The sequence below is a fragment of the Pseudomonas sp. MM211 genome (assembly GCF_020386635.1).
Classification (GTDB): domain Bacteria; phylum Pseudomonadota; class Gammaproteobacteria; order Pseudomonadales; family Pseudomonadaceae; genus Aquipseudomonas.
Genome location: NZ_CP081942.1, coordinates 2,015,198 through 2,071,786, shown reverse-complemented (window position 1 = coordinate 2,071,786; position 56,589 = coordinate 2,015,198). Strand labels below are relative to the sequence as shown.

Genomic DNA, 56,589 nt, shown 5'->3' with positions numbered 1-56,589 from the left:
GCTCGCGTACCACTTTAAATGGCGAACAGCCATACCCTTGGGACCGGCTTCAGCCCCAGGATGTGATGAGCCGACATCGAGGTGCCAAACACCGCCGTCGATATGAACTCTTGGGCGGTATCAGCCTGTTATCCCCGGAGTACCTTTTATCCGTTGAGCGATGGCCCTTCCATACAGAACCACCGGATCACTAAGACCTACTTTCGTACCTGCTCGACGTGTCTGTCTCGCAGTCAAGCGCGCTTTTGCCTTTATACTCTACGACCGATTTCCGACCGGTCTGAGCGCACCTTCGTACTCCTCCGTTACTCTTTAGGAGGAGACCGCCCCAGTCAAACTACCCACCATACACTGTCCTCGATCCGGATAACGGACCAGAGTTAGAACCTCAAGGTTGCCAGGGTGGTATTTCAAGGTTGGCTCCATGAGAACTAGCGTCCCCACTTCAAAGCCTCCCACCTATCCTACACAAGCAAGCTCAAAGTCCAGTGCAAAGCTATAGTAAAGGTTCACGGGGTCTTTCCGTCTAGCCGCGGATACACTGCATCTTCACAGCGATTTCAATTTCACTGAGTCTCGGGTGGAGACAGCGCCGCCATCGTTACGCCATTCGTGCAGGTCGGAACTTACCCGACAAGGAATTTCGCTACCTTAGGATCGTTATAGTTACGGCCGCCGTTTACCGGGGCTTCGATCAAGAGCTTCGCGTTAGCTAACCCCATCAATTAACCTTCCGGCACCGGGCAGGCGTCACACCCTATACGTCCACTTTCGTGTTTGCAGAGTGCTGTGTTTTTAATAAACAGTCGCAGCGGCCTGGTATCTTCGACCGGCATGTGCTTACGGGGTAAACCCTTCACACTCACCGGCGCACCTTCTCCCGAAGTTACGGTGCCATTTTGCCTAGTTCCTTCACCCGAGTTCTCTCAAGCGCCTTGGTATTCTCTACCTAACCACCTGTGTCGGTTTGGGGTACGGTTCCTAATTACCTGAAGCTTAGAAGCTTTTCCTGGAAGCATGGCATCAACCACTTCATCGTCCTAAAGGACAACTCGTCATCAGCTCTCGGCCTTGATCTCCCGGATTTACCTAAGAAATCAGCCTACCACCTTAAACACGGACAACCAACGCCGTGCTGGCCTAGCCTTCTCCGTCCCTCCATCGCAGTAATTAGAAGTACGGGAATATTAACCCGTTTCCCATCGACTACGCATTTCTGCCTCGCCTTAGGGGCCGACTCACCCTGCGTCGATTAACGTTGCGCAGGAAACCTTGGTCTTTCGGCGTGGGAGTTTTTCACTCCCATTGTCGTTACTCATGTCAGCATTCGCACTTCTGATACCTCCAGCAAGCTTCTCAACTCACCTTCACAGGCTTACAGAACGCTCCTCTACCGCTCATCCTAAGATGAACCCGTAGCTTCGGTGTATGGTTTGAGCCCCGTTACATCTTCCGCGCAGGCCGACTCGACTAGTGAGCTATTACGCTTTCTTTAAAGGGTGGCTGCTTCTAAGCCAACCTCCTAGCTGTCTAAGCCTTCCCACATCGTTTCCCACTTAACCATAACTTTGGGACCTTAGCTGACGGTCTGGGTTGTTTCCCTTTTCACGACGGACGTTAGCACCCGCCGTGTGTCTCCCGTGCTGACACTTGCTGGTATTCGGAGTTTGCATCGGTTTGGTAAGTCGGGATGACCCCCTAGCCGAAACAGTGCTCTACCCCCAGCAGTGATACACGAGGCGCTACCTAAATAGCTTTCGAGGAGAACCAGCTATCTCCGAGCTTGATTAGCCTTTCACTCCGATCCACAGGTCATCCGCTAACTTTTCAACGGTAGTCGGTTCGGTCCTCCAGTTAGTGTTACCCAACCTTCAACCTGCCCATGGATAGATCGCCCGGTTTCGGGTCTATACCCAGCGACTAAACGCCCTATTAAGACTCGCTTTCGCTACGCCTCCCCTATTCGGTTAAGCTCGCCACTGAATATAAGTCGCTGACCCATTATACAAAAGGTACGCAGTCACCCAACAAAGTAGGCTCCCACTGCTTGTACGCATACGGTTTCAGGATCTATTTCACTCCCCTCTCCGGGGTTCTTTTCGCCTTTCCCTCACGGTACTAGTTCACTATCGGTCAGTCAGTAGTATTTAGCCTTGGAGGATGAATTTCCCCATATTCAGACAAAGTTTCTCGTGCTCCGTCCTACTCGATTTCATTGAAAAGAGATTTTCGTGTACGGGGCTATCACCCACTACGGCGGAACTTTCCAGAACCTTCCACTAATCTCTAATCAACTTAAGGGCTAGTCCCCGTTCGCTCGCCACTACTAAGGGAATCTCGGTTGATTTCTTTTCCTCAGGGTACTTAGATGTTTCAGTTCCCCTGGTTCGCCTCATGCACCTATGTATTCAGTGCATGATACCCAGCTTATGCTAGGTGGGTTCCCCCATTCAGAGATCTCCGGATCAAAGTCTGTTTGCCGACTCCCCGGAGCTTATCGCAGGCTACAACGTCTTTCATCGCCTCTGACTGCCAAGGCATCCACCGTATGCGCTTCTTCACTTGACCATATAACCCCAAGCAATCTGGTTACTGTCTATAACGTGAAGACGACATTCGCCGAAAATTTGCACTTGAGAACAACGCAAATTTTACCTTGACCAAATTAATTACCAGTGAAAGTAATTAATCAGTCACTTCTATCACATACCCAAATTTTTAAAGAACGATTTTTCTGACTGGTCAAAGACCAGAAATCAACACTCATCTGCCTAAACAGGAATGCTCATTTCTGAACTCTAATTCTCAACAATCTCGAGGCTGTAAGTGGTGGAGCCAAGCGGGATCGAACCGCTGACCTCCTGCGTGCAAGGCAGGCGCTCTCCCAGCTGAGCTATGGCCCCAAATACTTCCAAGGCCTGCACCCTCAACAATTGGTGGGTCTGGGCAGATTCGAACTGCCGACCTCACCCTTATCAGGGGTGCGCTCTAACCAACTGAGCTACAGACCCAATCGTCTTTCGCAATGAATCAAGCAATTCGTGTGGGTGCTTATGAATAAGCTGGGATCTTTCGATTAAGGAGGTGATCCAGCCGCAGGTTCCCCTACGGCTACCTTGTTACGACTTCACCCCAGTCATGAATCACACCGTGGTAACCGTCCCCCCGAAGGTTAGACTAGCTACTTCTGGTGCAACCCACTCCCATGGTGTGACGGGCGGTGTGTACAAGGCCCGGGAACGTATTCACCGTGACATTCTGATTCACGATTACTAGCGATTCCGACTTCACGCAGTCGAGTTGCAGACTGCGATCCGGACTACGATCGGTTTTATGGGATTAGCTCCACCTCGCGGCTTGGCAACCCTTTGTACCGACCATTGTAGCACGTGTGTAGCCCAGGCCGTAAGGGCCATGATGACTTGACGTCATCCCCACCTTCCTCCGGTTTGTCACCGGCAGTCTCCTTAGAGTTCCCACCATTACGTGCTGGTAACTAAGGACAAGGGTTGCGCTCGTTACGGGACTTAACCCAACATCTCACGACACGAGCTGACGACAGCCATGCAGCACCTGTGTCTGAGTTCCCGAAGGCACCAATCCATCTCTGGAAAGTTCTCAGCATGTCAAGGCCTGGTAAGGTTCTTCGCGTTGCTTCGAATTAAACCACATGCTCCACCGCTTGTGCGGGCCCCCGTCAATTCATTTGAGTTTTAACCTTGCGGCCGTACTCCCCAGGCGGTCAACTTAATGCGTTAGCTGCGCCACTAAGTCCTCAAGGAACCCAACGGCTAGTTGACATCGTTTACGGCGTGGACTACCAGGGTATCTAATCCTGTTTGCTCCCCACGCTTTCGCACCTCAGTGTCAGTATCAGTCCAGGTGGTCGCCTTCGCCACTGGTGTTCCTTCCTATATCTACGCATTTCACCGCTACACAGGAAATTCCACCACCCTCTACCGTACTCTAGCTTGCCAGTTTTGGATGCAGTTCCCAGGTTGAGCCCGGGGCTTTCACATCCAACTTAACAAACCACCTACGCGCGCTTTACGCCCAGTAATTCCGATTAACGCTTGCACCCTCTGTATTACCGCGGCTGCTGGCACAGAGTTAGCCGGTGCTTATTCTGTCGGTAACGTCAAAACAGCAAAGTATTAATTTACTGCCCTTCCTCCCAACTTAAAGTGCTTTACAATCCGAAGACCTTCTTCACACACGCGGCATGGCTGGATCAGGCTTTCGCCCATTGTCCAATATTCCCCACTGCTGCCTCCCGTAGGAGTCTGGACCGTGTCTCAGTTCCAGTGTGACTGATCATCCTCTCAGACCAGTTACGGATCGTCGCCTTGGTGAGCCTTTACCTCACCAACTAGCTAATCCGACCTAGGCTCATCTATTAGCGCAAGGCCCGAAGGTCCCCTGCTTTCTCCCGTAGGACGTATGCGGTATTAGCGTTCCTTTCGAAACGTTGTCCCCCACTAATAGGCAGATTCCTAGGCATTACTCACCCGTCCGCCGCTGAATCAGGGAGCAAGCTCCCGTCAACCGCTCGACTTGCATGTGTTAGGCCTGCCGCCAGCGTTCAATCTGAGCCATGATCAAACTCTTCAGTTCAATACTGCATGGGTTTTGAGAAAACCCTAAACTTGGCTCAGCAATCGCAAACTCTTCAATTAAGAAGAAAAAACTCTCTATTACGAGTGTTTACTTGTGATGCTGATAATCTTGCGATCCTCAGTCTTAGCTCACAAGCACCCACACGAATTGCTTGATTCAATTGTTAAAGAACGTTTGGTTAAGTCTTTCGTCTCAACCGAGGCGCGCATCTTACAGCAGCCTCATTTCCTGTCAAGTTGTTTTTGAAGAATTTTTTCTTTCTTCTCAACACCTTGCAGCACCCAACCAGATCATCTTCTCTCCAGCGGGAGGCGCATTCTACAGCGTTACAACCTGCTGTCAACACCCTCTTTACCGCCTTCGATCAAACCTGATCGAACCACCAACAGAGCCACTCAAACCACCCTGTCGATGCCGGCGCATTCTACTCGAATTCGCCGTCCGTGCAACCCTTATTTTCTTCTAACTTCCTGATTAACAAGGAGTTTTCAGATCAGGCTGCGCCGGAAGTGGTGCGCATTATAGGCAGCCAGAATCTCAGGTCAACCGTTTATTTACGCTTTTGTAGAAGTTTCTACTCTCTTCCCCAGGATGCGTGGGATTCGGCGCATTACCGGCGGGATACGCAGCATAAGCAGCAGCCCACCGATCATGGCGTACACCGCCCACTCCTCCAGATCGGCCCGCACGATCCACAACATATGTAGCAAGCCGAGCGGCAGGATCAGGTAGATAAGGCGATGCAGCTTCTTCCAGGACTTGCCAAGACGTCGCTGGCTATAGCGATTGGAGGTGACCGCCAATAGCAGCAAGCCAAACAGGGCGATGGCGCCGACAATGATGTACGGCCGCTTGCGCAGCTCGACTGCCAGTTGCGACCAATCCAGACCAAGGATGAAGACCGCATAGGCGATCAGGTGAAGCACGCCATAGGCGAAGCACCAGAGACCGAGTTGACGACGCACGGCCACCCACCCACCCACCCACTGAGCTTCTGCAGGGGCGTCATGCTCAATGTAATGAGCAACAGAATCAGCGTACCCAGCCCTAACCGCTCGACTAAAACCTTGCCCGGATCAGGCCCCAGGGCGAAGAGCCAGGCCTGGTACAACCAATAGAGCGGCCAGACCGCAACCAACAGGAAAACGCAAAGCCGCCATAACGGGTAACGCATCAATAATTCTTCCGCAGATCGAGGTTGCTATAAAGGCTGGCGACTTCCTGATAACCATTGAACATCTGAGTCTCGCGAACATTAGGGCTGAACAGCCCACTGGGCAGCCGCCGCTCACGGGCCTGGGTCCAGCGAGGATGGTCGACGGTCGGATTGACGTTGGCGTAGAAGCCATACTCCTGCGCGGCGATGCTTTGCCAGGTGGTCTGCGGCTGTTCGCTGACCAAACTGATGCGCACGATGGACTTGATGCTCTTGAAGCCATACTTCCATGGCACCACCAACCGCAACGGCGCGCCGTTCTGGTTAGGCAGTTCACGGCCGTACATGCCCACGGCAAGGATGGCCAGCGGATGCATCGCCTCATCCAGACGCAGCCCTTCCACATAGGGCCAATCGATCAAGCCGAAACGCGAGCGCTGCCCCGGCATGCTGTCTGGATCATTGAGGGTTTCGAAACGAATGAATTTAGCCGCAGAGGTTGGCTCGACTTTATTGAGCAACGCAGAGATAGGAAAACCGATCCAGGGAATCACCATCGACCAGGCCTCGACACAGCGCAGGCGGTAGATGCGCTCCTCTAACTGATAGGGCTTGATGAAGTCTTCCAGCGCGTAACGCCCTGGTTTGCCAACCTCACCATCAATTACCACCGACCATGGCTCGGTTTTCAGGCTACCGGCATTTGCTGCGGGATCCGACTTGTCCGGACCGAACTCATAGAAGTTGTTGTAGTGGGTGGCATCACGAAACGGCGTCACCACCTCCCCCTTAGCAGTAACCGCCTCCCACTTGGTTGCGGCAATACGCTCAGCCAACCAGGAAGGGGCCTCCCCTGGCTCGACATCCGCATAGCGCTGGACAGCAGTAGCTGACTGCGCCCACGCAGGAACACTACCAAGTGCCATGCCGGCGGCAGTAGCTGACATAAAGGTGCGGCGAGACAGGTAAACGGACTCGGGGGTGACATCCGATGCGTTGCACTCAGATGCCCGGGGTAGCTTGATTAGCATGATGACTCCGCAGTATCGGGACAGACCTACCCAATAGACTACGGAGTCTGGAGGAAATTACATCACTCGCCTGTCTGACGACGACGCAGACGCAGCAAGTACTGGATTGGATCAGAAGCGGCATAAGCGAGGAAAATCAGCAGCAGAATTCGCGGCGGGTCACTGAACACGACGGCGAACACCAGCACGACAGCCAGAATCGCAACAAAGGGCACGCGCCCCTTCAGGTCGAGATTCTTGAAGCTGTTGTATTTGATATTGCTGACCATCAGCATGCCCGAGGCTGCGACCAAGATGGCCACGACAAAAGACATGTTCGAGCCCTGGATACCGTAATCACTGAACGCCCATACGGTACCCGCTACCACACCAGCTGCAGCCGGGCTGGCGAGACCGATGAAGTAGCGTTTATCGACACTGCCAATCTGCGTATTGAAGCGAGCCAGGCGCAACGCAGCGCCGGCGACATAGATGAAAGCGACCATCCAGCCGACCTTGCCCATGCTGCCGAGTGCCCACTCGAAAGCCAGCAGCGCCGGTGCAACGCCAAAGGCGACCATGTCGGACAGCGAGTCGTATTCGGCGCCGAAGGCACTCTGGGTATTGGTCAGACGTGCGACGCGACCATCGAGGCCGTCCAGCACCATGGCCACGAACACCGCAGCGGCAGCTACGTAGAAATTGCCGTTCATCGCGTTGATGATGGCGTAGAAGCCGGCGAACAGGTTCGCGGTCGTGAACAGATTGGGCAACAGGTAGATGCCGCGATGGCGAACCTTACGCCCCTCGTCGTCATGTCCTTCCTCAATATGCTCGTCGATGGGCAGTAAGCTCTCATCGTCCTTGGACGATTTTGGCTCTTGCGGACGCTCGCTCATGAACAACACCTTGTTGCGGATTTGAATTTTCGACCGAGTCGCTGGGCAAGCGTTCGCCCTAACGTCGGCATTAGCGTCCGGGCTTTATACCAGAAGCCTGGCCCATAACGAAAAAACGCGGCCAGGGCCGCGTTTTTTCTTGATCGAATCCGACTTAGTTCTTGGACTTGTCGACGATCTTGTTGGCACCGATCCACGGCATCATCGAGCGCAGTTGCTCACCGATGATTTCGATACCGTGGGCGGCGTTGTTACGACGCTTGGCGGTCATCGACGGGTAGTTGGTGGCGCCTTCGCTGATGAACATCTTGGCGTACTCGCCATCCTGGATGCGCTTCAGTGCATTGCGCATGGCCTGACGGGACTCGGCGTTGATGACTTCCGGGCCGGTCACGTACTCGCCGTACTCGGCATTGTTGGAGATCGAGTAGTTCATGTTGGCGATACCGCCTTCGTACATGAGGTCAACGATCAGCTTCAGCTCGTGCAGGCACTCGAAGTAGGCCATTTCCGGCGCGTAGCCAGCTTCAACCAGGGTTTCGAAACCGGCTTTGACCAGCTCGACGGTACCGCCACACAGAACAGCCTGCTCGCCGAACAGGTCGGTTTCAGTCTCGTCCTTGAAGGTGGTTTCGATAATGCCGGTACGGCCACCGCCAACACCCGAAGCGTAGGACAAGGCGACGTTCTTGGCGTTGCCGGAAGCGTCCTGATAAACCGCGATCAGGTCAGGGATGCCGCCGCCTTTGACGAACTCGGTACGCACGGTGTGACCCGGTGCTTTCGGCGCGATCATGATCACGTCGAGGTCAGCGCGTGGAACGACTTGGTTGTAGTGGATCGCGAAGCCGTGGGAGAAGGCCAGGGTGGCGCCTTGCTTGATGTTCGGCTCGATTTCGTTCTTGTACAGCTGGGACTGGAACTCGTCCGGAGTCAGGATCATGACCAGATCGGCGCCAGCAACAGCAGCAGCAACGTCGGTCACTTTCAGGCCATGGGCCTCTGCCTTGGCAACGGTAGCCGAACCTTTACGCAGACCGACAGTGACGTCCACACCGGAGTCTTTCAGGTTGCACGCCTGAGCGTGGCCCTGGGAGCCGTAACCGATGATGGCAACTTTCTTGCCCTGGATGATGGAGAGGTCACAATCTTTGTCGTAATAAACTTTCATGTTCTTGGCTCTTTTGAATCGAAAGGGATGGGGTGCGAGCACCGTTACATAGCCACCTTAAGTGATCCGTGCCATTGCGTAAAATGATATATTTGCAACACAACATGCCGGTATATGAAACGCCAATGGATAGTCACGCACTCAAGCTCTTTCTCTCCCTGGCAGACAACCTGCACTTCGGCAAAACCAGCCGAGAGCAGCACGTCAGCCCCTCTGCGCTCAGTCGCAGCATCAAGCAACTCGAAGAAGAGCTTGGTGCGCCGCTGTTCATCCGCGACAACCGCTCAGTGCGGCTGACTCGAGAGGGGCAGCAATTCCGTGAGTACGCCAACGATGTCATGAACGGCTGGCAAGCCATTCGCCAAACCTTCAAGGAGGATCAACTGGTGCTGCATGGGGAGCTCTCCCTATATTGCTCGGTGACGGCGAGTTACAGCTTCCTCTATGACATCCTGAGCAGCTTTCGCCAGGACTACCCGCGCATCGAGATGAAGCTGCACACTGGCGATCCGGCAAAGGCCGTCGAGCGCGTGCAGCAGGGGCTGGAAGATCTTGCCATTGGCGCCCTCCCCGACAGCTTGCCAGCCGGCGTCGTCTTCCAGTCGATTACCCGCTCGGAGTTGCGCTTCATCGGCCCGCAGTCCCCTCAGTTGTTGAGCGACGAACAACTAAGACGTCCCGGCGCACAAAGCTGGCAAGACGTACCGATGATTCTCTCGGAAGAAGGCCTCGCCCGCACTCGTACCGACCGCTGGCTGAAAAGCCACAACATCAAGCCACGGATCTATGCTCAGGTAAGCGGCAACGAAGCCATCGTCAGCATGGTCAGCCTGGGGTTCGGTATCGGTGTGGTGCCGCAGATCGTACTGGACAACAGTCCACTGGCCGCACGCATCCGCCTCTACGATATTCAGCCACCACTGACCGCCTACGACATCGGCCTGTTCGCGCTGGAAAAGCGCCTCAAGGATCCGCTGATCGCAGCCTTCTGGAACCGCCAACGGTAAATTCCAGGCAAAAAAAACCCCGCACAGGGCGGGGCTTCTTCAATGCTGCGATCAGATGCTCAGCACCTTGTCGCCGCGGGCGATACCTGTAACGCCGCTGCGTACGGTTTCCAGAATCAGCGCGGTGCCGATGGCCTGGATGAAGCTGTCCAGCTTGTCGCTGGTACCGGCCAGCTGGATGGTATAGACGCTCGGTGTCACATCGACGATCTGCCCACGGAAGATGTCGGTGGTGCGCTTCACCTCGGCGCGCTGGGCGCCGGTGGCCTTGACCTTGACCAGCATCAGTTCACGCTCGATGTGAGCGTTTTCCGACAGATCCACCAGCTTGACCACTTCGATCAGCTTGTTGAGGTTCTTGGTGATCTGCTCGATCACGTCATCATGGCCAATCGTGGTCAACGTCAGACGCGACAGGGTCGGGTCTTCGGTCGGCGCCACGGTCAGGCTTTCGATGTTGTAGTTGCGTTGGGAGAACAGGCCGACCACACGCGACAGCGCTCCCGGTTCGTTTTCCAGCAGCAGGGAAATGATATGACGCATGTCAGGTACGCTCCGTCTTGCTCAGCCACATGTCGCGCATCGCCCCACCCCGAATCTGCATCGGGTAGACGTGCTCGCTGGTATCCACGGCGATGTCGAGGAACACCAGGCGATCCTTCATCGCAAACGCCTCTTCCATCTTCGGCTTGAGGTCTTTCAGGTCAGTGATGCGGATGCCCACGTGCCCATAAGACTCGGCCAGCTTGACGAAGTCAGGCAGCGATTCCATGTAGGAGTGCGAGTAACGGCTGCTGTACTGCATGTCCTGCCACTGGCGAACCATGCCCAGCGCACCATTGTTGAGGTTGACGATCTTCACCGGCAGGTCGTACTGCAGGCAGGTCGACAGCTCCTGAATGTTCATCTGGATGCTGCCCTCACCGGTGACGCAGGCCACGTCGCTGTCCGGGAAGTTCAGCTTGACGCCCATGGCCGCCGGGAAGCCGAAGCCCATGGTGCCCAGGCCACCGGAGTTGATCCAGCGGTTCGGCTTGTTGAAGCGATAATACTGCGCCGCGAACATCTGGTGCTGGCCAACATCGGAGCTGACGAAGGCATCACCTTTGGTGACTTCGCACAGGGTCTCGATCACGGTCTGCGGCTTGATGATGCTGCCGTCACCCTCGTTATAAGGGAACAGGCGACCGCCGCCGCGCCATTCTTCGATCTGCTTCCACCAGGTGGCTTGAGACTCGCTGTCCGGACGCTGCTCGATTTCCTTGAGTGCGGCGACCATCTCGCTCAACACGCTGTCGACCGGGCCAACGATCGGAATATCGGCCTTGACCGTCTTGGAGATCGACGCCGGGTCGATGTCGATGTGGATGATCTTGGCGTTCGGACAGAACTTGGCTGCGGTTTCACCGTTGATGACCCGGTCGTCGAAGCGCGCACCGACTGCCAGAATGACATCGGCGTGGTGCATAGCCAGGTTGGCGGTGTAGCTGCCGTGCATGCCCAACATGCCGACGAACTGACGGTCGTCGCCCGGGTAGGCGCCAAGGCCCATCAAGGTATTGGTGACCGGAACGTTCAGTGCGCGGGCCAGCTCGGTCAGTTGTGCCGAAGCACCACCGAGGATTACACCACCACCGGAATAGATGATCGGACGCTTGGCCGCAATAAGCATTTCCGCCGCTTTGCGGATCTGCCCAGAGTGACCACGAACCGCAGGACTGTAGGAGCGCAGCTTGACCTTTTTCGGGTAGCTGTATTCGAACTTCTGGGTCGGGTCGCCCATGTCCTTGGGAATGTCCACGACCACCGGGCCCGGACGACCAGACTCGGCAAGATAGAAAGCTTTCTTGATCACTTCGGGAATTTCCGAAGGATGCTTGATAATGAAGCTGTGCTTCACGATCGGGCGAGAGATGCCGACCATGTCGACTTCCTGGAAGGCATCGGTGCCAACCACGGTGCTGGCCACCTGACCGGAGAGGATCACCATCGGGATGGAATCCATATAGGCAGTGGCGATACCGGTGACAGCATTGGTCGCGCCGGGGCCAGACGTAACCAGCACCACGCCGGCTTTACCGGTGGCACGGGCATAACCGTCTGCCATATGAGTCGCCGCCTGTTCGTGACGAACCAGGATGTGTGTCACTTCCGGTTCTTTGAACAAGGCATCGTAAATGTGCAGGAGGGCACCGCCTGGGTACCCGTAGATGTACTTAACGCCTTCATCACGCAACGAGCGGACGACCATTTCAGCGCCGGATAAAAGCTCCACGTTGTTCACCTCTAAAACGCCAGAAAACCGCCCTTTTGCAGGTACGGCCCAAGTAGGTTTACTGTCAGCAGAGCATGAGCGACTGTGGTCGCCGACTACGTCAGCTACAACTGAGCAAGTATTGGGAACATCCCTGGTGTGCTTCGGGATTTCCCACCCAGCGCGAGGTAACGCGTTGCGGGTGTAACGAAAGGTCGGCGCGGGTAGCACCTCATGTCTACTGAGCTGAAGCCAGCTTGCGGCTGACCCCACTACAGAGAGCATTCGATTGTTGTTATTCGACGACGGCAAGTCAAGTGATCCGTGATGGAATATGCAATTCACTGATACCTATAAAGTGCGCAGAGGCACTCAGCCACATGTATCTGCGAAAAACCGGTGCCGATGTGAAGCAGCGCAGGATGGACAGACGGCCTATTTGGTTATAGTAATCGCCAGATACTTCACCACTGCAGCCATTAGTGCCCAGTGTGCGAGGCAGAGACCACGAATACCGAAGCCTGGCCGTCATCAGGGTTCGGCAACAGCCTAAAAAGGAATTCCCATGCGCCGCATGATCCTCACTACCAGCCTGGCGCTCGCCCTGAGCACCACCGCCATGGCCGGCCAGGTATACAAATGGGTCGACGCCCAAGGCGTTACCCATTTCAGTGAACAACCGCCGCAGGGCCAGCAAGCCACCACCATCAACAAGGCCGCTCCGCCGCCACCCTCCACAGAGCCGAAGCCGGCACCAACCTTTCAGGACATCGCCGACCCGGAGCAGGCAGCCGCCGATGCCAAGGTCAAGAAGGAAGTGGCCGAACAGCAAGTGCAACTGCGCAAGTACTGCGAGACCCAGCGCAACAACCTCGCGCAGCTGGAGAACAACCCGCGGGTTCGCGTGGAGGATGGTGGAGAGATGCGCCGTCTCGGCGAAGATGAACGTCAGCAGCGCATAGCCGATAGCAAGAAAGCGATCACCGAGAGCTGCAAGTAACGAGAAAGGCTGCGGGCTTCAGCCCGCAGTGATCAGCCGGTCGAAATCGCCGAGTGCCTTGAGCAAATCGGCTGCAGCACGGCTGTTCGCACCATAGACCTGCTCGGCCATCGGCAGAATGCCGGATACCGCGGGCAGATCAGCACCAGCTTCGATAATAGCCTTCATGCGTGGCAGGAAGATCCATTGCAGCCACTGAGCGAAGTCCAGCGTGTCCACACAGAACGGCTGCTCACTGGCCAGCGCCTCCTCGCTCGGCGGCGTTGCGTCCCACCAGCCCTGCACCCGTAATGCGCGCTCGACCAGCAACAGCTGGTCGGCGATCTGGTTGATTGGTGCAGCCGTCACAGATTGACTCGCGCACGCTCACGAGCCTGGGCCGCACCTGCTGCGTCACCCTGCTGCTCACGAGACTTGGCAATCAGATCCCACAGGCTGGCCTGCAGAGCCGGACGACCACTGGCGTAGCTAAGGCCACGACGGGCGAACTGCTCGGCTTGAGCGGCATCGCCCTGAGCCAGGCGCACTTCGGCGAGACGATAAAGCACCTGCGGTTCACGCGGGGCAATACGCTGCGCACGCTCCAGGCTTGAAGCGGCGCCATTAAGGTCGCCGCCAGTCTGCTGCTGTTGCGCACTGGTCAACAGTGCCAGTACCGGCCCATCCAGTTGTTCATCGGCGGCCAAACCACCGCTATTGCCACTGGGGATGCCGCTCGGCGTCGATGGCTGAGACGGCGGCGCATTGCCGTATGTCGTCGACCCTAAAGGTTCGCTGCTCAACGGCGGCTCATCGAATGTCAGCCCGCCTCCGTTGGCGGGAGCCCCAGCCGGCGCCGCATAGGTATCGATTGGCGCCGACGGGTTACCGCCGCCTGGCACCATCACCACCACGCCGGCATCATCCGACGAGGGCTGAGCCGGTTGCTGCGTCGCTGCAGGCGCATTGCTGTAGCCGTTGCCGGGTCGATCGTCCTGCTCATACGCAGAAGTACCGGAATCCACGACCGGAATGGAACCACGCTGTACGCTGGCACAACCTCCCAGCACTACCGAGGCAGTCAAAACGGGAATCAACCACTTACTCACGTCAAACCTCTCTTATTCCAACCAGCCTTTCACCCAATCCATCACCGAATCGACGGGGGCTTGAATACCACAACCAGGCCCCGGGGCCGGCTCGCTGCCGCGAATATACGGCATCTGTACGGCACCTGGACAATTCTCTGCCGAGCCCTGCCCAGTCGATGCATCCACCCACGCCTGCACCACATTGTCGGGCATTGGCATGTCCAGCGGCAGCGGGTCGGCCCGCCGCATGAAGCCCGTCCAGGCCTGCAACGCACCGGTCGCGCCGGTAAACGGAGTCGGCCCGTTGTCGTCACGGCCCATCCACACCACAGCCAAGATGTCTTGGCTGAAACCAGCGAACCAGCTGTCCCGCGAATCGTTACTGGTACCGGTCTTGCCTGCCAGCGTCAGCGAGCTTGGCAGCTGGCTGTAAACCGAGCGGCCAGTGCCTTCACGCATGGTGCGCTGCATGGCGTTTTGCAGCAGATAGATCGAACCTGCATCAAAACGCTGCTGGATCTGATACGGATAGCGCTTGAGCGGCTCGCCTTCGGCGGTCAGTACGCTACGAATCCCGCGCAACGGCGTATTGAAGCCACCACTGGCCAGCGTCTGGTACATGCCTGTCACTTCCAGCGGCGTCAGCGCGCCGGCCCCCAGCAACATCGACGGATAGGCTGGCCACTGCCGCGACACACCTAGGCGCTCGAGGGTTTTGAGCACGTTCGGCACGCCCAGTTCCAAGCCTAGTTTGGCGGTGGACAGGTTGTAGGAGTTGGCCAGGCCCTGATACAGATAAATGCTGCCGTGTGCCTTGCGATCGTAGTTCTGTGGTTTCCATACCTGACCATCCTGGCCCTTTACCGAGAACGGTTCGTCCAACACGCGACTGGTCAGGGTGTACTGGCTAGGGCGCTCGAGAGCGGTCAGATAGATGGCCGGTTTGATCAGCGAGCCAATGGGCCGCACCGCGTCCAACGCACGGTTGAACCCGGCGAAGCGTGGTTGGCGGCTGCCGATCAAGGCCTGGATCTCACCGGTCTCAGGATTGGTGACCACCATGCCAGCTTCGACCTGATCGGAACCCTTGCGTCCAGCCTGACGTTTGAAGGTTTCCGCCAATGCATCTTCGGCCTTGAGCTGCAGGATCGGATCAAAACTGGTGAAGATGCGCAGCCCTTCTTCGGTTAAATCCTCATCACGGTAATCCTGACGAAGTTGACGGCGAACCAGGTCGAGGAACGCCGGGAACGAACCATTGGCCATGCTGCCACGCTGGGTGACGCCCAGCGGGCGCTCTTTGGCGGCGGCGGCTTCTTCCGGGGATACCACGCCCTGCTCGGCCAGCAGGTCGAGAATCAGGTTACGCCGGGCCAGTGCCCGCTCAGGGTTGCGGCGCGGGTTATAGAAGGTAGGCCCCTTGACCATACCCACCAACAGCGCCACCTGATCGAGCTTGAGCTCGGAAAGCGGCTGACTGAAGAAATACTGGCTGGCCAGCCCGAAGCCGTGCACGGCGCGCTGGCCGTCCTGACCGAGGAACACCTCGTTGAGGTACGCCTCAAGAATCTCGCGCTTGTCGTAATGCAGTTCCAGCAGCACCGCCATCATGGCTTCGGTGATCTTGCGGGTCAGGCTGCGCTCGTTGGTCAGGTAGAAGTTCTTCACCAACTGCTGGGTCAGGGTACTGCCACCCTGGCGCAACTGGCCGGCAGTGGCGTTGACCCATACGGCACGGGCGATGGACTTCGGCGATACGCCGTAATGATTGAAGAACTCCCGATCCTCGACGGCCACCAGGGTTTCCACCAGATAGGCAGGCACCTGATCGAGTTTGATCAGCACACGGTCTTCCTGATGTGCAGGGTACAGACCGCCGATCAGCATCGGCTCCAGACGCGCCACAGCCAAGTCTTTGCCGTCGGCCCTGGTCAGCGCCGCGACATAATCGCCGGAGAAGCGCACATTGACCTGCTGCGCCTGCTCAGCACTCTCGTAGAACTGGAAGCCGCGCGAGTGCAGGGAAATGTTGTTGCCCGACACGGAAACCGCACCTGGGCCGTTCGCCGCGCTTTCACGACGATAGCCGAGGGCATCCATCTCCTTGAGCAGATCGTCCTTGGCCAGTTTCTGACCAACGAACAACTCCAAAGGCCGGGCATAGACCTTGGCCGGAACAGTCCAGCGCTTGCCGGAGAATTTCTCCTGAACGATGGCATCGAGGTAAACCGCAAAACCGGCGAACAGCACCAAACCCACCAGGCCAAGCTTTACAGCCCAGCCCAGCAAGGGGCGCATGCCACGGGGGCGGCGTTTGGAACGGGAGCGAGAAGATCGGGTACGAGTCATGGCGCGGCATTATACGCACTTTGCGAAACGCCGGCAGGCACTGCCGAGAGGCTGTTCACGTTTCGAAACAGCCCTGCAGGTGGCGCTATAGCGGCAACAGCCCCTAACGATTTGCACCCCCGCAGAGAGGGGCCATAATGCGCACCTGTTTTCCTCCTATCCAAGCCAAGGATCACCCGTGAGCCAAGCCCTGATTACCGCCTTGCAGAACCCGGCCCTTTATCCGCACCCGGTAGACGGTTTCAGTGTCATAGAAACCCACATTTCCTGGGTTTTGCTGACGGGCCCTTACGCCTACAAAATCAAAAAACCGGTCGATTTCGGCTTTCTCAATTTCACATCCCTGGAGTCCCGCCAGCACTTTTGCCAGGAGGAGCTGCGCCTCAATCAGCGCCTGACCCAGGATTTGTATCTGGAGGTGTTGCCGATCAGCGGCAGCGCCGACGCTCCGCGACTGGACGGCGAAGGTTCGGCCATCGAATACGCGCTGAAGATGCGTCAATTCCCCCAGGAGCAGTTGCTGGCAGAGGTGCAGGCCCGAGGCGAACTGAACGAGGCGCATATCGATGCACTGGCCAGACAGATCGCCGACTTTCACCAGCAAACGCCTCAGGTCGCAACCGATCACTCGCTGTGCAACGCCACGGCCATCGTTGCGCCGTTACGACAGAACTTCGAGCAGATCCGTCCGATGCTCAACGACAAGGCCGATCTGCAGCAATTGGACGCCCTGGAAAGCTGGGTGGAAACCAGCCTCGAGCGCCTGTGGCCGGATCTCGAGGCCAGGGCTCGCGACGGTTTTATCCGCGAGTGTCACGGCGACATTCACTTGGGTAATGCGACCCTGCTGGACGGCCACGCGACGCTGTTCGACTGCATCGAGTTCAACGAGCCATTCCGCCTGACCGACATCGCCCTGGATACCGCCTTCCTGGTCATGGATCTTGAAGACCGCGGCCTCAAGTGCCTGGCGCGGCGCCTGCTCAACGGCTGGCTGGAGCACACTGGCGATTACGGCTCCCTGAAGGTGTTCAATCTCTACAAGGCCCACCGCGCGCTGGTACGCGCCAAGGTCGCGCTGTTCCGCCTTGGCCAGGAACAGGATGCCGTGCAACGAGCGGTGATCCTGCGCCAGTACCGCGGCTATGCCAGCCTGGCAGAAAGTTACAGCGCCATTCCGGCTCGCTTCCTGGCCGTGACTCATGGCATATCGGCGGTCGGCAAGAGCCAGGTTGCGCTGCGCCTGGTCGAGGCACTCGGCGCGATCCGCATCCGTTCGGACGTCGAGCGTAAGCGCCTGCTGGGTGAACAGGCGGTGAATGCCGGTGACCAGCTCAAAACCGGTATTTATAGCGACGATGCCAGCAAGTCGGTCTACGAGCGTCTGAATCAACTGGCCGATCTGGTACTGCATGCGGGTTACCCCGTGGTTCTCGACGCCACCTACCTCAAGCGCCCGCAGCGCCAGGCAGCCCTGCGCATCGCTGAAGATACCGGTGTGCCCTTCCTGATTGCCGACTGTCAGGCGCCGGATTCGGTCATCAGCAGTTGGCTGCAGCAGCGCCAGCAACAGGGTGATGACCCGTCTGACGCCACACTGCAGGTGATCGAAGCACAGCGCGCCGGGCAGGATGCTCTCGACGAAACCGAGCGGGCTCATAGCAAGCGAGTAGATACCCACGACAGCGCCAGCCTCAACGATCTGGTCAACGTCATTCGCCAGCGTTTCCCAAACCTGTAAACCTGTCGAGCAACGCCGCCAAGCCGCTCTATACTGGCAGTGAGCCCCCATCGGATCACTGCCATCATGAGTCAACCCAGCCAGCTGGATAGTCCCCTCTACCGCCTTCTGCATAACGATGATGTCGCCGCCTTCAACGCGCAGCGGCCGCAAGGCGTTGACATCGACCTGAGCGGTGGCGACTTTCGCGGCCTTGATCTGCGTACCCTTAACGCCGAAGGCATCGACTTTCGCAATGCCTACTTCCGTGGGGCCGACCTGCGCGGCGTAGACCTACGTACTGCACAGCTCGAAGGCGCCAGCATTGCCCATGCGCAAATATCCGGCGCCTATTTCCCTGCCGAGTTGAGTGCCGATGAAATTCTCATGTCGATGAACTTTGGCACACGCTTGCGATACCGCACCCATCCCAACCACCTGTAGCAGCGTGTAACGCACCATTCGAGCACCTGACCCAACGGCCGCTACACTTTCTCCCAATAGGGCGGCCATGCAGCACCCATCTGCAAAACGGCTGCGAAAAGGAGATTCAGTGAACGACGAACTGCAGCATCTTAAAAACTTGGGCAAGACCTCGTCGCAGTGGCTTCACGCCGTCGGCATCCACAATCCAGATGACTTACGCCGCTACGGCGCGGTCGATGCTTATAGAGCCGTCCGGGCACGCGGGTTCAGGGCTTCCAAAGTTCTGCTCTATGCTATCGAAGGCGCCCTGCTGGACGTTCACTGGAGTGAGTTGCCGCCAACCCGCAAGGCGAGTCTCAACCTACAACTCGAAGAAGCGGCTAACGACAGTAAGATCTAATTCTGCTCCATTGCAAAGGGCGCTTCATTGGTAATGATTGGTTTCTCGCCGCGCTCGCAACGACCAGTCTGTCTGACCCGGCCCGTCAAAACTCATGAGGCTGCATAGCACCGATAACGCGGGCTTAGGTGCCACTGTACTGGCGTAGAATACGCGTTGGTTCACAACCTCCAGCGAGAGCGATTTACCTGGAGCGCGGCGCAGATTATCGTCTCAGGGATTTTCGTGCGCATCCAGCATGAGTAGCTCAAGGAATCATCATGTATTTACTCGGGGAACAACCGGCCTACGCCGACCAACTGATCAGCCGATTGCAGAGCATCCCCGGGAAATTACTCGACGGGCTAAGCCCATGCGGCGTAGCGCTACAAGTCGAGCGCAGCGAGGATCTGGCGAGCGAACTGCCGGGCAACCAATTATTCATCATCGACAACGGCTTGCTGCATGCCCTGGTCGATGAGCGGCCGCTGTTCTACTTGCAGGAAGGCGATCTGGTTGGCTTGCGCCAAGGTATTGATCTACCAACCTGCCGCTATACCAGCGACGAACCAGTGACGCTGATTCCCTATTCGCGCAGCGAAGTGTTCAAGCACATCTATGCCAGCGAGCCTCGTCAGGAATTGTTCATTCAGTACCTGGTGGGCCACACCGCCCTGCTTTCAGACGCACTGGCGCGTATCAAACAACCGGAAGTACGCCCTGCCACCGGCTTCAAGCACTTCGGCAAAGGCGATTCGCTGATCCATCAGGGTGACGAGGCCGATCACGTGTTCATCATCATCGAGGGGCATGCCGAAGCCTTCGTCGATGGCCTGAAGGTAGGCGACGTGCAGAAAGACGAGATTTTCGGCGCCATGGCCGTGTTCACCCATGAAAAGCGCAGTGCCACGGTGGTTGCCAGTGAAGCCTGCACGGTGATGGTGATCCCCAAGGATCAGTTCCTTAGCCTGATGGAAAGCAACCCGCGGATCGCCCACAGCCTTGTCGAGAGCATGGCGCGACGCATCGACCTGCTCAACAAGGAAGTCACCGGGCTGCGCCAGCCTGGTTGAGCCGGCAGGCCGCCATCGAACCCCGGCCATGCAGGCCGTGTGAAAACGTAGCGAGCGAAGGTCAGGCAAGGCAAAAACCGGCGAAAAAGCGCAGTTTACGAGTTGTAAATGAGCATTTTGAGCTGGTTTTTTAACGCCGCATGACCGAGCGCAGTAGTTTTCACACAGCCTGCATGCGCCGGGGTTCGTCGTTTCAGCGGGCCGCAAAACCCTATGGCTGCGATGAATGAAAATAATTTCCAATTAGCTGTTGACTAAGAAATGAGAATTGCTATTATTTGCATCAGCTGGTCGCGAGATCAGCCGATAACCTAAAGAGACCTTAGGTCGGACTCTTCAGATTATCTCCTCATCAGGCTAATCACGGTTATTGACCCGGCTCTTTGCCGGGTCTTTTTTTGCCTGCAGGAAATGTTTCCACCGCGTTTCTCTCGATGACTGTGACGTCCGTCGCCTCATTGATCTGCATCAGAGCAGTTACCCCAGGTGCGGCTAGACTGTCCGCACGCTCACTGGGAGTCACCCTCATGAATATCCGGATACGTGCGCAGAAAGGCCCTCTCGGCATTCACTGGCAAGTGAGTCTCGGCAAGCATCAGGTCAGTTTTCGCAGCGAAGGGGAAGCGCGCCAGTTCGTGGCGACGCTCGAAGCGAGGGTGCAGGCCCCCCACGCGCTGCCGGAGAGGCAACGCATGGCCGGCTGAACCTCGGGTCAGCCGTGGGGGTGCCCAGCGCGCTTCTCCGCCCAGCGGGTGAAGCGCGAAGCCAGCACCGCCAGCACGCCGCAGCAGAAGATCACCAACGCCATCGGTACGGCGCTGCCGTCGTGCAGCACGCCGACCATGGACGCGGCAGTGGCGGCGATGGTGAATTGCAGGCTGCCCATCAGTGCCGATGCACTCCCCGCATGACGCCCCTGCCCTGCCATCGCACAGGCAGAAGTGTTCGGCAGCAGGATGCCCAGTGACGCGATGCAGCCGAACAGCGGCACCATCAGCGGCCACAGCGACTGGGTATGCACCCAGGACAACAGCAGCAACAGTGCGCCACAGCCCAGATAGAACCAGACGATGCGCCTGGCCCAATAGGCAGGCCCCTGGCGTGACACCAGCCAGGCGTTGACCTGTGCCGCCAGGATGAAGCCAGCGGCGTTGGTACCGAACAGCCAGCCGTAGTGTTCTGGCGCAATGCCATAGAGCTCGATGAACACGAAGGGCGAGCCGGCGATGTACGCAAACATGCCGGCAATCGCCAGTCCACCCGTCAGGGCATGGCCGATAAAGGGCAGATCGGCGAACAGCCGGCGATATTCACCGATCGCCCCGCGCAGCGGAGCCGGCTCGACATTGGGGTTCAGGGTTTCCGGCAACCAGCGGTACAGGGCGACCAGGCAAGCCGCGCTGAACAGCGTCAGGCAGACGAATATCGACGGCCAGCCGAACAGGTTGAGCAGCAGCCCGCCCGCCACGGGCGCGAGGATCGGCGCCAGCCCCATCACCAGCATCAGTTGCGAGAACACCTTGGCCGAACTGATTGGGTCACACAGATCGCGCACTACGGCGCGCGACACCACCATGCCGGCGCAACCGCCCAGGGCCTGCACGAAGCGCGCAACAATCAGCCACTCCAGGCTGGGCGCCACGGCACAGGCCAACGACGCCAGGGTGAACAGGGAGACCCCGACGAGCAGCGGAATGCGCCGACCGAACCGGTCAGCCAGCGGGCCGTAGAGCAGTTGCCCGATGGCCAGCCCGGCAAAATAGGAAGCCAGGGAGAGCTGGACGTGCTCGGTGTCGGTATCGAACGCCAGCGCCAGGGCAGGGAAACTGGGCAGGTAGAAGTCGATGGCCAAGGGGCCGAAGGCACTGAGTGCGCCAAGGATCAGTAACAGGCGAAACGTCATTTGCAAGGTACTCGACGAGAGTCCCGGCTCCGGGCCGGGTCAACGGGCGGAGCGCTGGAGGCTCCTTAAAGAGTGGATGCCGACAATTACATACAAGTTCGTCTGTAAAACAAACCTTGGGACAAAAAAATAATTACACTCGCCATTCCTGAACCGATTTGATTTCTGTCGTATGCGTCGAACCAAAGAACAAGCAGAGCAGACCCGTGCCACCATTCTGGCCTCCGCCGAGATATTGTTTCTGGAAAAGGGTGTTGCCCACACCAGCCTGGAGCATATCGCCAAACATGCCGGGGTGACCCGTGGTGCGGTCTATTGGCATTTTCAGAACAAGGCCCACCTGTTTCACGACATGCTCAGCCAGGTGCGCCTGCCCCCGGAGCAACTAGCTCAGCACCTGCAGGAAAGCCAATCTGGCGACGGCCTGCAGTCACTGCGCGAGCTGTGCGTAGAAGGTATCGCAGGTATTGCTCTGGATGAGCAGAAGCGGCGCATCTTCACGGTACTGCTGCACCGCTGCGAGTTCACCGAGGAGCTGCGCGAGGCCGAAGAACGCCATGAAGCCTTCATCAATCAGTTCATCGACCTCTGCGAGGCGATCTTCGCTCACCCGTCCGCGCAGTCTCGACTGCGCCCCGGCATGACGCCGCGCCTTGCGGCACGCACCCTGCACGCGCTGATCGTCGGCATGCTCAGCGACTGGCTGCGCGACAACAGCCTGTTCGACCCGCAGAACGACGGGCCGGTGATGATCGACGGGCTGTTTCGCGGCCTGATCAGCGATTGGTCTTAGCAGCAGGCACGGCCTCTGCCTTGTAGCCTGCATTGATGATCGCCTCGAGCACCTGGTCGACCGGATGCGAGGTCTGCACCCTGACCTCGCCTGCGCTCAGATCCACCTGCACCTGCGCCGAGGCATCGATCGCCTGTACGGCATCAGTGATCGAGCGCTCGCAATGGGCGCATGTCATGCCATCTACCTTGAATATCTGCATCGTCATCTCCTCTGCCCGCGTGGGCAATCATTCGATTCGTGGAAAAGTATCGAGCTTGCCATCGGGTCAAGGTCAACCCTCGCACTTGTTGAACCGACCAACCTCGGCCAAGCTCTGAAAACTCCATAGCCATCTGGTCTGACCATGCGCCGCCTCCTCTTCTCATTGTTTCTCGCTCTGCCTCTGCCAGCACTCGCCCAGGTACTGCCGTCGCATACCACCCTGGGCGATGGCTATGCGGTGCTGATCATCTCCCGCGAGCGCCTGGAAGTGGCATCGCCGTGCGAGTTCGGCGTCTACCTGCAGGATCAGCTGGCCGCACGACTGTTCCAAGGCCAGTCGGTGTCCTTCAATCTGCCGCCTGGCGATGTGTCGGTGCGCCTGGGCATGATCGGCACCGAAAGCTGCCAGGCCGGTATCACACCGCTCGACAGTCAGCGACTGAGCCTGACTGCCGGCGAGATTCGCCGCTATCGCATCGGCCTCAGCCCATCCGGCCCCTACCTGACTCCGGCACCGTCCAGCCAGTAAGCCTGCCCGGCAAATGAACATCTCCGGGGCTTGACCTTCCCCATGGGTCAAGGTTGATCCTGTGCGTACCCGCCAGGATTCACCGGAGACGACCATGCCCACGCCGCCCACCCTCGACCTGCCGATCGCCGGCATGACCTGCGCCAGCTGCGCGGGCCGCGTCGAGCGCGCCTTGCAAGGTGTCCCTCAGGTCACTGAAGCCAGCGTCAACCTGGCCAGCGAGCGCGCGCGTGTGGCGGCACCTGCCGAGCAACTACCGGCATTGGTGACGGCCGTACAGAAAGCTGGCTACGAGGTACCCAGTGAAAGCCTGGATCTGGCCATTTCCGGCATGACCTGCGCCAGTTGCGCGGGTCGCGTCGAGCGCGCGCTGAGCAGGCAGCCCGGCGTACTGGCGGTCAGCGTCAACCTGGCCACCGAGCAAGCCCGCGTGCAGGTGGTCACGGGTGTCGATACCCAGGCGCTGCTGGCGGCGGTGTCGGCCGTCGGCTATTTGGCCAGCACAGTGGATGCGCCGCAGGCGAATGGCGACGCCAACGACCGCCGCTTGCAGGCCGAGCGCTGGCGACTGGCACTGGCCTTGCTGCTCGCCGCGCCGCTGGTATTACCGATGCTGCTGGCCCCCTTCGGCGTGCACCTGATGCTGCCGGCCTGGGCACAATTCCTACTCGCTACACCGGTGCAGTTCGTCCTCGGTGCGCGCTTTTACCGAGCCGCCTGGAACGCCCTGCGCAGCGGCTCCGGCAATATGGATCAGCTGGTCGCCCTGGGCACCAGCGCCGGCTACGGCCTGAGCCTCTATCAGTGGGCGATCACTCCTGCGGGGCACACGCCACACCTGTATTTCGAAGCCTCGGCGGTGATCATTGCCCTGATCCTGCTCGGCAAATACCTGGAAAGCCGTGCCAAGCGCCAGACCACCAGCGCAATCCGTACCCTGCAGGCGTTGCGCCCCGATGAAGCCACACGCCTGCAGGGCGGCATCGAGCAACGCGTGGCCGTCAGTGCGCTGAGCCTGGGCGATCAGGTGCTGGTCAGACCGGGCGAGCGCTTTCCAGTCGACGGCACGGTGCTGGAGGGCGACAGCCACGCCGACGAAGCACTGATCAGCGGTGAAAGCCTGCCGCAAGCCAAGGCGCCGGGCGATTCGGTAACAGCCGGGGCGATCAATAGCGAGGGTCGTCTACTGATCGAGACCACCGCCCTGGGTGCAGAAACCGTGCTGTCGCGGATCATCCGCCTGGTCGAGGACGCGCAGGCCGCCAAGGCACCGATCCAGAAGCTGGTGGACAGGGTCAGCCAGGTATTCGTACCGGTGGTGCTGCTGATCGCGCTGCTGACCTTGATCGTCTGGCTGAGCCTGGGGGCGGGCCTGGAAAGCGCGCTGCTCAATGCCGTGGCCGTTCTGGTGATCGCCTGCCCCTGCGCCCTGGGTCTGGCAACGCCAACGGCAATCATGGCCGGCACCGGCGTAGCGGCCCGCCACGGCATCCTGATCAAGGATGCCGAAGCCCTGGAGATCGCCCATTGCGTCACGGTGGTGGCATTCGACAAGACCGGCACCCTGACCTCCGGCGCACCGCGTATCGCCCACCTGCAAACCGTCGACATCGATGCCGACCAGGCACTACGCCTGGCCGGTGCGCTACAGCAAGGCAGCGAGCATCCACTGGCCAGGGCGGTGTTGCAGGCTTGTCAGGAGGCAGCGTTGACGCTTGCGCCGGTCAACTCCAGCCAGGCGTTGGCCGGCCGCGGCATTGCCGGTCAGGTGGAGGGCCGGTCACTGCAACTGGGCAATCGTCGCCTGCTGCTGGAAAGCGGCGCCAGCGAGCCGAACGAACTGGCCTCGGCGGCCCAGGCCTGGGAAGCCGAGGGGCGTACCTTGTCATGGCTGATCGAGACGGGCTCCCCGGCGCGGGTGCTGGCTCTGTTCGCCTTTGGCGACACCTTGAAAGACGGCGCCCGTGAAGCGGTCGCCACGCTGGCTGACCGCCATATCGTCAGCCACCTGATCAGCGGCGACAATCAGGGCAGTGCACACGCTGTCGCCAGGCAATTGGGTATCGACTCGGTTCACGCGCAGGTTCTGCCTGCGGACAAGGCGCGGATCGTCAGCGAACTGAAAGCCAAGGGTGTCGTGGCCATGGTCGGTGACGGCATCAACGACGCCCCTGCCCTGGCTGCAGCGGATGTCGGTATCGCCATGGGCGGCGGCACCGACGTGGCGATGCAGGCGGCCGGCATCACCCTGATGCGCGGCGATCCGCGGCTGGTACCCGCCGCCCTGGATATCGCCCGGCGCACCTACGCGAAGATCCGCCAGAATCTGTTCTGGGCGTTCATCTACAACCTGGTGGGCATTCCCCTGGCCGCCTTCGGGCTGCTCGACCCGATGCTCGCCGGCGCAGCCATGGCGCTGTCGAGCGTTAGCGTGGTGAGCAATGCCCTGCTGCTGAAAACCTGGCGGCCCAACCACCTTGAGGAGTGATGCGATGAATATCGGTCAGGCGGCCAAGCACACCGGGCTCAGCGCCAAGATGATCCGCTACTACGAAGCCATCGGCCTGCTGCCCAGTGCCGGGCGCAGCGAAAGTGGTTATCGCCAGTACGGCGACGATGACCTGCAGCGCCTGCGCTTCATCCGCCGGGCTCGTGACCTGGGCTTCTCGCTGGCCGAGTCGGGCAAGCTGCTGGCCCTGTGGCACGACCGCGAACGGGCCAGTGCCGATGTAAAAGCCCTGGCCGTGGAGCATATCGACGCGCTCAACGGCAAGATCGCCGAACTCGAAGCCCTGCGCGATACGCTGCAGAATCTGGTGGATCACTGCCAGGGCGATCATCGCCCCGACTGCCCGATTCTCGATGACCTGCAGGCTGGTGACGGATGCTGCAAGGTGGCTCAGGCGCCCAGCGACAAGCGCTGAAGAGCCGTGCAATCGGCGACGAAGTGATCGCTCAATTCCGGCCAGGGATTGGTCGGCAGATTAACCAGCACGGTAGCGCTGCCGGCGGCGCGGCCACAGGCCAGATCATGGCGATGGTCGCCGACCATGACCATGTCCTGGGGCGCCACCTGCCAGCGGTCAGCCAAGTGCAGCAGGCCGCCGGGGTCGGGTTTCGGCGGCGCTTCGTCGCGACCGAGAATGTCAGCCGGTGCGAAGCAGTCGTCCACGCCAATGGCCTGCAGGGTCAACAGCGCCAGCTCACGGGCATTGCGAGTCAGAATGCCGAGGCGCAGGCCACGCGCATGCAGGCCGCGCACCAACGCAACGGCCCCTGCCGCTGGCCGCGCGGCGACGGCCAGTTCGCGCTCATGCTCGAGCAGCCAGGCGTGCTTGGCCCGAGATACATCCGCGGGAAGCGCGGCCAGGTGATGAAGAATGTCGTCCTCAGGTGGGATATCCAGCGCCACGCGGATGGCGGCGAAATCATGCACGGCGATGGTCAGGGTGCCGTCCATATCGAAAACCCAATGGGTGTAGCGCTGCAGACTCATCGCCCCTCCGGCCACTGCAGAATCGAGACCGCAGCATACCTGCTCAATACATGATGATCACCGTCACGTTGTCCGTGTAGGTGCCGACCGGTACGTTGGCTTGGTTGGGGTCGATGATGCCCAGGAACGGCACGCTCTGCTGCAGGCCGTTGCCGACCATCGGTTGCGTCTGGCTGGTAGTCCAGACGGTGGTGGTATTGGGGAAATACAGGTTGTAGTTGAGCCGATTGCTGCCGCTGGCCATGCGCCGCCAAGGCGCCTGGTAGTTCTGGCCGTTGTCGAAGCCCACGGTATAGCCCTCGGTATTGGTGCAGGTGACACTGATGTTGCGGGTAACCGGCGCGAACTGGCTGACCAGCGCCTGGGTACCGAAATCCATCACCAGCTCGCTATTGCTGATCACACAGGCCTTGGTGACCACCAGGCTGACCGTCACCGTAACCGGGCTGCCCGTTCCCCAGGAGGCCGGCGGGTTGCAGACCAGCACCACACAGGTTGGCAGTGGCACCCCTGGGCTGCGACTCCAGTTCGTGCATATACCCAGAGCGCTGAGGCCTGTGCACACGGCGTACTGCCAGGTCAGGCTCAGGGTGGCAGTATAGGTGCCGGCCGGTACGTTGGCGCCAGTGGCGGTACGGAAATACAGCGGCACCGTCGCGCCACTGCCACCCAGGTTCAACAGGGTCGCGCCATTGAGGGTAACGGGCTGGCCAGGCTGCAGGGCGTTGGTGTAACCGGAGTTGGTGAACACCTGCAACGGAATCTGCCGGCCATCGCGGCTTAGAACCGCTGCGCTGTTGAGAGTGACGCGCATGAAGTTGTTGGCCAGCAGCGTCAGGCTGCCCGTACACAGAATGCCACCGCTACCGGCTGCCTGGGGTGCGGTGGTGATCAGGCTCAGGGAGTTGGTGGTGCCCAGCGACACCGTCGATCCCGGCGCGGTGCATTCCGCCGCGGCAAGCCCCGGCAACGTAAGCAGTAACGCCAGCAGAATCGCTCTCACCTTCGCCTCCTTCAACGGCATGTCAGTGGCCCCACCAGGGACATTTCCTCATCGAGACTTTCCAACTCGAACGCAGCGGCGCACACGCCGCCATCGGGCAACGCCACCTGCAAGCGATTGTTTTTCTGCAGCCCCTCGAAATACACCAGGCCATCCCAGCCAACGGTGGCCTGCCGGTCGCGATCCTGCAGGGTCACCTGACTGCCACGGGGCAACACTTCACCGCGGCTGTCGATCAGCACGATGCTCGCCGCCACCACCCGGCGCAGCTCGAAGTCGAGCATTGCACCGCTGCCCTCGTGCACCGCGATGCTGCGCTCGACCTCCGGGGTGCGGATATTGGCCGGCAGCCCCAGTGAATCGATGGCGTACTGGCCCGGGTAGTAGGAAGGCACCCAGGGCACCAGCAAATGCCCACGGGAATTGGTCTCGCCGAGCAACTGGTGCTCGAAACTCACCGGCACGCCGGCATAGCCATCGGTGCTGACCAGCACGAAAGCGTCATCGATGCGGTTGCTGGCATACACCCCACCACTCATCGCCACCACGGAGCCGCTGACATCGCCCCAGTAGGTGCGCCGCCCGCCGTCGTCGTATACGCCGGCCTGATACTGGGCATGCCGCGCACGCCAGGTCATGTCGGCCTGGGCGTAGCGGTCGCCGTTACCGGCAGCATAGGCCAGGTTGTAACCCACCCCGCCTTCACTGGGTGCGCTGCGACCGAAGTTGCTGCGCTGCCGATAGCCACCGTTACGATCACGCTCCACGCCGACGCTGAGGGTGGAGCGCAGGTCGAAGGGAATCATCCATTGCAGCAGCGCGGAATAGCCGGGCTCACCGATTTCGCGGTTGAGCGACAGGAACAGGTTGCTGTTGCCAGGCAGCCCCCGTGACCAGGATAGGTTGACCAGACGACTGCGGGTACCGTCATGCATCTCGCTGGCAAAATAGCCGATGCCGATATTGCCGATGCGTCTGGGGTTCAGCGACAGGGTCACCTGATCGGTGGTCTTTGCTAGCCCCGAAATCCCACGGCTGCTCTGCAGGGCGCTGATCACGCTGAGGTCGGCATAGGCTTCGTCGCGCTGCACGCGCTGCATGGCGAGGCCGAACAACGGTGAGTAATAGCTGTAGCCCAGGCTCAGTTGCTGGCCGCGCTGGCCGGCGTGCTCGCTGTAGGAAAGCGAGGTTCCCAGGGTGCCCCAGGTGCCTACCGCGAAGGTGCCGCCCAGCCCCACCAGGCGCAGGTCATCACCACTTTCACCATGGCTTTCCAGGGTGAAACCGTCGCTCACGCCATAGCGGAACGTGCCGCTGGCGGCCTGGCTGCCGTAGGCGAAGTTTTCCACACCGTAGTCCTGACGCAGCTTGCCGGCGGACAGCGAGTAATCGTAGAGGCCCTTCTGCAGCAAGGTGTTGGTCACGTAGAACGGCACCTCGGTGGCCACCTGACGCCCCAATGCATCGGTGGCGACGACAGTCGCGGTGCCCGCGCCGCTGATAAAGGGCACGCTGCTGATAGTGAAGGGGCCGGGGTTGAGCATTTCACTGCTGACCCGACTGTTGTTGATCAGCAGATCCACCGAGGTCGGTACTGCGGCATCGCCACTGAAGCTCGGCAACGGGTAGGTGATCAGGTCCCGGGCGCAGGGCGAAATTGCGCGATAGCTGCACCCCACCGATGCGCACCGCACGGTTCCAGGTCAGCGCACCGGTGATCAGGTCACCGGCCTCGTAGCTGAGCATCCGCTGCTGGTCGTTATAGCGCCAAAAGGTGTCGTAGCGAATGTAGCCATCGCCCTGAGCACTGTTGCCTGAGAAGGCATGGCGATATACGCCGCTGTTGCTGAGCCGCCCCATGCTGCCGAACACCCGCTGCTCCAGCCAGCCGTTAAGCAGGCGCGAGCCTTCGTCACTGTCGCTGTAATAGAAGTCGTAGTTGAGCAGTGCCCCGAACGAGCTCTGTGCCGCCACCCCGTCATAAACCTGGGTCTGCCCCACCGCCTGGTCAGGCAGCCAATCGCTGGGCAGGGTCAGTTTCAGTTGCTGAAACTCCTGCTGATAGTCGCTCTGCAGCCCCTGGATGTCGGCCAGATCCTGCAACCCGCTGGCATCCTCGGCCAACGGCACGCCGACAGCGCGCAACTCGTCGCTGTCGAGCAGATAGCGGCCGGCGCGATAGGTCACCGGCACGATCCGCTCGGTCGACAGTTCATTGACCACCAGTTCCAGATAGAGAACGTATTCATCGGGCATCTGCTGCGCCTGCAGCCCCTGCCCCACCAGCAACAGCAAAGCGCCGAGCCAATGGGCCAGGGCAACGCGCATTCCAAAGGGCATCGTTCAATGACCACCGAACCGCATGATCACTGCCGTGGTATCGACAGGGGCTCTTTGCGGTCATTGACCATGGCCTCCAGCACCGCGCCATCAGCACCCGGGGGCAACGGCCAGCGCATTTGCGCACCGGGCAACACGTAACCGAGCAGCCCCTCGGCGATCACCTGCTGTTTGCCGCTGCCAACGAACCTCACCGCCGACAATCGCGCATGGGCAGTACCCTCGTTACGCAGTTGCAGGAAGCGTGTGCCGCCTTGCTGCTGAATCTGGTAGACGAGTTTTGGCGCCAGGGGCTGCACGGTCTTGCCAGCCTGTTCGGCGGCTCCCTCTGGCGCAGAGCCGCTGCCGAACACGAACAGGGGGATGGAATAGCGCATCTGAAACTTCACCCCCAACTGCGGATCGGGGGCCGCATTGCTGTCGAGCATCTCGTCGATCAGCACCCGATAGGCTCGCTGCAGCCCGGCCTGCGGCGCCTGCATGACCATCAGGCGGATCATCTGCCGCTTGCCCGGAGCGATGGTCACCACCGGTGGGCTACCGACCACTTCACGCTGCGCGTCCAGGCGATCCTCGAAGTCCGACTGTTTCCAGTCCATGACCCGTATCTGTAGATTGACCGGTGCCTGGCCACGGTTTTCCAGCCACAGCGCCACTGCTTTCTGCTCGGCCTCGATCACCGGGTTGATCGGCCAGATCAACACCGAACTGGCTGCGGCCGCATGGCCCGCGAACATCAGTAGTAAAACTAAAGCCCCTGCTCTGGCATGAAGAAAATCGAGGTGCTGCCATGCCGCTCGGGCCATGTGGATCTCCCTGTTCAATAACTCACGGTAACGGTCACCACGTCGCTGTAAACACCGGCACTGGGCATCGGCGTAACGCTGAACAGCCGGGCATAGACCGGATAACTCTGAGTGCCCCCAGCAGAGGGAAACGTCGCGCTGAGAGCTGTGGCACCGTTGTTGCCGTCCCCCCAGACATTGCTGAAGGCACTGTCCTTGTATAGTTGATAACGCAGACGTTCGCCGCCTTTGGCCAGAAAACGCCCGCCAGTCACACTGCTGGCGTTGGCCCCGGAACCGATGCCGATGGTCAATGGGATGCCCGGTGTGCACTGCAGCACGATGGAGCCGCTACCAGGCGTACTGGTCTGGCTCACCGGACTGCCGAGACTGCTGATCTGGCCGAAATTGATGTTGCCGTAGCTGGTCACATCGCTGCCGCCGCTGCCGAGCAGGCAACCGGCGGTAATCACCGCACGTACCTGAAATTGCCGGTCGACACGTAGCTCGTTGGTGCCGGTATCAGCGAGCGCATCCAGTGCGGCGAGCAGAATCGCGAATGGCCAGGCGCGTCGCATCGACGTCACCACTTCACCGTGACGGTTACCGTATCTCGGTAGATGCCCGCCGCAGGGGAACGCTGCGCCGGTACCCGGCCATAAACCGGCAGCCATTGATCCTGGCCGGTACCGGTGCGGCTGATGCCCACCGTGTTATCCCAAACGGTCTGGTAGCTTGCCGAGGTGTAGAGGTTGTAGGCGATCTGCGCGCTTGGCCCCTGCAGGCGCCGGGCGTTGACGTTGCCACTGCCACCGGCGCTGATCAGCACCTGATAGGGCGTGTTGCTCAGGCAATTGACCCGCAGCGCGCCATTGCCCGGCTGGCCGACCACATCCAGTGGAGGGCGCAGAATGGAATGGGTGCCGAGGTCGAAGGTGCCGAACTGGCCAAGGTCGTTCGCTGCCGTGCTGCCCGCGCTGCAGGCAGGCAGTATCTCGGCGAACAGGCCGATGGTCGCGGTTTTGGTCGCGGCAGTGAGTAAACCCGGGGCGAGCGCCAGCAGCGCCACCAGTAGGACGGGCCGGTAGCCGGTCATGGCAGTTTCCAGACAGAGAGCGGGTTCGCAGGCGATTGGGCGAATCGCCTGCAGGCGTTTACCAGGCCACCGTCACCTGCACGGTATCGGTGTAGGTACCCACCGACGGCACGGCTGCGCGGGGCGGCACCTGGCCATAGACGACGATCTCCTGCACTTCGCCGTTGCCAGTCGAATCCAGCGTGTCGCCGCCATTGCTACCGTCGCCCCAAGGCGTGGTGCGGCCGGCATCCTGGAACAGGTTATAGGCGATCAGATCGGTGCCATTGCTCATATTGCGCTGGCCGCCGGCGGGATTGCCGCCGCTGTCGAGGGTCACGCTGTAATCGGTGCCGTTGTTGCACGTCACGCTGAACGAGCCACCGCCGCCGGAACCCACGGACTGCGCTTCAAGCGGCGCGGTGATGGCGGCAACGCTGCCGAAATCGATATTGCCGAACGTGCCCCCGGCAGAACCGCCGTTACCCACGGTGCAGCCATCGGTGATGACCAGTTGAATGCCAAGCTGACCGGTAACGGTACCGGCTGCATTCGCCGTCGAGCTAATGGCCAAGGCCAAAAGGGATGAAACCAATAGCGCTGAACGCCGCATAACCGTCTCCTGCAGACTCAAGAAACTCCCATGCTCAGGAACCCGGACAGCCGCATCCGGGCGTTAAGAGGGAGACAGGACAAGGGTCGACCACGTTCAGGCAATTGCACACGTCAATAAATCAGCCTTATTTTCTACATCTGTCTAATAGGGCCATCAACATACTGATTCGAATGGATAATATTTATTGACGTGAGAGAAGAGCGAGTAAGCCCTGAGCAGATGTCCTACAGAAAAAAAGGACACCCGCTATCAGCGACGATGGAAAAACTGTCCACCAGCTCAAGATTTTGGCGTCATTTACACATCGTTCAGCGCCAGTCTTCACGCAGACGAATCAGGCCTTCCTGAGCCACCGAGGCGACCAGTTGCCCCTGGCGATTGAACACGCTGCCGCGGGAAAAACCTCGGGCGTTACCGGCCCAGGGGCTGTCCATGGCGTAGAGCAGCCAATCGTCCATGCGCAGGTTGCCGTGGAACCAGATGGAGTGATCGAGGCTGGCCACCTGCATGAACTTCTGCCACACCGATACGCCGTGGGGCAGCATCGAGGTGGTCAGCAGATTGAAGTCCGAGGCATAGCCAAGCAGGTACTTGTGGATGGCAGGTGTGTCCGGCAACTCGCCGTCGGCGCGGAACCACACGTACTTGACCGGCTCACTGACCTTGGGCGCGAATGGGTTATCGACGGTCACCGGGCGAATTTCGATGGGCTTGTCGAACAGCACACGCTCGCGTACTCGAGGCGGCAGCGAGTCGGCTACCAGACTGGCCAGTTCGGTTTCCGAACGCAGCCCTTCAGGGCCCGGCACATCAGGCATCTGCGCCTGATGGTGGAGCCCTTCCTCGAGGTACTGGAACGAGGCGCTGCAGGTGAAGATCGCCTTGCCCTTCTGCACCGCCGTTACTCGGCGGGTGCTGAAACTGCCGCCGTCACGCACGCGGTCGACTTGATACACCACAGGCAGAGCCGCATCGCCTGGGCGCAGAAAGTAGCCATGCAGTGAGTGCACATGGCGATCGGTCTCGACCGTCTGAGTGGCCGCCGACACGCACTGGCCCAGCACCTGACCGCCGAAGAGTTGGCGAAAACCAAGATCCTGGCTGACGCCACGGAACAGGTTTTCCTCGATGGCCTCGAGGCTCAGCAGCGCCACCAATTCTTGCAGGACTTGACTCATACGGTTCTCCACGGCCCCTACCCAGGGCAATACTGCGACACGCGCGGGGTGCGCGGACGGTGAATGGTAATGCCTTTGCCGCCTGTCAGGAATCGTGGCATGAGGACGGAGGCGACAGGCTCAGCCCCGCTTCGGCCATTCGCCGCGCATGATCCGATACAGCAGGTGCGGACGTAGCGGGTGCCCGGGCGCCAGCGCTGGGTGCTCGAAGCTGCCGGCCGGCTGCATGCCGAGCGCCTGCATCACCTGCTGCGAGGGGGCATTCACGGTGGCAGTGAAGGACACCACTCGCTCCAGTTCCAGGCGCTCGAAGGCGCAGTCCAGTGCCGCACGAGCGGCCTCCTGGGCGTATCCCTTTCCCCAATGTTCCGGCAGCAATCGCCAACCGATTTCCACCGCCGGCGTGAAGGCGGCCTCGAAGCCGACATGGGCCAGCCCGGTCATGCCGACGAAGCGTCCGTCCTCTCGACGCCGCAGCGCCCAGAAACAAAACCCATGCTGCCTGAAGTGCTGCTGCAAGCGCGCCAGTAATGCCTGGCTCTGCTCAAGGCTCAACGGCGCCGGAAAATGGCGCATTACCTGCTCGTCAGCGCACAGGGCCGCCAGCTCATTGAGGTCGTCATCACGCCAGGCGCTCAGGTACAGGCGCGGCGTCTGCAGCTCGATCACATCCATTTCGCTTCTCGTGCATACTGCCCAGGGTTCACCAAACGCCGCCATTGTATGCCCCTGCCGCTGATCTACCACGACGACTACAGCCCGCCCTTTCCCGAAGGCCACCGCTTCCCGATGGAGAAATTCCGTCTGTTGCGCGACCACCTGGTGGACAGCGGCCTGACCCGGGATGCCGACCTGCTGCGTCCGCAAATCTGCCCTGCGGACATCCTCGCCCTCTGCCACTGCCCCGCCTATATCGAGCGTTACCTGAGCGGCGAGCTGAGCCACCAAGATCAGCGTCGCCTCGGTTTGCCGTGGAGCCCGGAACTGGCGCACCGCACCGTACGGGCAGTGGGTGGCTCGCTACTGGCAACCGAGCAGGCGCTGCAGCACGGCCTGGCCTGTCACCTGGCAGGCGGCACCCACCACGCCCACTACGATTACCCGGCAGGCTTCTGCATCTTCAACGACCTGGCCGTGATCGCCCGTTACCTGCTGGAAAGCGGCAAGGCGCATCGCGTACTGATCTTCGATTGCGACGTTCACCAGGGTGACGGCACCGCGCGGCTGCTCGAACACGTGGACAACGCCGTCACCGTGTCGCTGCACTGCGAGCAGAACTACCCGGCACGCAAGGCCAGCAGCGACTGGGACATCCCGCTGCCTCGTGGCATGGGCGACCGCGACTACCTGAAAGTCGTCGACGACACCCTCGACTACCTGCTGCCCCTCTATCAGCCAGATATCGTGCTCTATGACGCCGGCGTCGACGTGCACCGCGACGATGCCCTCGGCTATCTGCAACTCAGCGACGCCGGCCTGGCTGCCCGCGACGAAGCCGTGCTGCATCAGTGCCTGGGCCGCGACATTCCAGTGGTCGGCGTGATCGGTGGCGGCTACAGCAAGGATCGCCACGCCCTGGCCCGCCGCCACGGCATTCTCCATCACAGCGCCGCGCGGGTATGGCAGCAACGAGGGCTCGGGTAAACTTCCCCCTTTGCCCAGCTGACACCGCCATGACCGATATCCCCACGCCCACCTCCCACTCGGTCGCCATCATCGGCGGCGGCCCAGCCGGCCTGATGGCTGCCGAGGTGCTGGCGAGTGCCGGCCTGCGGGTCGACCTCTACGACGCCATGCCCTCGGTGGGCCGCAAGTTCCTCCTGGCCGGCGTCGGCGGCATGAACATCACCCACTCCGAAGCCTACCCGGCGTTCGTCAGCCGCTACGGCGAGCGCCAAGGGCAGATCGACAGACTGCTGCAAGGCTTCGATGCCGATGCCCTGCGCGCCTGGATTCATGGCCTGGGCATCGAGACCTTCATCGGCACCTCGGGTCGCGTGTTCCCCACCGACATGAAAGCCGCGCCACTGCTGCGCGCCTGGCTCAAACGCCTGCGCGAAGCCGGCGTGCACCTGCACACACGGCACCGCTGGCTGGGCTGGAATGCCGACGGCAGCCTGCGTGTGGACACCCCCGAAGGCGAGCGCTCCGTCCACGCCGATGCCGTATTGCTGGCCCTGGGCGGCGGCAGTTGGCCGCGACTCGGTTCCGACGGCAGCTGGGTCGCCCACCTGCAGCAGGCCGGCGTGCCCGTTGCGCCGCTGCAACCGAGCAACTGCGGTTTCGACGTAGCCGCCTGGAGCCCGCTGCTGCGCGAGAAATTCGCCGGTGCGCCGCTGAAGAACGTCGCCCTGGGGCTGAGCGGTGAGGCGCAGCGCCAGGGTGAGTTCGTGCTTACCGCCACTGGCATCGAAGGCAGCCTGGTGTACGCCCTGTCCGCCGGCATTCGCCAGCGCATCACCCGTGACGGCAGCTGCACGGTGCACCTCGACCTGCTGCCGCAGCGCAGCGAAGACGCCTTGAGCAAGGCCTTGAGCAAGCCCCGTGGCTCACACTCCATGGCCAAACACCTGCACCGTCAGGCCGGGCTGGATGGTGTCAAGGCTGCGCTGCTGCGCGAGCTGACCCCCGCCGAGCACTACGCCAATCCCCAGCGCCTGGCCGCCTCGATCAAGGCCCTGCCCATCGAACTGCGCCAACCGCGCCCGCTGGAGGAAGCGATCAGCAGCGCTGGTGGCGTGCCTTTCGAAGCACTCGACAAAGGGTTGATGCTGACCGCTCTGCCCGGCACCTTCTGCGCGGGGGAAATGCTCGACTGGGAAGCGCCTACCGGCGGCTACCTGCTCACCGCCTGCTTCGCCAGTGGCCGCATGGCCGGCCAGGGCATCGCCCGCTGGCTGCGAACCAAAAACCGATAACCCACGGATCGGGAGGATCCCCATGCTGACCAGCGTCGAACTCAAGACTTTCATTCCGGCAAAGGACTACCCACTCAGCCAGGCCTTCTACACCGCGCTGGGTTTCAAACCCGGCTGGCAGTCAGATGATATGAGCTACTTCAGCAACGGCGAACACAACGCTTTCCTGCTGCAGAACTTTTACGTCAAGGAGCAGGCGGACAACTTCGTCATGCACCTGCTGGTCGACGACGTCGAAGCCTGGTGGGCCAATGTGCAGAAGGAAAACCTCGCCGAACGCTTCGGTGTGCGCACCATCGAACCGCAAGACCAACCCTGGGGCATCCGCGAGTTCATCATCTTCGACCCGAGCGGCGTGCTGTGGCGGATCGGGCAGAATATCTGAACCCGGGAACGCCATGAGCACGGCTGGGGACGTTTCCATGAATCACGCCATCAGTGGTCAGCAACTGCTCGAGGCGGCCCTGAGCAACCCTGTGAATCAGGCGCTGCTGCAGCTACTTCCCAAGCTCGATATTCCAGCCTGCACGCTCACTGCCGGCTGCCTGTTCCAAGCCGTTTGGAACCTGCAATCGGGTCAGCCTGCGGATTGGGGCATCAAGGATTACGATGTTTTCTACTTCGACCAGGATGTGTCTTGGGAAGCCGAAAACCAGATCATCGAGCGAGTGCAGAAAGCCTGCGCTCACCTAGCGAGCAATATCGAAGTACGCAACCAGGCCCGTGTGCACCTTTGGTACGAGCAGAGGTTCGGCGCTCCATGCCCACGACTGCAGAGCGTCTTTGATGGCATCGACCGCTATTTGATCAAGGCAACCTGTGTGGCCGTGGATGTCAGTAGTGGCGAGCTATACAGCACCCACGGCCTGGATGAGCTGCAACAAGGAATACTGCGCATCAATCCGCTAAATCCGCACCCCGCGATGTTTATGCGCAAGGCCCAGAGTTACCAGGCGCGCTGGCCTTGGCTGAAAATAGAGATGCCTTGAACGGGGTGAAACAGGCGTAGCCTGGGTTGAGCGAAGCGATACCCAGGGCCCTCTGCGTTACGCATCCTGGCCCTGGATCGCCTTTCGAAAGAACACCCGGGCGTAACCGTCTTCAACCGCCCGCCGCGTTTCCCGATATCCCAAACGCGGGTAGAAGAGGATGTTCTCGGTCATCAGCTCGTTGGTGTACAGCTCGATGGCCTCACAACCCAGCGCCCGAGCCTGATGTTCAGCGAAACTCATCAGTTGCCTGCCCAGCCCCTGGCCACGGGCCTGATTGCAGACCGCGACGTTCTGCACATGCAGGACATCGCCCTCCTGCTCCAGCACCAAAACGCCCCTCACAGCACCGTCCGCTTCCAATACGAACACCCTGCATTGCTCAATGACCTGGCGATAGTCATCGAGCATCGGCGCCGGCTCTTTGCCGATCCGCGGAATGTAGGGGGCGTAGGCCTCGTGGACTATCGACGTGATGGCCGCTACATCAAGGAGCGTGGCACTGCGGATAAGTGAGCGTGAGTTCATTAGTAGCGCCTGTGGAAAACTTCGACAGCCTTACCGAACAGTGGATTGCTTCGCCAGCGGATCGCCGGTGATTACGCCAGCTTCGTGCAACATGTCCAGCAAGCGCTCCGGCCAAACCCGCTCCTCGGTTGACTGCAACTCGCTGACAGTCCACCAATGGTGATCGCGGATAACCTCGACCTCCTGCGCAGTCCACCGCGAGCGATTCAGGTTTTCGCTCTGCGCTCGCACGCAAAAATACTGTTCCCGCGCCTCGACCCTTTCGCCATCGGGCATGCACATTGGGAAATCTCGGTAACCCACCGGCAGACCGACAGAAAGGATCTCAATGCCGGTCTCCTCGTGCAATTCCCGCCTGGCTGCAGCTTCGAAGGTCTCCCCATCTTCAAGAGCACCACCCGGGGTGGCCCAATAGCTAGTGCCCCTCAACGCTCCCTGGTCATGGGAAAACCTGAATAGAAGAATCCTTCCAGCAGGGCTGACGACCAACAGTCTCGCGGACTTTCGCTCCCGCATGGTCTTCCTAACGCCCGCTCTTCGGCTTACCGCCGAAGCTCGGCACCTTGCGGATGGCCTTGACCGGCGGTGCGGCGGGCTCGTCGTTTTCCATCCAACGGCCCAGGCTGCCGGATTTACCACCGCCCACCACCTTGGACTTTTTCGGTTTCTTCGGTTTCTTTACTACCTGGCCGCCAGCAAGCGTCTGCGGCACACGGTGATCGGGGATGAAATCCGGCTCGTCGACACGCTGCAGCACCTGCTGGATCAGTGCCTCGATGGCCGAGAGCAACTGCACCTCGTCGGCGCAGACCAGCGACACCGCCTGGCCGGTGGCACCAGCGCGCCCGGTACGGCCGATGCGGTGCACGTAATCCTCGGCAACGATGGGCAGGTCGAAGTTGACCACCATCGGTAGGTCGTCGATATCCAGGCCACGGGCTGCCACGTCGGTGGCGACCAGTACATCGACTTCGCCGGCCTTGAAGCGCTGCAGTGCGCGCAGGCGAGTCGGCTGCGGCTTATCACCGTGGATCGCGTCCGCGCGAATGCCTGCGGCCAGCAGTTCCTGCTCCAGCTCGTCGACACCCTTGCGGGTCTTGACGAAGACCAGCACCTGCGACCATTTCTTGCTGCGGTACAGGTGCAGGAACAGCTCGGCCTTGCGCTTCTTGTCGACCGGGATCAGCCACTGTTTGACCGACTTGGCGGCGGCATTGCGCGGGCTGACTTCGATGCTCAGCGGGTCGTGCAGCATTTCACCGGCCAGGGTGCGAATGGCCTCGGAGAAGGTCGCGGAAAACAGCAGGGTCTGGCGCTTCTTCGGCAAGGCGGCGAACAGGTCATCCAGCTCGCGGGCAAAGCCAAGGTCGAGCATGCGATCGGCTTCGTCGAGCACCAGCACCTGCAACTGGGAAAATTTCACTGCATTCTGGCGGTACAAGTCGAGCAACCGGCCAGGGGTGGCGACCAATACGTCGAGGCCTTTTCGCAGTTTCATCATCTGCGGGTTGATGCTCACGCCACCGTACACCGCGTAACTGCGCAGGGGCAGAAACTGCGAATAGGTCTGCACGCTCTGTTGCACCTGCTCGGCCAGCTCGCGGGTAGGCACCAGTATCAGGGCGCGCACCGAGTTGCTGGCGACGGTCGGGCCTTCCATCATCAGGCGCTGCAGGATCGGCAGGGTGAAGGCGGCGGTCTTGCCGGTGCCGGTCTGCGCCGCGGCCATCAGATCGCGGCCCTTGATGATCGGGCCGATGGCCTGGGCCTGGACGGGCGTCGGGGTCTTGTAATCGAGGCCGTCGAGGCAGCGCAGCAGGGGTTCGATCAGGCCGAGGGAAGCGAAGGTCATGGCGGGCAACGTGGTGGGCAATGGAGATGCCGCACAGTTTATCCTGTCCGGATAGCGGCCGCTCAGCAGTTGCAGCGCGGCGATACCCGGGAATGGACATCCTGGGTATCGCTTCGCTCAACGCCAGGCTACGTGATCCGGCACGCGGCTTAGAAATCGCCGCGCAGGGTCAGCATGTAACTGCGTGGATCGCCGTAGTAGTTGCCGCGGCGCAGCTCACCCACGGACTTGTAGTACTTCTTGTCGAACAGGTTCTTGGCGTCGAGGCCGATGGTCCAGTGCTGGTCGATTTTCCAGGAGGCCAGGGCATCGTAGACCGCACGACCGGCGTTGCTCACTTCAGGGCCGTAGGTATCGGTGCTGTAGCCGCTCTGTGCGGAAACGGCACCACCAACGGTCAGGCGATTGAGCGCGCCGGGCAACTGGTAGGTGGTGGAGGCGCGCAGCAGGTGCTTGGGCGTCTGGTAGTCGGTAGGGCCGCCGCTGGCCTTGCTGGTCTGGTTGAAGGTGTAGCCGGCAGCCACCTGCCAGCCGGAGAGTAGTTCGCCGCTGGCTTCCAGCTCGTAGCCTTTGCTGCGCTGGATCTCGCTGTTCAGATAACAGGACTGATCGATGTTATCAGGGCAGATTGCCCCGCTTGGATCCAGGGCCGCCACGTCATCCTGCTTGATGTAGAACAGCGCGGCGGAAAGGTTCAGGCGTCCCTCATACAGCTCGCCCTTGATACCGGTTTCGTAATTGACGCCAACGGCCGGATCGAGCAGCGAGCCTGCTGCCGTGCGGTAATCGCTTTGTGGCTGGAAGATATCAGCGTAGCTGGTGTACCACGACCACTGCTCGTTGAGGTCATAGATGACACCGACGAAGGGCGTGAACTCGTGCTTTTCTCGGGCAACGTATTTGCGCCTATCCGCCGAAATCACGTCCTGGGTTTCGTAGTCATACCAGCTCAACCGCCCGCCGAGCACCACGCTCAGTGGCTCGCTGAGGTACAGCCGCGTGTTGGCGTAAACACCATAGCGTGTCTCGGTGCTGTCGTTGATGGCAGTCCAGCGGGTGCGCTCGGGCCTGCCAACGGCGTGGTGATCAGGATTGAACACGTCGATAGGCACGCCGATGCCAATGTTGGCGTTCTTGCTGTACTGCTCTTCGCGCGACCAGTTGGCGCCGACCATCAGCGTATGGCGCAGACCGAAGGCTTCGAAGTTGCCGGAGAGGTTGCTATCGATGCCGGTATTGGTCACGTCATCGCTGCGGTACAGCACGTTGTAAAGCCGCGATCCTGTGTTGGTGACCGGGTTGATGGCATTGCGCGGCAAGGCGGCGCGCTGATCGAAGCCCCCTTCGGCACGAGTCAGCGAGGTCTTGCTGGTCCAGTCCTCGTTGAGGCGATATTCCAGGTCGGCGAAGACTTCGGTCTGCTCGCTTTCGTGGCGGTTCCAGTCCTGGGCCAGCGAGGTGGAACGGGAAACGTCGAGGGCCTTGCCGTTGCTGTAACGCGGCAGGCCGAAGATCGAATAGCCACTGGTGACGCCCGTCTGCCTGCGCAGGCCGACGGACAGGGTCGAGGCGTCATTCAGATCGGCTTCGACGATGCCGTAGAACAGCGGTTTGCGGCTGGCTTCACGGTCGTAGAAATACTGGCGATCTTCATAGGCCACCAGGGCACGACCGCGCAGGGTGCGGGACTCGTTCAGCGCGCCACTGCCATCCAGGTCCATGCGGTAGAAATCGTCGGAGCCGGCGCGGGTGGTCACCGAGAAGTGCGGCTCGGCGGTCGGCCGCTTGCGCACCAGATTGACCGCGCCGCCCGGGTTGCCGTTGCCGACTAGCAGGCCGGCAGCGCCGCGCAGAATCTCCACGCGGTCGTAGACGGCGGTGTCCGGAGTCATCCAGCCAGTGGGGCTGTGGATCACGCCGGGCATGCCATCGACCAGATAGGCATCGGCGCCCAGTTCGAAGCCCCGGGAGTTGTACTGATGATCGCCGAAGTTGCGCGTCTGCAGGGTGATACCCGGCGCGCTGTAGAGCACCTGATCCAGCGAAGTGAAGTTGCGGTCGTCCATCTGCTGGCGGGTAATCACGCTCACCGACTGCGGGGTTTCACGCAGCGATTGCGCGCCCTTGCCCAGGGTGACCGCACGGGTGGTGTAGGAACCGGTGCCTTCGGTAGCGCTGCTCGCCAGATCACTGCTGATGGTGGTGGCCTGCAGGTCGAGCGCGGCGGACGGCGCGTGCTCCATGATCAGCCAGATATCGCCGCTGCGCTGCACCACCAGCCCCGAACCGGCGAGCAGACGCTGCAATGCGTCGTCGATGGTGAAGGCACCTTTCAGCGCAGGCGCCGAGCGGCTTGCGACCAGCCGATCATCGACGGCGAGGGTCACCCCGGCCTGGCTGGCGAGCTGCTTCAAGGTTGCGGCCAGTGGCTGCGCCGGCAGATCCAGTTCGACAGGGGCTGCCTGTACGCCCAGTGCTAGCGTCAGGGCGCTGGCGGTAACCAGTGTTCTCAGGGATGTGCGCAGCATGATGGGTCTCGTGATGATCTCGGATACACCTTGACGGAGCAGGCCCCGAAAAGCCCAACCTGGAACGCGAAAAAATTTCAGCGCGGCAGCAACAGGGTGCCGTCGGCACGCTCCTGCAGGCGTACCCCGGCAAGCTGCGGCAAAGCCTGAACGAATGCCTCGATATCGGCGATTTGCACAACGGCGGTGATGGTCTGCGGCATGACAGGCTGCTCGAGGCGCAGCGGCTTTTCGCGATAACGGGCAAGACCGGCCACCACCTCGCCCAGGTCGGCCTGTTCGAAAACCAGGCTGCCGCTGCTGAAGCCGAAAGCGCCCGCCGCCTTGCGATCGGAACGCCGCAGCCCGACAGACTCACGATAAAGGCCGACCTGATCAGCACCCAGTTCGATGCGCTGCTCGCCGCTGGTCATCGCGACCCGGCCACGGGCCACGCTGACCTGCACGCGCCGGTCGAACGTCTCGACCACAAAACGCGTCCCCAGCACCCGCACCTGTGCCGCGCCGGCATCCACTACGAAGGGGCGTTGCGGGTCGTGGCGCACGTCGAAGATGGCCCGGCCACGCAACAGCGTCAGATGCCGCACGCGGTCATCGAAGAGCACCTGAATGCGTGTATCGGCATCCATCTGCACCTCGCTGCCGTCGGCCAGTTGCATGCGCCGCAACGCACCGATACCGGTGAACAGCTGCAGCTCCTGGCGCGCGGCATGGCGGGCCAGCAGCCAGGAACCCAGGCCGCCGAGCAGCAAGCCGCCGAGCATGCCATTGCGCAGAAAACGCCGGCGCCCGACGTTCTCCATGGCGCCGGCCAAAGCACGCGTCTGGTCGGTGCTGGAGAAGTCGCCCCACAGGCGCTTGAAGCTGTGAAATTCTTGAGCGTTGCGCGGGTCGGCGGCCAGCCAGTTGGCGAAGACCTGACGTTCGGGGTGATCGTCCGGCAACTCGAGCAGCCGCGCGAACCAGTGCGCCGCCTCACGACGCCGCGCGCTCATGGGCAGAGCAGCTCGCGGGCCTCGTGCAGATCGAGCAGGGCACGCACCAGGTGGCGCTCGACCATCGTGGTGCTGATCTGCAGCATCGCGGCGACTTCCACCTGGCGGTGCCCTTCGATGCGCACCAGCCAGAATACTTCACGACAGCGCGGCGGCAGGCAATCGAGAATGCGCTGCAGGGCGTCCAGGCGCTGCTGGATATCGGCCAGATGCTCAGCCGAAGGGACGAACGACGCGCCATCGTCCGATTCCATGCGAGGCTCGCTGCCAGCCTCGGGAAACGGCTGATAGCGCGAGGCGTCGCGGTAATGGTCGATCAGCACAGAATGGGCGATGCGCCGCAGGTAGGCGTTGGGCTGTTCGATGACGCCACGCTGGTTGGCGAGCACGAAGCGAATGAAGGCGTCGTGCAGCACGTCATAGGCACGCTGCACGCAATGGGTACGCCGACTCAGGCTCAGCAGCAGATCAGTGTAGGCCCAGCGCAAATTGATTCCGCCCCACTCCATCATCCACCTCGGCCATGTTTCGACGGCGTCAGCCATCAGGGGGCGGGCAGTATAGAGAGCGCCACGAGGCAAAGTAAATGAGAACTATTAGTAGCCAGCTGACTGCTCGACCGGCACTTAGCTCGCTGAGCCGAGCAGCGCGCGTACCTTGGCTGCGGACATGCCCTGCAGCTGACGCAGAAAATCATGATCGACCACGTTGCGGCCGTACTGCTCACGCAGCAGGCAACACAGATGCAACGTCAGGTTGGCAGCCATTTCCGCATCGGCCAGAGCCCGGTGAGCCTTGCCGGTGTCCGGCAGGCGCGCCCAGCGATTGAGGTTGCCGAGCTTGTGGCTCGGTGCGCCAGGCAGCAGGCGGCGTGACAGCAGCAGCGAGCAGGCGAACTGCTGGACACGCGTGCGACCGATCAGGCCCAGCTCGGCGTCCCAGAACTTCTGATCGAAGGAGGCGTTGTGCGCGAGCATCGGAACGTCGCCAACGAACTCGGCGACCTCGTGCATCACCTCGGCTGCCGGGGGTGCGCTGCGCAGCATGGCGTTGCTGATGCCGGTCAGTTGCTCGATGAACGGCGGCACCCAGGCACCGCTGTTCATCAGGCTCTGGTAGCGCGCGGTGATCTGCCCGTTCTCGATGATCACTACACCGATTTCGGTGGCGCGGGCCTGCTGGGCCGGCGACATGCCGGTAGTTTCGAAGTCGATGACAGCGATGGGTTTCACGTAAAGCCTCAGTGTTTCAGCAACAGATGCCCCTCGATGGGCACATAACGAGTGGCCGCGCGCACCAACGACTGCGCGGTAAGCCCGGGAACGCCGTAGGCCAAGGCCTCGACGCCATGACGTTGGCGAATGCGTTCGAGCAGCAGATCGAAATCGCCGTCACCGGAAGCCAGCACCACGCTGTCGACGTTCGCCGCTGCGTCCATCACGTCGATGGTGATGCCCACGTCCCAGTCCCCCTTGGCCGAACCGTCACTGCGCTGAATGTAGGGTTTGAGCTTCACGGTGAAGCCGAGGTTGCGCAGGATCTGCTGGAACTGCTGCTGCTTGGGATCGCCGCGGTCGATGGCATAGGCGTACGCCTCGACGATCTCGCCGCCGCCGGCCAGCTCGTTCCACAACGCCGTGTAATTGAAGTGACAGCCATAGGCCTGGCGCACGGTGTAATAGAGATTCTGCACATCGGCGAACACAGCTATTTTCTTCACCGGACATCCTCACAAGGGCTCGCGCGGGTTGCACGGCCCGTCAGTATGCCAGCCTCGCGCCCCTCAGGTCGAAAGCCATGGCCCGATGGTAATCGGATCACTGGTCGAGGAACCGGCGCCCTCGTATGATGACGGCCTGTTTTTCTGGCCGCGATTTTCCATGAATCCCCTCGACGCCCTGCGTGACGCTTGGTTCTTCTTCAAGCAAAACCTGCTGCAGATCATTCTCCTGTGCCTGCCCTTCCTGCTGCTCGAAGCCGCGCTGAGCATGCAGCTAGAAGGTCTGGTCGCAGCCGCCAAGATACCGCTCTACGATGTGCTGCTCGGGCTGCTCTTCTATCCGCTGTACAGCGCCGCGCTGATCCTCTTCATCGACGCACGCAGCCGTGGCGAGCAGCCGAGCAGAGGCGGGCTGGTCGCCATGAGCCTGAGCCTGTGGCCGCGCTTCGTGCTGCTGGCCGGCATCGGAACCCTGGCGATCATGCTCGGCGCCTCGCTGTTCATCCTGCCGGGGCTGTGGCTGATGGTGCGCCTGGTGTTTTCCGACTACCTGCTGGTGCTGCGCGGGATGTCGCCGCTGCAGGCGCTGCACCAGAGCCTGCAACTGACCCAAGGGCATTTCTGGCCGATTCTCACCTGCGTGATGCTGGTGATGGTGCCGCCGTGGCTGGTTGGTTTCTGGGCCGGCGATATCGCGGCCGAGCCTGCCGGGCGCCTGCTGCTTGACCTGCTGCTCGGTCTCTTCCAGCTATTCACCACGGTGGTGGTGTTTCGCCTGTACATGCTGCGCACGGGCGACAACACCGCGCCGCTGCCGTAACCTGCCGGGCAACCCACCGTTCAAGACCGAGACGATCACGTGGCAAGAAAATCGCGCAGAGAGCTGGCCAAAGACCGCGGTGACCTCAGCGCCCTGCCGGTCACGGTCAAGGATGTGGCGCTCAAGGCCGGTGTATCGCCAATCACCGTGTCGCGGGCGATCCAGCGCCCGGAGCTGGTCAGCGATGCCACCCGCACCCATGTGCTGGAGGTGGTGCGAGCTATGGGTTACGTGCCCAACCTGATGGCCGGCGGCCTGGCTACCAGCAAGAGCCGCCTGGTGGCCATCGTGCTGCCGACCATCGCCAACTCGATCTACGCCAGCGTGGTGCAGGCGATAATGGATCGCCTCGCCGAAGCCGGGTATCACACCCTGGTCGGCCCGAGCGGCTACATCCCGGAGCATGAAGAAGCCCTGCTGGCCGCTATTCTCGGCCGTCGCCCGGATGGCATCGTGCTGACCGGCACCTTTCACACCCAGGCCAGCCGTGAGCGCCTGGCGTCCGCCGGCATTCCAGTGGTTGAAGCCTGGGATCTGAGCGATAACGAGCTGGACATGCAGGTGGGCTTCTCCCATGAGCAGGTCGGCGCCGCGGTAGCCGAGTACTTCTTCGCCAAGGGCTACCGGCGCTGGGCGGTGATCGGTGTCGACGATCCCCGCGCGCTGCGCCGCTGCAACGCGGTGATCGAGCGCCTCACTACGCTGGGTGTCGACGCCGTGGCGGTACAGACCTTGCCCCTGCCGGCGACCTGGGAAGTCGGCCGCAAGGGCCTGGCCGCGTTGCTCGATGGCGGTGAGCAGCCGGATTTCATCTTCTGCAGCTCGGACACCGTCGCCCTCGGCGTACTTACAGAAGCGGCCAGTCGCGGTCTGAAGGTGCCTGGCGACCTCGCTGTACTGGGCTTCGGCGACACCCTCAACGGCCAGTTCGCCAGCCCTGCCCTCTCGACGGTCAGCGTGAATGCCACGGAGATGGGCAACCAGGTCGCCGAAGCCCTGCTGCGCCGCTTCGACGGCCAGAGTGCCGAGCCGAGCCTGGATACCGGCTTCGCGATCATCGAGCGTGGCAGCACGGCCTGAAGGGAAACCGCTTCCCGTAGCCTGGGTTGAGCGCAGCGATACCCGGGAGCAGACAAGCTGAGTATCAACCCAGGCCACGCCTAGAAAACGATCCGCGGTATCCGTGTAGGAGCCCGCTTGCGGGCGATCCATCTCAAATCACACCCACGCCATCACCTCCATCGGCCAGACCTTTCAGGCGCCCCAATTACCCCAAAGGCATCTTCCGCAAACGCCACCCCGCAAATTCACGCTTGAATGATAACGTTATCTGTTTATGATGATAACGTTATCTTATTTACCACCAGCGACACCCAAAGCGATCCGTTACCGCTGCCCGGCAAGGCAGCCAGACCATCCGCAACGCCGGCGACGGCAACAGGAGTCAAGCGATGAACAATAACAATATCCATACAAGCACCCCGGTCATCACCTCTCTGGAGGTCATCCCGGTTGCCGGCCACGACAGCATGCTGCTCAACCTGAGCGGTGGCCACGCCCCCTTCTTCACCCGCAACCTGCTGATCCTGCGCGACAATGCCGGGCATGTCGGCGTCGGTGAAGTGCCGGGCGGCGAAGCCATCCGCCAAACCCTGGAAGATGCCCGCCAACTGCTGCTCGGTCAATCCATCGGCCAGTACCAGAAACTGCTTGGCCAGGTACGCCAAACCTTCGCCGACCGCGACTCCGGCGGCCGCGGCCTGCAGACCTTCGACCTGCGCATCACCATCCACGCCGTCACCGCCGTGGAGGCTGCCCTCCTCGACCTGCTCGGCCAGCACCTGGAAGTACCAGTCGCCGCGCTGCTTGGCGAAGGCCAGCAGCGTGACGCCGTGGAAATGCTCGGTTACCTGTTCTACGTCGGCGACCGCAAGAAAACCGACCTGCCCTATCGCCAGGAAACCGATGCCGACAACGCCTGGTTCCAGGTGCGCAACGAAGAAGCGCTGGATGCCCAGGGCGTGGTGCGCCTCGCCGAGGCCGCCTACGAGCGTTATGGCTTCAAGGACTTCAAACTCAAGGGCGGCGTGCTGCGCGGCGATGAGGAAATCGAAGCGGTCACCGCACTGGCCGAACGCTTCCCCGATGCACGCATCACCCTCGACCCCAACGGCGCCTGGTCGCTGCAGGAAGCCATCCGCCTGTGCCGCGACCAGCATCACGTACTCGCCTATGCCGAAGACCCCTGTGGCGCCGAGAACGGCTACTCGGGCCGTGAGGTGATGGCCGAGTTCCGCCGTGCCACCGGCCTGCCGACCGCGACCAACATGATCGCCACCGACTGGCGTCAGATGGGCCATGCGATCCAGCTGCAATCGGTGGACATTCCCCTGGCCGACCCGCACTTCTGGACCATGCAGGGCTCGGTACGCGTGGCGCAGATGTGCAACGACTGGGGCCTGACCTGGGGCTCGCACTCGAACAACCACTTCGATGTCTCCCTGGCCATGTTCACCCACGTGGCTGCCGCCGCGCCAGGCAAGATCACCGCCATCGACACCCACTGGATCTGGCAGGACGGCCAGCGCCTGACCAAGGAGCCGTTCCGTATCGAAGGTGGCCTGGTCAAGGTGCCGCAGAAGCCGGGCCTCGGCGTGGAGCTAGACATGGATGCCGTGGCCAAGGCCCACGAATGCTACAAGGGCATGGGCCTGGGCGCGCGCAACGACGCCGTGGCCATGCAATACCTGATCAGCGGCTGGACCTTCGATAACAAGAAGCCCTGCCTGGTGCGCTGAGCACTATGCGGAGACTGCGATGCCTGGGGATATTGCCCTGGGTATCACTTTGCTCAACCCAGGCTACAGATCGTGGGACAGCTACCGGCTGCGATTTCACGGGGCGCGGCCCGTCTTCACTATGTCTTGCGCGGTTTAGCCCGTGCAGTGGGCTCGGCGATCAATGGGTCGTCGGGCCAGTAGTGCTTAGGGTACCGCCCCTTCAAATCCTTCTTCACCTCGGCATAGGTGGTGCGCCAGAAGTTGGCCAGATCCTGGGTCACCTGCACGGGTCGCCGTGCAGGGGATAACAAATGCAGTAGCACCTGCTGCCGGCCATTGGCGATGCGCGGCGTCTCGGCCAGGCCGAATAGTTCCTGCAGGCGTACCGCCAATACTGGTGGGTGTTCGCTGTAATCCAGGCCGATGCGCGAGCCGGAAGGCACCGGCAGGCTGCGCGGCGCCCATTCGTCCAGACGCTGGGGCAACGGCCAGGGCAACAGGGTTTGCAGCATGGACGGCAGGTCGAGATTGCCGAAGTGGCTCAGCCGGGTGACTTTGCCTAGGTAGGGCGCCAGCCAGGCATCCAGGCTGGCGAGCAGCACCGCGTCCGAGACGTCCGGCCACTCGCTGCTTGCCTGGCTCTGCAGATCGAGCCCGCGCAGCAGCATGACCCGCGCCTGCCACTGACGCAGCTCAGGCGTCCACGGCAACAGCGCGAGGCCCTTGCGCCGTACCAGATTGACCAGCGCGGCGGTGCGCGCCTCGGCGCTCAGCCCTGCTAGCGCTTCGCTGGACAACACCAGATCGCCCACCTTGCGCTGCCGCTCGGCACGCAGCACGCCTTCGCGCTCATCCCACTCGAGCAGATCCTGGCTGCTCACCTGTTCGGCCAGCACGGAGTCGAACAGTGCCGGTTCCAGTTCGGCAGCCAGGTAGATGCGTTCTTCACGCTGCCCCTGGCGGCTGCCCAAGTCGGCTACCACCAGCCAGGCGTGTTTCATCAGCGCATCGGTTTCGTTGAACAACGCCGCGCGGCCGTTGGCCAGGCGGTATTCGGCGCCGCCCTCGCGGCGCTGCCGGGCGACGCGATCCGGGTAGGCGAAGGCCAGCAGCGCACCCAGCCAGCGGCCATGCTCGGCGTCGCTAACTGCCTCGCTGACCGGTACGCGGCGCAGGTAGCCCTGGAACTGCCGAGCCAGTTGGCGGGTTCGCTGCACGCCACCTCGGCCGGCGTTCCCCGCGGCCCTGCTCTCCCCGGCCAGTAGGGCCAGACGACTGTGCAGATCGGCACCGGCACCTCGCAGTATGTCGCGCTCGCCCAGTAGTGCCGCCAGATCACAGGCCAGTTCGCCCAGACCCAACGCCTGACCGCGCAGCAGCAGATGAGCGATGCGTGGGTGTGCTGGCAGTTCGGCCATGGCCTGGCCGTGGGCGGTCAGCGCGCCACGGGCATCGAGTGCGCCGAGGCGTTGCAGCAGCTCCCGGGCCTGGGCGTAGGCAGCGGCAGGCGGTGGGTCGAGCCACACCAGTTCGTCGACTTCGACGCCCCAACGCGCCAGTTGCAGCGCCAGCCCCGCCAGGTCGGCCTGGAGAATTTCCGCCGAGGAGTAGGCTGATAATTGCTCGTGCTGAGCCTGCGACCACAACCGGTAGCACACCCCTGGCTGCAGGCGCCCGGCACGGCCGGCACGCTGGGTGGCTGACGCCCGGGAAATGCGCTGGGTATCCAGACGCGTCATGCCGCTGCCCGGGTCGAAACGCGGCCCCCGCGCCAGACCGGCGTCCACCACCACGCGTACGCCGTCGATGGTCAGGCTGGTCTCGGCGATATTGGTCGCCAACACCACCTTGCGCAGCCCGGCCGGTGCCGGTTCGATGGCAGCACGCTGGGCCGACAGCTCCAGCTCACCATGCAGAGGACAGATGCGCACATCCGATCGCCCGGCCAGCGCCTCGTCCAGTTGTTCGGCCACCCGCCGGATCTCCGCCTGACCGGGCAGGAACACCAGCAGGCTGCCCGGCTCATCGGCCAGCGCCTGCAACACGGCTTGCAATACTTTCGGTTCCAGCCACTCACCGGCCTGCCAGGGGGCACCCCAGCGGGTATCCACCGGGTACATGCGCCCTTCGCTGCGCAGCACCGGGGCATCGTCGAGCAGCCCGGCCAGACGCTCGCCCTCCAGGGTGGCCGACATCAGCAACACCTTGAGCGGCGCTTCGCCACTGTCGGCACCGCGAAACATCGCCCGACCGTTGAGGGTCAGCGCCAGGGCCAGATCCGCGTCCAGGCTGCGCTCGTGGAATTCGTCGAAGATCACCAGCCCCACGCCTTCCAGAGCAGGATCATCCTGCAGCCGTCGGGCGAGGATGCCCTCGGTGACCACCTCGATCCGGGTGCGCGGGCCGACCTTACTGTCCAGGCGAATGCGATAGCCCACGGTCTCGCCGACCGCCTCGCCAAGCTCGCTGGCCAAGCGTTCGGCAGCAGCGCGCGCAGCCAGGCGACGGGGCTCGAGCATGATGATGCGCTGCCCGGCCAGCCACGGCTGATCGAGCACGGCCAACGGCACGCGAGTGGTCTTGCCGGCGCCGGGCGGCGCTTCGAGCACCACTTCATTACGCTCGGCCAGGGCGCGGCAGAGATCGGGCAGCAGGGAATCGATCGGCAGGGTATTCATCAAGGCTCCATCATCGACCGGCGATTATACGGCGAACCGCCTCCTGGCTTCGCCGGTCAGATGCAATCGCAAGTGGCGTACTCGCAGCGCCGCAGCAGCTTTGCAATCCACGCCTTGCTATAGTGGCGGCCACTTTTTTCTGGAGGTGCTCGATGCGCATGAAATCCCGCGTTGTCGGCGGCGTTATCGCCGTTACATTGGTCACTCAACTCACCGCCTGCGGCAGCATCTTCTATCCAGACCGTCGCGGTCAGATTGAAGGCCGTGTCGACCCGCTGATCGTCGGTCTGAACGCCATCGGCATCCTGTTCTATGTGATCCCCGGCCTGATCGCTTTCGGCGTCGACTTCGCCACTGGCGCGATCTACCTGCCAGGCGGCCTCAATGCCCAGGTCAGCCCGGATTCGCTGAAGGACGTGGTCGATGCCAACGGCAAGGTCGACACCGCCAAGCTCAAGGCCCTGATCGAAACCCAAACCGGCCACAGCCTGCCGCTCGACGATCCACGCCTGATCCAGCACAGCGGCAGCAGCGAACAGCTGGCAGCATACGGTCTGCGCCCCGCCGCCTGATCCACCTGGCAGCCCGTCGCAAACGCCGGGCTCGCCCTCCCCGTACAGCCCGGATAACCCATGACCCTCGACCGCCAGCACGCTCGCCTGATGCGTCAGGCCACTGCCGCCGCGCTCTGCGTGGCGCTGACTCTAGTGTTGTGCAAGGCCGTCGCCTGGTGGGCCAGTGGTTCGGTCAGTTTGCTCGCCGGCCTCACCGACTCCCTGCTCGACAGCGCCGCCTCGCTACTCAACCTGATCGCCGTGAACATCGCCCTGCGCCCTGCCGATGACGATCATCGTTACGGCCATGGCAAGGCCGAAGCCCTCGCCGGGTTGGGCCAGGCACTGTTCATCGGAGCCAGCGCGATCCTCGTCGCGGTACAGGGCTTTGATCGCCTGCGCCACCCCGAACCGCTCAATGCGCAAGCGCTGGGTATCGCGGTAATGCTGCTGTCCATGGCACTCACCATGGCCCTGCTGTTGTTCCAGCGCCATGTGGTACAGCAGACCGGCTCCACTGCGATCCACGCCGATTCATTGCACTACCGCTCCGACCTGCTGCTCAACGGCGGCATCCTCCTCGCCCTGCTGCTCGCCTACTTCGGCTGGCAACAGGGCGACGCGCTGTTCGCCATCGGCATCGCCGCCTACATCCTGTGGAGCGCCTTCAGCATCGCCCGCCAGTCGGTCAGCGTGCTGATGGATCAGGAGCTCGACCCCGACGTCAGCACGCGCATGAGCGAACTGACCTGCGCGGTGCCCGGCGTCATCGGCATCCACGACCTGCGCACGCGCCTGTCAGGCACCCGCTGGTTCGTGCAGTTACACGTCGACCTGCCGGGCAGCCTGAGTCTCAATGAAGCCCATGCGCTGTGCGAACAGGTCGAGGATGCCATCCGCAGCGAATTCGCCCAGGCAGAGGTACTGGTACACGCCGACCCACTGGATTTGCCTGCACCAACTTGATGCAGGCCATGCGCCACCAGAAAAACACTGAACCGTCGTCACGAAAGGCCAGTCAGCTTCAGTAAGCCCAAATGATTTGGGTTGGTCGCTCCCGGCTCTCCTCACCCTCAACCAGGGCGGCACCGGGAACCTATTCGTGATGAGAGGATTACCACATGAAGCGCGTATCCATGTTCGTCATTGCTGCCGTACTGGCCGCACCAGCCTTCGCAGCCGATGACCTGTGCACCGTCAACCTGCAGAAACTCGACAATGCCGTGGCTGCCAAAGCCACCATCGCCGACCCGCTGAAATCCCAGGTTGAAGAAGCCAAGAAGCAAGCCACCGATGCTCAGGCTGCTGGCGACCTGAAAGCCTGTGGCACTCACGCTGAGCGTGCTCTGCAACTGCTCGACGCCCCAGGCGACGACGGCAGCGGCGCAACCAGCTGATGAGAAACAGGCCAGCCGTAACGCTGGCCTGATTCAGCAGGCGCAGTGCATGCCGGTCGACTCCACCTGACCTTTGGCGTACACTGCACGCCTTGCACGCTTTTGGGGCCGATTAGGATTCGACGCCGGTAGCGAAGCTCGAGGTGCATGCCGACTTGGTAACAGAAGTCGTAAATCCACTGTTGCAACTTTCTATAGTTGCCAATGACGAAAACTACGAGGGCTACGCTCTCGCTGCGTAAGCGGCGCGACTAGTCCTTCTGGTAGCTTCGGCTCCAGCGATCACTAGGGGATGCCTGTAAACCTGAAGTGATTGTCATGCAGAACAGGATCGCCGCGTAGTACGTTGTGGACGAAGCGGCTAAAACTCACACAACTCGTCCAAAGCACCCTGCCCGTCGGGCGGCTGAGGATTAACTTAATAGACACGGCTAAGCATGTAGTACCGACAGTGGAGAACTGGCGGACGGGGGTTCAAATCCCCCCGGCTCCACCAAATAAACCCCTGACTTCCTAGCTGAAGTCAGGGGTTTTTCTTTGGGTGTCGAAAAAGTTCGGCAATCCTTTTTTCAAGTGCCGAGGGCTGGCTGATGGCAGCCTCGCACGTTGCAAGTAAAAGGCGAGCGCTTGTCAGATTTTCAGTACGCGGCCGCACAGCTCAATGAATGTGAGTCACTTGGGCTGGTTCCTGGCCGTTCTCGAGAAATACAGAAAGAGGCCATCGTTCCCCCATGTCGTGGAGGCCGCTTGGCTTAAGCCGGGCCGTGGAGGCCCGATCTATCTGTTGCCGGTGAAAATTTCCCTCAACCTCCGCAGGGCGGGATAGCCGATTGAGCGAGATTGGGCGGCGGCGACCTCCTTCGGATCGCGAACCGTCTTGGCCAAGACTTGCTCGGTGAGCAGCGCAATTTGGCGTTACGGCATTGCTACTGCATTAGCCCAGCGGCTGCACGTACGTCGCTCGGTGTGCGTCCGAAGTAAGCCTTGAAGGCCCTGGCGAAGTGCGCCTGGCTGCTGAACCCGTGTCGATAGGCGATCTCGGCGATATCCAGGCCTCTGTCCTCACCGCGGCTCAGTAGCTGGTAAGCACGTTGCAGGCGCTTTTCGAGAATGAAACGGTGCGGCTGGGTGTCTTCCATGGCGAACAGCCGCGCCAGATGCCGGGTGGAAATCCCGGTCTGGGCGGCCACCCGCTCGCAGCTCAATGCCGGATCGGCCAATTGCTCGAGGATGCAGTGCTTGGCAGCCAACAGGTAGGAAGCACTGAGTGCGTTGATTCGGCGGTTGCCCACCTGACCAGCAATGATGTTGCCCAGCAGCTCAAGGGCATCGTCCTGAAAGCTGTCTGCGTCCTGGCTGAGTGGTTGCTCGAAGAAACCGCCGGTGCGCTCACTCAGGGTGCGCAAGAGTAGGCGCTGGGTGCCGGTGTGCGTGCTGATCTTTAACGCGCTGTCAAAGCGGCGCAAGCAGTGAGCAGCAAAAACCTCTTGGGGTATATCGAAGATGAACTTGTGCATCGAGCCGGAAAAACCAAACAGGTAGGGCTCGTCGGTTCGGTACACCATCAGATCGCCGGGTTCCAGCAAATGACAGGTGCTGTTTTGAAAGAAGAACGAAGCACTGCCCATGACCAGTGAGACGAAAACCGACTCTTTTGGCACCGTGCGAATCATCGGCCCGTCGCGTTCGATGACGTGCTGGGTGCCGACGATATGAGCCACCCGCAGTCGCTCCAGGCTCAGGTTGTCCTCCTGCGCACTGAAGCCGGCCTCGCTGAAGGAAGAACACCTCAAGCCCACTAGCGTCGACGCGTTGTACTGTTCCCAGAATTCCAGGCGCTGATCAACGGGGAGATCATCGGTGCTTGCACGGCGAGTACCAAGCACGGGAGCGGATCTGATCATTTTATTGTTCTCGTTTTTATTGGCTGCTCACCTCCGCGCAAGACGGATTACGGGGCGTGCAGAGCACAATTAATCGCCCGCCCCAACCCTGCTGTCAACTCATAAACCACGGCGATGGTTGAAGTAAAAATATCCGTCCGATGCAGACAACAATCACGTCCGTTTTGATCAAACCGCCCCGCGTTCGCCGTCTTAGAGTGGCCCTGCATTCCAAACAATCAGAGGCCAACATGCCCGAATTAGCCCGTACCGAATTCTGGAAAGACCTGCAGCCCATTGCGAACTGCTTCATGCCCGACGCCAAGCCCGAGGTCTACCTGCCCAATGCCGCCAGTGACGACTTGCGGCTCTACGTCCCGTTCACGGAGACCGTTTCTTCACGCCCCCTGTGGATATCGCCCAGCGAAAACCGTTGGTGCGACATCTTGATGTCGAGCCGTGCCGGGCTGGTCAATCGGCACTACCACCCACATGAAGTGTTCGCCTACACGCTCTCGGGCAAATGGGGCTACCTGGAGCATGAGTGGACTGCGACTGCTGGCGATTTCGTTTATGAGACGCCCGGTGAAGGCCACACCCTGGTGGCTTATGAGCATGACGAGCCGATGCGCGTGTTCTTCATCGTCAAGGGGCCGCTGATCTGGCTCGACGAGCAAGGTGAGTCCACTGGGTATTTCGATGTGCACTCCTACATTGCGCTGTGCCGTGAGCATTACGAGAAGGTTGGCCTCGGGGCCGACACTGTGGATCGCCTGTTCCGTTAAAACCCGTATTGCGGAGAACCACCATGGCTCACAACAATAAAAAAGCCAGTTATGAAAACACCCTGCTGTGCGTGCTGTTCCTGACATTTGGTTTTGTGTTTTTCGACCG

51 protein-coding genes, 2 tRNA genes, 2 rRNA genes, 1 other RNA gene and 2 pseudogenes (2 of these 58 only partly in view) are annotated in these 56,589 nt (G+C 61.1%); 24 read left to right on the top strand and 34 right to left on the bottom strand.

What is annotated here, in order from left to right; translation table 11 throughout:
• The 8 genes and pseudogenes from K5Q02_RS09420 to ilvC all read right to left on the bottom strand — a co-directional run.
• Positions 1–2,568 (bottom strand): 23S ribosomal RNA (locus K5Q02_RS09420) (it extends 325 nt beyond the left edge of the window).
• 259 nt (positions 2,569–2,827) lie between these two features.
• Positions 2,828–2,903, bottom strand: a tRNA-Ala gene (locus K5Q02_RS09415).
• A gap of 31 nt (positions 2,904–2,934) precedes the next feature.
• Positions 2,935–3,011 (bottom strand) — tRNA-Ile (locus tag K5Q02_RS09410).
• A 66-nt stretch (positions 3,012–3,077) separates the two neighbouring features.
• Positions 3,078–4,614: ribosomal RNA gene (locus K5Q02_RS09405) — 16S ribosomal RNA — on the bottom strand.
• The 16S and 23S rRNA genes sit together here with 2 tRNA genes alongside, the layout of an rRNA operon.
• A gap of 557 nt (positions 4,615–5,171) precedes the next feature.
• A pseudogene (msrQ, locus tag K5Q02_RS09400) lies at positions 5,172–5,791 on the bottom strand (protein-methionine-sulfoxide reductase heme-binding subunit MsrQ).
• A complete protein-coding gene (gene msrP, locus K5Q02_RS09395) occupies positions 5,791–6,804 on the bottom strand; it encodes a protein-methionine-sulfoxide reductase catalytic subunit MsrP (protein WP_225838548.1) in 1,014 nt (337 codons plus the stop codon). Before msrP ends, msrQ begins: the two are co-directional and overlap by 1 nt.
• A 62-nt stretch (positions 6,805–6,866) precedes the next feature.
• Complete coding sequence (gene pssA, locus K5Q02_RS09390; RefSeq protein WP_225838546.1) at positions 6,867–7,682, bottom strand: CDP-diacylglycerol--serine O-phosphatidyltransferase; 816 nt, start codon at positions 7,680–7,682, stop codon at positions 6,867–6,869.
• A gap of 154 nt (positions 7,683–7,836) precedes the next feature.
• Positions 7,837–8,853 carry a ketol-acid reductoisomerase gene (ilvC, locus tag K5Q02_RS09385; protein ID WP_225838544.1) on the bottom strand — a complete coding sequence of 339 codons (1,017 nt, stop codon included), beginning with the start codon at positions 8,851–8,853 and terminating at the stop codon, positions 7,837–7,839.
• Positions 8,854–8,978: 125 nt separating this feature from the next.
• Here ilvC and ilvY point away from each other — a divergent pair, with 125 nt between their 5' ends.
• Positions 8,979–9,860 (top strand): HTH-type transcriptional activator IlvY, encoded by an 882-nt coding sequence (gene ilvY, locus K5Q02_RS09380; RefSeq protein ID WP_225838542.1) that lies wholly within the window; start codon positions 8,979–8,981, stop codon positions 9,858–9,860.
• Positions 9,861–9,911: 51 nt separating this feature from the next.
• On the opposite strand, the gene ilvN is transcribed toward ilvY, so the two are convergent.
• Together ilvN and K5Q02_RS09370 are read right to left on the bottom strand one after the other, a co-directional pair.
• Positions 9,912–10,403 (bottom strand): acetolactate synthase small subunit, encoded by a 492-nt coding sequence (gene ilvN / locus K5Q02_RS09375; RefSeq protein WP_042553031.1) that lies wholly within the window; start codon positions 10,401–10,403, stop codon positions 9,912–9,914.
• A 1-nt stretch (position 10,404) separates the two neighbouring features.
• Positions 10,405–12,135, bottom strand: coding sequence for an acetolactate synthase 3 large subunit (locus tag K5Q02_RS09370; RefSeq protein WP_225838540.1), 1,731 nt, complete (start codon positions 12,133–12,135; stop codon positions 10,405–10,407).
• Positions 12,136–12,679: 544 nt separating this feature from the next.
• Here K5Q02_RS09370 and K5Q02_RS09365 point away from each other — a divergent pair.
• Positions 12,680–13,114, top strand: a complete 435-nt coding sequence (locus K5Q02_RS09365; RefSeq protein WP_225838531.1) for a DUF4124 domain-containing protein — start codon at positions 12,680–12,682, stop codon at positions 13,112–13,114.
• An 18-nt stretch (positions 13,115–13,132) separates the two neighbouring features.
• Here K5Q02_RS09365 and K5Q02_RS09360 read toward each other — a convergent pair whose 3' ends face one another.
• The 3 genes from K5Q02_RS09360 to mrcB are packed head-to-tail and all read right to left on the bottom strand — an operon-like array spanning position 13,133 to position 16,533.
• Entirely contained in the window at positions 13,133–13,462 is a 330-nt protein-coding gene (locus tag K5Q02_RS09360) for a YqcC family protein (RefSeq protein ID WP_225838529.1), read from the bottom strand.
• Positions 13,459–14,202 carry a tetratricopeptide repeat protein gene (locus tag K5Q02_RS09355; RefSeq protein ID WP_225838527.1) on the bottom strand — a complete coding sequence of 248 codons (744 nt, stop codon included), beginning with the start codon at positions 14,200–14,202 and terminating at the stop codon, positions 13,459–13,461. Before K5Q02_RS09355 ends, K5Q02_RS09360 begins: the two co-directional genes overlap by 4 nt.
• A gap of 12 nt (positions 14,203–14,214) precedes the next feature.
• Entirely contained in the window at positions 14,215–16,533 is a 2,319-nt protein-coding gene (gene mrcB, locus K5Q02_RS09350) for a penicillin-binding protein 1B (protein WP_225838525.1), read from the bottom strand.
• 178 nt (positions 16,534–16,711) lie between these two features.
• Between mrcB and K5Q02_RS09345 the strand changes: the two genes are divergently transcribed.
• From K5Q02_RS09345 to K5Q02_RS09325, 5 genes are all read left to right on the top strand, one after another.
• Positions 16,712–18,274 (top strand): bifunctional aminoglycoside phosphotransferase/ATP-binding protein, encoded by a 1,563-nt coding sequence (locus K5Q02_RS09345; protein WP_225838523.1) that lies wholly within the window; start codon positions 16,712–16,714, stop codon positions 18,272–18,274.
• Positions 18,275–18,340: 66 nt separating this feature from the next.
• Complete coding sequence (locus K5Q02_RS09340) at positions 18,341–18,697, top strand: pentapeptide repeat-containing protein (RefSeq protein WP_225838521.1); 357 nt, start codon at positions 18,341–18,343, stop codon at positions 18,695–18,697.
• A 109-nt stretch (positions 18,698–18,806) separates the two neighbouring features.
• Positions 18,807–19,079, top strand: coding sequence for a TfoX/Sxy family protein (locus tag K5Q02_RS09335; RefSeq protein WP_225838519.1), 273 nt, complete (start codon positions 18,807–18,809; stop codon positions 19,077–19,079).
• Between the two features lie 260 nt (positions 19,080–19,339).
• Complete coding sequence (locus K5Q02_RS09330; protein WP_225838517.1) at positions 19,340–20,131, top strand: Crp/Fnr family transcriptional regulator; 792 nt, start codon at positions 19,340–19,342, stop codon at positions 20,129–20,131.
• 527 nt (positions 20,132–20,658) lie between these two features.
• A complete protein-coding gene (locus K5Q02_RS09325) occupies positions 20,659–20,835 on the top strand; it encodes a hypothetical protein (protein ID WP_225838515.1) in 177 nt (58 codons plus the stop codon).
• An 8-nt stretch (positions 20,836–20,843) separates the two neighbouring features.
• Here K5Q02_RS09325 and K5Q02_RS09320 read toward each other — a convergent pair whose 3' ends face one another.
• Complete coding sequence (locus tag K5Q02_RS09320; RefSeq protein ID WP_225838512.1) at positions 20,844–22,034, bottom strand: multidrug effflux MFS transporter; 1,191 nt, start codon at positions 22,032–22,034, stop codon at positions 20,844–20,846.
• Between the two features lie 172 nt (positions 22,035–22,206).
• Between K5Q02_RS09320 and K5Q02_RS09315 the strand changes: the two genes are divergently transcribed.
• Positions 22,207–22,827 (top strand): TetR family transcriptional regulator, encoded by a 621-nt coding sequence (locus tag K5Q02_RS09315; protein ID WP_225838509.1) that lies wholly within the window; start codon positions 22,207–22,209, stop codon positions 22,825–22,827.
• On the opposite strand, the gene K5Q02_RS09310 is transcribed toward K5Q02_RS09315, so the two are convergent.
• Positions 22,811–23,029 (bottom strand): heavy-metal-associated domain-containing protein, encoded by a 219-nt coding sequence (locus tag K5Q02_RS09310; protein ID WP_225838507.1) that lies wholly within the window; start codon positions 23,027–23,029, stop codon positions 22,811–22,813. The genes K5Q02_RS09315 and K5Q02_RS09310 overlap by 17 nt on opposite strands.
• A 144-nt stretch (positions 23,030–23,173) precedes the next feature.
• On the opposite strand from K5Q02_RS09310, the gene K5Q02_RS09305 reads away from it, so the two are divergent.
• The 3 genes from K5Q02_RS09305 to cueR all read left to right on the top strand — a co-directional run bounded on the left by K5Q02_RS09305 (position 23,174) and on the right by cueR (position 26,484).
• On the top strand, positions 23,174–23,560 hold the full coding sequence (locus tag K5Q02_RS09305; protein WP_225838505.1) for a hypothetical protein: 387 nt from the start codon (positions 23,174–23,176) through the stop codon (positions 23,558–23,560).
• A 94-nt stretch (positions 23,561–23,654) separates the two neighbouring features.
• A complete protein-coding gene (locus K5Q02_RS09300; protein ID WP_225838503.1) occupies positions 23,655–26,048 on the top strand; it encodes a heavy metal translocating P-type ATPase in 2,394 nt (797 codons plus the stop codon).
• 4 nt (positions 26,049–26,052) lie between these two features.
• Positions 26,053–26,484 carry a Cu(I)-responsive transcriptional regulator gene (gene cueR, locus K5Q02_RS09295; RefSeq protein ID WP_225838501.1) on the top strand — a complete coding sequence of 144 codons (432 nt, stop codon included), beginning with the start codon at positions 26,053–26,055 and terminating at the stop codon, positions 26,482–26,484.
• Here the strand turns inward: cueR and K5Q02_RS09290 are convergent.
• From K5Q02_RS09290 to K5Q02_RS09250, 9 genes and pseudogenes are all read right to left on the bottom strand, one after another.
• Positions 26,460–27,056, bottom strand: coding sequence for an HAD family hydrolase (locus tag K5Q02_RS09290; protein WP_225838500.1), 597 nt, complete (start codon positions 27,054–27,056; stop codon positions 26,460–26,462). The genes cueR and K5Q02_RS09290 overlap by 25 nt on opposite strands.
• A gap of 43 nt (positions 27,057–27,099) precedes the next feature.
• Entirely contained in the window at positions 27,100–28,059 is a 960-nt protein-coding gene (locus K5Q02_RS09285; RefSeq protein WP_225838498.1) for a Csu type fimbrial protein, read from the bottom strand.
• 11 nt (positions 28,060–28,070) lie between these two features.
• Positions 28,071–30,387: pseudogene (locus K5Q02_RS09280) on the bottom strand (fimbria/pilus outer membrane usher protein).
• 38 nt (positions 30,388–30,425) lie between these two features.
• Entirely contained in the window at positions 30,426–31,205 is a 780-nt protein-coding gene (locus K5Q02_RS09275) for a fimbrial biogenesis chaperone (protein ID WP_225838497.1), read from the bottom strand.
• Between the two features lie 14 nt (positions 31,206–31,219).
• On the bottom strand, positions 31,220–31,762 hold the full coding sequence (locus K5Q02_RS09270; protein WP_225838495.1) for a Csu type fimbrial protein: 543 nt from the start codon (positions 31,760–31,762) through the stop codon (positions 31,220–31,222).
• A 5-nt stretch (positions 31,763–31,767) separates the two neighbouring features.
• Positions 31,768–32,280, bottom strand: a complete 513-nt coding sequence (locus K5Q02_RS09265; protein WP_225838493.1) for a Csu type fimbrial protein — start codon at positions 32,278–32,280, stop codon at positions 31,768–31,770.
• Between the two features lie 58 nt (positions 32,281–32,338).
• Positions 32,339–32,872, bottom strand: coding sequence for a Csu type fimbrial protein (locus K5Q02_RS09260; protein WP_225838491.1), 534 nt, complete (start codon positions 32,870–32,872; stop codon positions 32,339–32,341).
• Between the two features lie 311 nt (positions 32,873–33,183).
• The gene (gene tesB / locus K5Q02_RS09255; protein ID WP_225838489.1) at positions 33,184–34,053 is read right to left on the bottom strand and encodes an acyl-CoA thioesterase II; all 870 of its coding nucleotides are present in this window, start codon (positions 34,051–34,053) and stop codon (positions 33,184–33,186) included.
• 120 nt (positions 34,054–34,173) lie between these two features.
• Entirely contained in the window at positions 34,174–34,728 is a 555-nt protein-coding gene (locus K5Q02_RS09250) for a GNAT family N-acetyltransferase (RefSeq protein WP_225838487.1), read from the bottom strand.
• Positions 34,729–34,776: 48 nt separating this feature from the next.
• Here K5Q02_RS09250 and K5Q02_RS09245 point away from each other — a divergent pair, with 48 nt between their 5' ends.
• The 4 genes from K5Q02_RS09245 to K5Q02_RS09230 are packed head-to-tail and all read left to right on the top strand — an operon-like array spanning position 34,777 to position 37,960.
• On the top strand, positions 34,777–35,697 hold the full coding sequence (locus K5Q02_RS09245; RefSeq protein ID WP_225838485.1) for a histone deacetylase family protein: 921 nt from the start codon (positions 34,777–34,779) through the stop codon (positions 35,695–35,697).
• Positions 35,698–35,726: 29 nt separating this feature from the next.
• Positions 35,727–36,971 (top strand): TIGR03862 family flavoprotein, encoded by a 1,245-nt coding sequence (locus tag K5Q02_RS09240; RefSeq protein WP_225838484.1) that lies wholly within the window; start codon positions 35,727–35,729, stop codon positions 36,969–36,971.
• A gap of 22 nt (positions 36,972–36,993) precedes the next feature.
• Positions 36,994–37,356, top strand: coding sequence for a VOC family protein (locus K5Q02_RS09235; protein WP_225838482.1), 363 nt, complete (start codon positions 36,994–36,996; stop codon positions 37,354–37,356).
• Between the two features lie 37 nt (positions 37,357–37,393).
• Positions 37,394–37,960 carry a nucleotidyltransferase family protein gene (locus K5Q02_RS09230; RefSeq protein ID WP_225838481.1) on the top strand — a complete coding sequence of 189 codons (567 nt, stop codon included), beginning with the start codon at positions 37,394–37,396 and terminating at the stop codon, positions 37,958–37,960.
• A 57-nt stretch (positions 37,961–38,017) separates the two neighbouring features.
• On the opposite strand, the gene K5Q02_RS09225 is transcribed toward K5Q02_RS09230, so the two are convergent.
• The 8 genes from K5Q02_RS09225 to K5Q02_RS09190 form a co-directional block, all read right to left on the bottom strand.
• A complete protein-coding gene (locus tag K5Q02_RS09225; RefSeq protein WP_225838479.1) occupies positions 38,018–38,488 on the bottom strand; it encodes a GNAT family N-acetyltransferase in 471 nt (156 codons plus the stop codon).
• Between the two features lie 30 nt (positions 38,489–38,518).
• A complete protein-coding gene (locus K5Q02_RS09220; protein WP_225838477.1) occupies positions 38,519–39,004 on the bottom strand; it encodes an NUDIX hydrolase in 486 nt (161 codons plus the stop codon).
• 7 nt (positions 39,005–39,011) lie between these two features.
• Complete coding sequence (locus K5Q02_RS09215; protein WP_225838475.1) at positions 39,012–40,340, bottom strand: DEAD/DEAH box helicase; 1,329 nt, start codon at positions 40,338–40,340, stop codon at positions 39,012–39,014.
• Positions 40,341–40,489: 149 nt separating this feature from the next.
• Positions 40,490–42,868, bottom strand: coding sequence for a TonB-dependent siderophore receptor (locus tag K5Q02_RS09210; RefSeq protein ID WP_225838474.1), 2,379 nt, complete (start codon positions 42,866–42,868; stop codon positions 40,490–40,492).
• A 77-nt stretch (positions 42,869–42,945) separates the two neighbouring features.
• A complete protein-coding gene (locus tag K5Q02_RS09205) occupies positions 42,946–43,863 on the bottom strand; it encodes a FecR family protein (protein WP_225838472.1) in 918 nt (305 codons plus the stop codon).
• On the bottom strand, positions 43,860–44,351 hold the full coding sequence (locus K5Q02_RS09200) for a sigma-70 family RNA polymerase sigma factor (protein WP_225838471.1): 492 nt from the start codon (positions 44,349–44,351) through the stop codon (positions 43,860–43,862). Before K5Q02_RS09200 ends, K5Q02_RS09205 begins: the two co-directional genes overlap by 4 nt.
• Before the next feature lie 138 nt (positions 44,352–44,489).
• Positions 44,490–45,095, bottom strand: a complete 606-nt coding sequence (locus tag K5Q02_RS09195) for a 3'-5' exonuclease (RefSeq protein ID WP_225838469.1) — start codon at positions 45,093–45,095, stop codon at positions 44,490–44,492.
• Between the two features lie 8 nt (positions 45,096–45,103).
• Positions 45,104–45,583, bottom strand: coding sequence for a LabA-like NYN domain-containing protein (locus K5Q02_RS09190; RefSeq protein ID WP_225838468.1), 480 nt, complete (start codon positions 45,581–45,583; stop codon positions 45,104–45,106).
• Positions 45,584–45,743: 160 nt separating this feature from the next.
• Here K5Q02_RS09190 and K5Q02_RS09185 point away from each other — a divergent pair, with 160 nt between their 5' ends.
• The 3 genes from K5Q02_RS09185 to gudD all read left to right on the top strand — a co-directional run bounded on the left by K5Q02_RS09185 (position 45,744) and on the right by gudD (position 49,201).
• The gene (locus K5Q02_RS09185; protein WP_225838466.1) at positions 45,744–46,403 is read left to right on the top strand and encodes a YciC family protein; all 660 of its coding nucleotides are present in this window, start codon (positions 45,744–45,746) and stop codon (positions 46,401–46,403) included.
• Between the two features lie 39 nt (positions 46,404–46,442).
• Positions 46,443–47,483, top strand: a complete 1,041-nt coding sequence (locus K5Q02_RS09180) for a LacI family DNA-binding transcriptional regulator (RefSeq protein ID WP_225838464.1) — start codon at positions 46,443–46,445, stop codon at positions 47,481–47,483.
• Positions 47,484–47,854: 371 nt separating this feature from the next.
• On the top strand, positions 47,855–49,201 hold the full coding sequence (gudD, locus tag K5Q02_RS09175) for a glucarate dehydratase (protein ID WP_225838463.1): 1,347 nt from the start codon (positions 47,855–47,857) through the stop codon (positions 49,199–49,201).
• Between the two features lie 119 nt (positions 49,202–49,320).
• On the opposite strand, the gene hrpB is transcribed toward gudD, so the two are convergent.
• Positions 49,321–51,861, bottom strand: coding sequence for an ATP-dependent helicase HrpB (gene hrpB / locus K5Q02_RS09170; protein ID WP_225838462.1), 2,541 nt, complete (start codon positions 51,859–51,861; stop codon positions 49,321–49,323).
• 152 nt (positions 51,862–52,013) lie between these two features.
• Here hrpB and K5Q02_RS09165 point away from each other — a divergent pair, with 152 nt between their 5' ends.
• The 4 genes from K5Q02_RS09165 to ssrA all read left to right on the top strand — a co-directional run bounded on the left by K5Q02_RS09165 (position 52,014) and on the right by ssrA (position 54,308).
• Complete coding sequence (locus K5Q02_RS09165; RefSeq protein WP_225838461.1) at positions 52,014–52,433, top strand: polyribonucleotide nucleotidyltransferase; 420 nt, start codon at positions 52,014–52,016, stop codon at positions 52,431–52,433.
• 60 nt (positions 52,434–52,493) lie between these two features.
• Positions 52,494–53,381 carry a cation diffusion facilitator family transporter gene (locus K5Q02_RS09160; protein WP_225838460.1) on the top strand — a complete coding sequence of 296 codons (888 nt, stop codon included), beginning with the start codon at positions 52,494–52,496 and terminating at the stop codon, positions 53,379–53,381.
• Positions 53,382–53,536: 155 nt separating this feature from the next.
• The gene (locus K5Q02_RS09155) at positions 53,537–53,812 is read left to right on the top strand and encodes a hypothetical protein (RefSeq protein WP_225838458.1); all 276 of its coding nucleotides are present in this window, start codon (positions 53,537–53,539) and stop codon (positions 53,810–53,812) included.
• Positions 53,813–53,916: 104 nt separating this feature from the next.
• Positions 53,917–54,308, top strand: a transfer-messenger RNA (tmRNA) gene (ssrA, locus tag K5Q02_RS09150).
• A 430-nt stretch (positions 54,309–54,738) separates the two neighbouring features.
• Here the strand turns inward: ssrA and K5Q02_RS09145 are convergent.
• Complete coding sequence (locus K5Q02_RS09145; protein ID WP_225838457.1) at positions 54,739–55,716, bottom strand: AraC family transcriptional regulator; 978 nt, start codon at positions 55,714–55,716, stop codon at positions 54,739–54,741.
• A gap of 230 nt (positions 55,717–55,946) precedes the next feature.
• Here K5Q02_RS09145 and K5Q02_RS09140 point away from each other — a divergent pair, with 230 nt between their 5' ends.
• On the top strand, positions 55,947–56,480 hold the full coding sequence (locus tag K5Q02_RS09140; protein ID WP_225838455.1) for a 2,4'-dihydroxyacetophenone dioxygenase family protein: 534 nt from the start codon (positions 55,947–55,949) through the stop codon (positions 56,478–56,480).
• Between the two features lie 23 nt (positions 56,481–56,503).
• Positions 56,504–56,589 carry the start of an MFS transporter gene (locus tag K5Q02_RS09135; RefSeq protein WP_225838453.1) on the top strand. Its footprint extends 1,165 nt past the window's final position, so the window shows 86 of its 1,251 coding nt (coding positions 1–86); its start codon is at positions 56,504–56,506; its stop codon lies beyond the right edge, outside the window.

Bases quoted from the DNA above. Each gene is read 5' to 3' on its own strand.
- K5Q02_RS09225 (WP_225838479.1), bottom strand. From the start codon at position 38,488: ATGAACTCACGCTCACTTATCCGCAGTGCCACGCTCCTTGATGTAGCG.
- K5Q02_RS09220 (WP_225838477.1), bottom strand. From the start codon at position 39,004: ATGCGGGAGCGAAAGTCCGCGAGACTGTTGGTCGTCAGCCCTGCTGGA.
- K5Q02_RS09270 (WP_225838495.1), bottom strand. From the start codon at position 31,762: ATGCGACGCGCCTGGCCATTCGCGATTCTGCTCGCCGCACTGGATGCG.
- K5Q02_RS09165 (WP_225838461.1), top strand. From the start codon at position 52,014: ATGCGCATGAAATCCCGCGTTGTCGGCGGCGTTATCGCCGTTACATTG.
- K5Q02_RS09325 (WP_225838515.1), top strand. From the start codon at position 20,659: ATGAATATCCGGATACGTGCGCAGAAAGGCCCTCTCGGCATTCACTGG.
- K5Q02_RS09250 (WP_225838487.1), bottom strand. From the start codon at position 34,728: ATGGATGTGATCGAGCTGCAGACGCCGCGCCTGTACCTGAGCGCCTGG.
- K5Q02_RS09320 (WP_225838512.1), bottom strand. From the start codon at position 22,034: ATGACGTTTCGCCTGTTACTGATCCTTGGCGCACTCAGTGCCTTCGGC.
- K5Q02_RS09240 (WP_225838484.1), top strand. From the start codon at position 35,727: ATGACCGATATCCCCACGCCCACCTCCCACTCGGTCGCCATCATCGGC.
- K5Q02_RS09210 (WP_225838474.1), bottom strand. From the start codon at position 42,868: ATGCTGCGCACATCCCTGAGAACACTGGTTACCGCCAGCGCCCTGACG.
- pssA (WP_225838546.1), bottom strand. From the start codon at position 7,682: ATGAGCGAGCGTCCGCAAGAGCCAAAATCGTCCAAGGACGATGAGAGC.
- K5Q02_RS09300 (WP_225838503.1), top strand. From the start codon at position 23,655: ATGCCCACGCCGCCCACCCTCGACCTGCCGATCGCCGGCATGACCTGC.
- K5Q02_RS09230 (WP_225838481.1), top strand. From the start codon at position 37,394: ATGAATCACGCCATCAGTGGTCAGCAACTGCTCGAGGCGGCCCTGAGC.
- K5Q02_RS09205 (WP_225838472.1), bottom strand. From the start codon at position 43,863: ATGAGCGCGCGGCGTCGTGAGGCGGCGCACTGGTTCGCGCGGCTGCTC.
- K5Q02_RS09365 (WP_225838531.1), top strand. From the start codon at position 12,680: ATGCGCCGCATGATCCTCACTACCAGCCTGGCGCTCGCCCTGAGCACC.
- hrpB (WP_225838462.1), bottom strand. From the start codon at position 51,861: ATGAATACCCTGCCGATCGATTCCCTGCTGCCCGATCTCTGCCGCGCC.
- K5Q02_RS09275 (WP_225838497.1), bottom strand. From the start codon at position 31,205: ATGGCCCGAGCGGCATGGCAGCACCTCGATTTTCTTCATGCCAGAGCA.
- ilvC (WP_225838544.1), bottom strand. From the start codon at position 8,853: ATGAAAGTTTATTACGACAAAGATTGTGACCTCTCCATCATCCAGGGC.
- gudD (WP_225838463.1), top strand. From the start codon at position 47,855: ATGAACAATAACAATATCCATACAAGCACCCCGGTCATCACCTCTCTG.
- K5Q02_RS09265 (WP_225838493.1), bottom strand. From the start codon at position 32,280: ATGACCGGCTACCGGCCCGTCCTACTGGTGGCGCTGCTGGCGCTCGCC.
- K5Q02_RS09330 (WP_225838517.1), top strand. From the start codon at position 19,340: ATGTATTTACTCGGGGAACAACCGGCCTACGCCGACCAACTGATCAGC.
- K5Q02_RS09155 (WP_225838458.1), top strand. From the start codon at position 53,537: ATGAAGCGCGTATCCATGTTCGTCATTGCTGCCGTACTGGCCGCACCA.
- K5Q02_RS09260 (WP_225838491.1), bottom strand. From the start codon at position 32,872: ATGCGGCGTTCAGCGCTATTGGTTTCATCCCTTTTGGCCTTGGCCATT.
- K5Q02_RS09315 (WP_225838509.1), top strand. From the start codon at position 22,207: ATGCGTCGAACCAAAGAACAAGCAGAGCAGACCCGTGCCACCATTCTG.
- ilvN (WP_042553031.1), bottom strand. From the start codon at position 10,403: ATGCGTCATATCATTTCCCTGCTGCTGGAAAACGAACCGGGAGCGCTG.
- K5Q02_RS09235 (WP_225838482.1), top strand. From the start codon at position 36,994: ATGCTGACCAGCGTCGAACTCAAGACTTTCATTCCGGCAAAGGACTAC.
- K5Q02_RS09140 (WP_225838455.1), top strand. From the start codon at position 55,947: ATGCCCGAATTAGCCCGTACCGAATTCTGGAAAGACCTGCAGCCCATT.
- K5Q02_RS09310 (WP_225838507.1), bottom strand. From the start codon at position 23,029: ATGCAGATATTCAAGGTAGATGGCATGACATGCGCCCATTGCGAGCGC.
- K5Q02_RS09160 (WP_225838460.1), top strand. From the start codon at position 52,494: ATGACCCTCGACCGCCAGCACGCTCGCCTGATGCGTCAGGCCACTGCC.
- K5Q02_RS09305 (WP_225838505.1), top strand. From the start codon at position 23,174: ATGCGCCGCCTCCTCTTCTCATTGTTTCTCGCTCTGCCTCTGCCAGCA.
- K5Q02_RS09290 (WP_225838500.1), bottom strand. From the start codon at position 27,056: ATGAGTCTGCAGCGCTACACCCATTGGGTTTTCGATATGGACGGCACC.
- tesB (WP_225838489.1), bottom strand. From the start codon at position 34,053: ATGAGTCAAGTCCTGCAAGAATTGGTGGCGCTGCTGAGCCTCGAGGCC.
- mrcB (WP_225838525.1), bottom strand. From the start codon at position 16,533: ATGACTCGTACCCGATCTTCTCGCTCCCGTTCCAAACGCCGCCCCCGT.
- cueR (WP_225838501.1), top strand. From the start codon at position 26,053: ATGAATATCGGTCAGGCGGCCAAGCACACCGGGCTCAGCGCCAAGATG.
- K5Q02_RS09245 (WP_225838485.1), top strand. From the start codon at position 34,777: ATGCCCCTGCCGCTGATCTACCACGACGACTACAGCCCGCCCTTTCCC.
- K5Q02_RS09145 (WP_225838457.1), bottom strand. From the start codon at position 55,716: ATGATCAGATCCGCTCCCGTGCTTGGTACTCGCCGTGCAAGCACCGAT.
- K5Q02_RS09185 (WP_225838466.1), top strand. From the start codon at position 45,744: ATGAATCCCCTCGACGCCCTGCGTGACGCTTGGTTCTTCTTCAAGCAA.
- ilvY (WP_225838542.1), top strand. From the start codon at position 8,979: ATGGATAGTCACGCACTCAAGCTCTTTCTCTCCCTGGCAGACAACCTG.
- K5Q02_RS09215 (WP_225838475.1), bottom strand. From the start codon at position 40,340: ATGACCTTCGCTTCCCTCGGCCTGATCGAACCCCTGCTGCGCTGCCTC.
- msrP (WP_225838548.1), bottom strand. From the start codon at position 6,804: ATGCTAATCAAGCTACCCCGGGCATCTGAGTGCAACGCATCGGATGTC.
- K5Q02_RS09340 (WP_225838521.1), top strand. From the start codon at position 18,341: ATGAGTCAACCCAGCCAGCTGGATAGTCCCCTCTACCGCCTTCTGCAT.